57 protein-coding genes and 2 tRNA genes (1 of these 59 cut by a window edge) are annotated in these 53,632 nt (G+C 70.8%); 26 read left to right on the top strand and 33 right to left on the bottom strand.

The window, feature by feature from the left end:
* On the top strand, positions 1-28 hold the end of the coding sequence (locus tag ACLJQZ_RS00295; protein WP_410617898.1) for a TetR/AcrR family transcriptional regulator. 644 nt of this gene lie to the left of the window's left edge; the window shows 28 of its 672 coding nt (coding positions 645-672); the start codon falls outside the window, past its left edge; it ends in the stop codon at positions 26-28.
* On the opposite strand, the gene ACLJQZ_RS00290 is transcribed toward ACLJQZ_RS00295, so the two are convergent.
* Positions 25-615, bottom strand: coding sequence for a TetR/AcrR family transcriptional regulator (locus ACLJQZ_RS00290; protein ID WP_410617897.1), 591 nt, complete (start codon positions 613-615; stop codon positions 25-27). The two genes, ACLJQZ_RS00295 and ACLJQZ_RS00290, sit on opposite strands and share 4 nt — an antisense overlap.
* Positions 616-667: 52 nt before the next feature.
* Between ACLJQZ_RS00290 and ACLJQZ_RS00285 the strand changes: the two genes are divergently transcribed.
* Entirely contained in the window at positions 668-2,188 is a 1,521-nt protein-coding gene (locus ACLJQZ_RS00285) for a 3-hydroxyacyl-CoA dehydrogenase (protein WP_410617896.1), read from the top strand.
* A 179-nt stretch (positions 2,189-2,367) separates the two neighbouring features.
* Here ACLJQZ_RS00285 and ACLJQZ_RS00280 read toward each other — a convergent pair whose 3' ends face one another.
* Positions 2,368-5,193 (bottom strand): PQQ-dependent sugar dehydrogenase, encoded by a 2,826-nt coding sequence (locus ACLJQZ_RS00280; RefSeq protein WP_410617895.1) that lies wholly within the window; start codon positions 5,191-5,193, stop codon positions 2,368-2,370.
* A 111-nt stretch (positions 5,194-5,304) separates the two neighbouring features.
* The gene (locus ACLJQZ_RS00275) at positions 5,305-5,961 is read right to left on the bottom strand and encodes a L,D-transpeptidase family protein (RefSeq protein ID WP_410617894.1); all 657 of its coding nucleotides are present in this window, start codon (positions 5,959-5,961) and stop codon (positions 5,305-5,307) included.
* Between the two features lie 108 nt (positions 5,962-6,069).
* Between ACLJQZ_RS00275 and ACLJQZ_RS00270 the strand changes: the two genes are divergently transcribed.
* Complete coding sequence (locus ACLJQZ_RS00270; RefSeq protein WP_410617893.1) at positions 6,070-6,591, top strand: GrpB family protein; 522 nt, start codon at positions 6,070-6,072, stop codon at positions 6,589-6,591.
* Between the two features lie 112 nt (positions 6,592-6,703).
* Entirely contained in the window at positions 6,704-7,213 is a 510-nt protein-coding gene (locus ACLJQZ_RS00265; protein ID WP_410617892.1) for a hypothetical protein, read from the top strand.
* On the opposite strand, the gene ACLJQZ_RS00260 is transcribed toward ACLJQZ_RS00265, so the two are convergent.
* Both ACLJQZ_RS00260 and ACLJQZ_RS00255 read right to left on the bottom strand, forming a co-directional pair.
* Complete coding sequence (locus ACLJQZ_RS00260; RefSeq protein WP_410617891.1) at positions 7,203-8,093, bottom strand: serine/threonine-protein kinase; 891 nt, start codon at positions 8,091-8,093, stop codon at positions 7,203-7,205. The genes ACLJQZ_RS00265 and ACLJQZ_RS00260 overlap by 11 nt on opposite strands.
* 14 nt (positions 8,094-8,107) lie before the next feature.
* On the bottom strand, positions 8,108-9,802 hold the full coding sequence (locus tag ACLJQZ_RS00255; protein ID WP_410617890.1) for a class I SAM-dependent DNA methyltransferase: 1,695 nt from the start codon (positions 9,800-9,802) through the stop codon (positions 8,108-8,110).
* Positions 9,803-9,879: 77 nt separating this feature from the next.
* On the opposite strand from ACLJQZ_RS00255, the gene ACLJQZ_RS00250 reads away from it, so the two are divergent.
* The 6 genes from ACLJQZ_RS00250 (at position 9,880) to ACLJQZ_RS00225 (ending at position 14,937) form a co-directional block, all read left to right on the top strand.
* The gene (locus ACLJQZ_RS00250) at positions 9,880-10,623 is read left to right on the top strand and encodes a PP2C family protein-serine/threonine phosphatase (protein WP_410617889.1); all 744 of its coding nucleotides are present in this window, start codon (positions 9,880-9,882) and stop codon (positions 10,621-10,623) included.
* 58 nt (positions 10,624-10,681) lie between these two features.
* Positions 10,682-10,766: transfer RNA gene (locus ACLJQZ_RS00245), tRNA-Ser, on the top strand.
* Between the two features lie 491 nt (positions 10,767-11,257).
* On the top strand, positions 11,258-11,518 hold the full coding sequence (locus ACLJQZ_RS00240; RefSeq protein ID WP_247058976.1) for a hypothetical protein: 261 nt from the start codon (positions 11,258-11,260) through the stop codon (positions 11,516-11,518).
* Between the two features lie 4 nt (positions 11,519-11,522).
* The gene (locus ACLJQZ_RS00235) at positions 11,523-11,768 is read left to right on the top strand and encodes a hypothetical protein (protein WP_247058978.1); all 246 of its coding nucleotides are present in this window, start codon (positions 11,523-11,525) and stop codon (positions 11,766-11,768) included.
* 35 nt (positions 11,769-11,803) lie between these two features.
* Complete coding sequence (locus ACLJQZ_RS00230; protein WP_410617888.1) at positions 11,804-14,530, top strand: FtsK/SpoIIIE domain-containing protein; 2,727 nt, start codon at positions 11,804-11,806, stop codon at positions 14,528-14,530.
* Positions 14,530-14,937: a hypothetical protein gene (locus tag ACLJQZ_RS00225; RefSeq protein ID WP_410617887.1), complete on the top strand. Its 408-nt coding sequence runs from the start codon at positions 14,530-14,532 to the stop codon at positions 14,935-14,937. The genes ACLJQZ_RS00230 and ACLJQZ_RS00225 overlap by 1 nt, the downstream gene beginning before the upstream one ends.
* Positions 14,938-14,962: 25 nt before the next feature.
* Here the strand turns inward: ACLJQZ_RS00225 and ACLJQZ_RS00220 are convergent, their stop codons facing one another.
* The 6 genes from ACLJQZ_RS00220 to ACLJQZ_RS00195 form a co-directional block, all read right to left on the bottom strand.
* A complete protein-coding gene (locus ACLJQZ_RS00220) occupies positions 14,963-15,334 on the bottom strand; it encodes a YbaB/EbfC family DNA-binding protein (RefSeq protein ID WP_410617886.1) in 372 nt (123 codons plus the stop codon).
* Entirely contained in the window at positions 15,331-15,651 is a 321-nt protein-coding gene (locus tag ACLJQZ_RS00215) for a hypothetical protein (RefSeq protein ID WP_410617885.1), read from the bottom strand. Before ACLJQZ_RS00215 ends, ACLJQZ_RS00220 begins: the two co-directional genes overlap by 4 nt.
* Positions 15,648-16,223 carry a hypothetical protein gene (locus ACLJQZ_RS00210; RefSeq protein WP_410617884.1) on the bottom strand — a complete coding sequence of 192 codons (576 nt, stop codon included), beginning with the start codon at positions 16,221-16,223 and terminating at the stop codon, positions 15,648-15,650. The genes ACLJQZ_RS00215 and ACLJQZ_RS00210 overlap by 4 nt, the downstream gene beginning before the upstream one ends.
* Positions 16,223-17,413 (bottom strand): putative T7SS-secreted protein, encoded by a 1,191-nt coding sequence (locus tag ACLJQZ_RS00205; protein WP_410617883.1) that lies wholly within the window; start codon positions 17,411-17,413, stop codon positions 16,223-16,225. The genes ACLJQZ_RS00210 and ACLJQZ_RS00205 overlap by 1 nt, the downstream gene beginning before the upstream one ends.
* The gene (locus tag ACLJQZ_RS00200) at positions 17,410-17,916 is read right to left on the bottom strand and encodes a hypothetical protein (protein WP_410617881.1); all 507 of its coding nucleotides are present in this window, start codon (positions 17,914-17,916) and stop codon (positions 17,410-17,412) included. Before ACLJQZ_RS00200 ends, ACLJQZ_RS00205 begins: the two co-directional genes overlap by 4 nt.
* A 140-nt stretch (positions 17,917-18,056) precedes the next feature.
* Positions 18,057-20,543 carry an endonuclease/exonuclease/phosphatase family protein gene (locus ACLJQZ_RS00195; protein WP_410617880.1) on the bottom strand — a complete coding sequence of 829 codons (2,487 nt, stop codon included), beginning with the start codon at positions 20,541-20,543 and terminating at the stop codon, positions 18,057-18,059.
* 126 nt (positions 20,544-20,669) lie between these two features.
* Between ACLJQZ_RS00195 and ACLJQZ_RS00190 the strand changes: the two genes are divergently transcribed.
* The gene (locus ACLJQZ_RS00190; protein ID WP_410617879.1) at positions 20,670-21,704 is read left to right on the top strand and encodes a CapA family protein; all 1,035 of its coding nucleotides are present in this window, start codon (positions 20,670-20,672) and stop codon (positions 21,702-21,704) included.
* A 291-nt stretch (positions 21,705-21,995) separates the two neighbouring features.
* Here the strand turns inward: ACLJQZ_RS00190 and ACLJQZ_RS00185 are convergent, their stop codons facing one another.
* Positions 21,996-22,442: a limonene-1,2-epoxide hydrolase family protein gene (locus ACLJQZ_RS00185; protein ID WP_247058999.1), complete on the bottom strand. Its 447-nt coding sequence runs from the start codon at positions 22,440-22,442 to the stop codon at positions 21,996-21,998.
* A 16-nt stretch (positions 22,443-22,458) separates the two neighbouring features.
* Positions 22,459-23,379, bottom strand: a complete 921-nt coding sequence (locus ACLJQZ_RS00180; RefSeq protein WP_410617877.1) for a TauD/TfdA dioxygenase family protein — start codon at positions 23,377-23,379, stop codon at positions 22,459-22,461.
* Between the two features lie 324 nt (positions 23,380-23,703).
* Here ACLJQZ_RS00180 and ACLJQZ_RS00175 point away from each other — a divergent pair, with 324 nt between their 5' ends.
* Entirely contained in the window at positions 23,704-24,129 is a 426-nt protein-coding gene (locus ACLJQZ_RS00175) for a hypothetical protein (RefSeq protein ID WP_410617876.1), read from the top strand.
* Positions 24,126-24,698, top strand: coding sequence for a hypothetical protein (locus ACLJQZ_RS00170; RefSeq protein ID WP_410617875.1), 573 nt, complete (start codon positions 24,126-24,128; stop codon positions 24,696-24,698). The genes ACLJQZ_RS00175 and ACLJQZ_RS00170 overlap by 4 nt, the downstream gene beginning before the upstream one ends.
* Here ACLJQZ_RS00170 and ACLJQZ_RS00165 read toward each other — a convergent pair.
* From ACLJQZ_RS00165 to ACLJQZ_RS00145, 5 genes are all read right to left on the bottom strand, one after another.
* Positions 24,691-25,473, bottom strand: a complete 783-nt coding sequence (locus ACLJQZ_RS00165) for an SDR family oxidoreductase (RefSeq protein WP_410617874.1) — start codon at positions 25,471-25,473, stop codon at positions 24,691-24,693. The two genes, ACLJQZ_RS00170 and ACLJQZ_RS00165, sit on opposite strands and share 8 nt — an antisense overlap.
* 304 nt (positions 25,474-25,777) lie before the next feature.
* Positions 25,778-25,865, bottom strand: a tRNA-Ser gene (locus tag ACLJQZ_RS00160).
* Positions 25,866-25,898: 33 nt separating this feature from the next.
* Positions 25,899-26,108 (bottom strand): CsbD family protein, encoded by a 210-nt coding sequence (locus ACLJQZ_RS00155; RefSeq protein WP_247063786.1) that lies wholly within the window; start codon positions 26,106-26,108, stop codon positions 25,899-25,901.
* Positions 26,109-26,165: 57 nt separating this feature from the next.
* Complete coding sequence (locus ACLJQZ_RS00150) at positions 26,166-26,594, bottom strand: nucleoside deaminase (RefSeq protein WP_247059014.1); 429 nt, start codon at positions 26,592-26,594, stop codon at positions 26,166-26,168.
* 23 nt (positions 26,595-26,617) lie between these two features.
* Positions 26,618-27,100, bottom strand: coding sequence for a tRNA adenosine deaminase-associated protein (locus tag ACLJQZ_RS00145; RefSeq protein WP_247059016.1), 483 nt, complete (start codon positions 27,098-27,100; stop codon positions 26,618-26,620).
* Positions 27,101-27,177: 77 nt separating this feature from the next.
* On the opposite strand from ACLJQZ_RS00145, the gene ACLJQZ_RS00140 reads away from it, so the two are divergent.
* A complete protein-coding gene (locus ACLJQZ_RS00140; RefSeq protein WP_410617872.1) occupies positions 27,178-28,407 on the top strand; it encodes a M20 metallopeptidase family protein in 1,230 nt (409 codons plus the stop codon).
* Here ACLJQZ_RS00140 and ACLJQZ_RS00135 read toward each other — a convergent pair.
* Positions 28,404-30,392, bottom strand: coding sequence for a phosphocholine-specific phospholipase C (locus ACLJQZ_RS00135; RefSeq protein ID WP_410617871.1), 1,989 nt, complete (start codon positions 30,390-30,392; stop codon positions 28,404-28,406). The two genes, ACLJQZ_RS00140 and ACLJQZ_RS00135, sit on opposite strands and share 4 nt — an antisense overlap.
* A 51-nt stretch (positions 30,393-30,443) precedes the next feature.
* Between ACLJQZ_RS00135 and ACLJQZ_RS00130 the strand changes: the two genes are divergently transcribed.
* The 4 genes from ACLJQZ_RS00130 to thrS all read left to right on the top strand — a co-directional run bounded on the left by ACLJQZ_RS00130 (position 30,444) and on the right by thrS (position 33,419).
* Positions 30,444-30,821 carry a VOC family protein gene (locus ACLJQZ_RS00130; RefSeq protein WP_410617869.1) on the top strand — a complete coding sequence of 126 codons (378 nt, stop codon included), beginning with the start codon at positions 30,444-30,446 and terminating at the stop codon, positions 30,819-30,821.
* A gap of 25 nt (positions 30,822-30,846) precedes the next feature.
* Positions 30,847-31,314, top strand: a complete 468-nt coding sequence (locus tag ACLJQZ_RS00125; protein ID WP_410617868.1) for a heme-degrading domain-containing protein — start codon at positions 30,847-30,849, stop codon at positions 31,312-31,314.
* A 77-nt stretch (positions 31,315-31,391) separates the two neighbouring features.
* Positions 31,392-32,015 (top strand): dihydrofolate reductase family protein, encoded by a 624-nt coding sequence (locus ACLJQZ_RS00120; protein ID WP_410617867.1) that lies wholly within the window; start codon positions 31,392-31,394, stop codon positions 32,013-32,015.
* A 111-nt stretch (positions 32,016-32,126) separates the two neighbouring features.
* Positions 32,127-33,419, top strand: coding sequence for a threonine--tRNA ligase (gene thrS / locus ACLJQZ_RS00115; protein WP_410617866.1), 1,293 nt, complete (start codon positions 32,127-32,129; stop codon positions 33,417-33,419).
* On the opposite strand, the gene ACLJQZ_RS00110 is transcribed toward thrS, so the two are convergent.
* From ACLJQZ_RS00110 to ACLJQZ_RS00085, 6 genes are all read right to left on the bottom strand, one after another.
* Entirely contained in the window at positions 33,352-34,191 is an 840-nt protein-coding gene (locus ACLJQZ_RS00110; RefSeq protein WP_410617865.1) for a MerR family transcriptional regulator, read from the bottom strand. The genes thrS and ACLJQZ_RS00110 overlap by 68 nt on opposite strands.
* Before the next feature lie 111 nt (positions 34,192-34,302).
* On the bottom strand, positions 34,303-35,079 hold the full coding sequence (locus tag ACLJQZ_RS00105; RefSeq protein ID WP_410617863.1) for a tyrosine-protein phosphatase: 777 nt from the start codon (positions 35,077-35,079) through the stop codon (positions 34,303-34,305).
* Between the two features lie 14 nt (positions 35,080-35,093).
* Complete coding sequence (locus tag ACLJQZ_RS00100; RefSeq protein WP_410617862.1) at positions 35,094-35,921, bottom strand: ABC transporter permease; 828 nt, start codon at positions 35,919-35,921, stop codon at positions 35,094-35,096.
* Positions 35,918-36,802: an ABC transporter permease gene (locus ACLJQZ_RS00095; RefSeq protein WP_410617861.1), complete on the bottom strand. Its 885-nt coding sequence runs from the start codon at positions 36,800-36,802 to the stop codon at positions 35,918-35,920. The genes ACLJQZ_RS00100 and ACLJQZ_RS00095 overlap by 4 nt, the downstream gene beginning before the upstream one ends.
* Positions 36,803-36,834: 32 nt before the next feature.
* Entirely contained in the window at positions 36,835-37,923 is a 1,089-nt protein-coding gene (locus ACLJQZ_RS00090; protein ID WP_410617860.1) for an ABC transporter ATP-binding protein, read from the bottom strand.
* Entirely contained in the window at positions 37,920-39,146 is a 1,227-nt protein-coding gene (locus ACLJQZ_RS00085) for an extracellular solute-binding protein (RefSeq protein ID WP_410617858.1), read from the bottom strand. The genes ACLJQZ_RS00090 and ACLJQZ_RS00085 overlap by 4 nt, the downstream gene beginning before the upstream one ends.
* Positions 39,147-39,276: 130 nt before the next feature.
* Between ACLJQZ_RS00085 and ACLJQZ_RS00080 the strand changes: the two genes are divergently transcribed.
* The 4 genes from ACLJQZ_RS00080 to ACLJQZ_RS00065 all read left to right on the top strand — a co-directional run bounded on the left by ACLJQZ_RS00080 (position 39,277) and on the right by ACLJQZ_RS00065 (position 42,056).
* Positions 39,277-40,182 carry a dihydrodipicolinate synthase family protein gene (locus ACLJQZ_RS00080; RefSeq protein WP_410617857.1) on the top strand — a complete coding sequence of 302 codons (906 nt, stop codon included), beginning with the start codon at positions 39,277-39,279 and terminating at the stop codon, positions 40,180-40,182.
* A 478-nt stretch (positions 40,183-40,660) separates the two neighbouring features.
* Complete coding sequence (locus tag ACLJQZ_RS00075; protein WP_410617856.1) at positions 40,661-41,698, top strand: fatty acid desaturase family protein; 1,038 nt, start codon at positions 40,661-40,663, stop codon at positions 41,696-41,698.
* Positions 41,695-41,901 (top strand): RGCVC family protein, encoded by a 207-nt coding sequence (locus ACLJQZ_RS00070; protein ID WP_328447391.1) that lies wholly within the window; start codon positions 41,695-41,697, stop codon positions 41,899-41,901. The genes ACLJQZ_RS00075 and ACLJQZ_RS00070 overlap by 4 nt, the downstream gene beginning before the upstream one ends.
* Entirely contained in the window at positions 41,898-42,056 is a 159-nt protein-coding gene (locus ACLJQZ_RS00065) for a DUF6307 family protein (RefSeq protein ID WP_247059049.1), read from the top strand. Before ACLJQZ_RS00070 ends, ACLJQZ_RS00065 begins: the two co-directional genes overlap by 4 nt.
* Here the strand turns inward: ACLJQZ_RS00065 and ACLJQZ_RS00060 are convergent.
* Positions 41,980-42,615 (bottom strand): sigma factor-like helix-turn-helix DNA-binding protein, encoded by a 636-nt coding sequence (locus ACLJQZ_RS00060; RefSeq protein WP_410617854.1) that lies wholly within the window; start codon positions 42,613-42,615, stop codon positions 41,980-41,982. The two genes, ACLJQZ_RS00065 and ACLJQZ_RS00060, sit on opposite strands and share 77 nt — an antisense overlap.
* Before the next feature lie 511 nt (positions 42,616-43,126).
* Here ACLJQZ_RS00060 and lysA point away from each other — a divergent pair.
* Both lysA and ACLJQZ_RS00050 read left to right on the top strand, forming a co-directional pair.
* Positions 43,127-44,470 carry a diaminopimelate decarboxylase gene (gene lysA / locus ACLJQZ_RS00055; RefSeq protein ID WP_410617852.1) on the top strand — a complete coding sequence of 448 codons (1,344 nt, stop codon included), beginning with the start codon at positions 43,127-43,129 and terminating at the stop codon, positions 44,468-44,470.
* A 291-nt stretch (positions 44,471-44,761) separates the two neighbouring features.
* Positions 44,762-45,238, top strand: a complete 477-nt coding sequence (locus tag ACLJQZ_RS00050) for an Lrp/AsnC family transcriptional regulator (RefSeq protein ID WP_247059053.1) — start codon at positions 44,762-44,764, stop codon at positions 45,236-45,238.
* 46 nt (positions 45,239-45,284) lie between these two features.
* On the opposite strand, the gene helR is transcribed toward ACLJQZ_RS00050, so the two are convergent.
* On the bottom strand, positions 45,285-47,522 hold the full coding sequence (helR, locus tag ACLJQZ_RS00045) for an RNA polymerase recycling motor ATPase HelR (protein ID WP_410618565.1): 2,238 nt from the start codon (positions 47,520-47,522) through the stop codon (positions 45,285-45,287).
* 141 nt (positions 47,523-47,663) lie between these two features.
* Here helR and ACLJQZ_RS00040 point away from each other — a divergent pair, with 141 nt between their 5' ends.
* Positions 47,664-48,056, top strand: a complete 393-nt coding sequence (locus ACLJQZ_RS00040) for a VOC family protein (protein WP_410617851.1) — start codon at positions 47,664-47,666, stop codon at positions 48,054-48,056.
* On the opposite strand, the gene ACLJQZ_RS00035 is transcribed toward ACLJQZ_RS00040, so the two are convergent.
* Positions 48,032-48,550 carry a DUF6328 family protein gene (locus ACLJQZ_RS00035; protein ID WP_410617850.1) on the bottom strand — a complete coding sequence of 173 codons (519 nt, stop codon included), beginning with the start codon at positions 48,548-48,550 and terminating at the stop codon, positions 48,032-48,034. The genes ACLJQZ_RS00040 and ACLJQZ_RS00035 overlap by 25 nt on opposite strands.
* Before the next feature lie 106 nt (positions 48,551-48,656).
* Here ACLJQZ_RS00035 and ACLJQZ_RS00030 point away from each other — a divergent pair, with 106 nt between their 5' ends.
* Positions 48,657-49,214 carry a superoxide dismutase gene (locus tag ACLJQZ_RS00030; RefSeq protein WP_410617848.1) on the top strand — a complete coding sequence of 186 codons (558 nt, stop codon included), beginning with the start codon at positions 48,657-48,659 and terminating at the stop codon, positions 49,212-49,214.
* 7 nt (positions 49,215-49,221) lie between these two features.
* Here the strand turns inward: ACLJQZ_RS00030 and ACLJQZ_RS00025 are convergent, their stop codons facing one another.
* The 5 genes from ACLJQZ_RS00025 to ACLJQZ_RS00005 all read right to left on the bottom strand — a co-directional run.
* Entirely contained in the window at positions 49,222-49,614 is a 393-nt protein-coding gene (locus ACLJQZ_RS00025) for a TIGR03667 family PPOX class F420-dependent oxidoreductase (protein ID WP_410617847.1), read from the bottom strand.
* A 72-nt stretch (positions 49,615-49,686) separates the two neighbouring features.
* Positions 49,687-51,564: a DUF2339 domain-containing protein gene (locus ACLJQZ_RS00020; RefSeq protein WP_410617845.1), complete on the bottom strand. Its 1,878-nt coding sequence runs from the start codon at positions 51,562-51,564 to the stop codon at positions 49,687-49,689.
* A gap of 60 nt (positions 51,565-51,624) precedes the next feature.
* Complete coding sequence (locus ACLJQZ_RS00015) at positions 51,625-52,590, bottom strand: Gfo/Idh/MocA family protein (RefSeq protein WP_410617844.1); 966 nt, start codon at positions 52,588-52,590, stop codon at positions 51,625-51,627.
* On the bottom strand, positions 52,587-53,183 hold the full coding sequence (locus ACLJQZ_RS00010) for a TIGR03086 family metal-binding protein (protein WP_410617843.1): 597 nt from the start codon (positions 53,181-53,183) through the stop codon (positions 52,587-52,589). The genes ACLJQZ_RS00015 and ACLJQZ_RS00010 overlap by 4 nt, the downstream gene beginning before the upstream one ends.
* A 39-nt stretch (positions 53,184-53,222) precedes the next feature.
* The coding region (locus ACLJQZ_RS00005; protein WP_410617841.1) for a transposase at positions 53,223-53,632 on the bottom strand (410 nt) is incomplete at its 5' end.

Here is a 53,632-nt window from a genome sequence, read left to right as displayed (position 1 = left end):
GCGGATGGCGGAGTTCGTCGGTCTCTAACGCAGCCAGGTCCGCAGCAGCAGCTCGACGGCGTCGGCGATCACGGTGTCGCTCGTGCCGTCCGGGCTCAGGTAGCGCTGCCGGAGCAGGCCGTCCTCCAGCGCGTGGATGATCAGCGCGAGGAACGCCGGGTCCGCGGGCGGTTCGGCCCCGCGCGCGGCGAACGTCGCCCGCACCCCCGCCTCGATCAGCTCACGCGCGGCACGTTCGTTCTCCCCGATCGACGGCCGGGCCCCGGGGTTGCGCAGCGCGTACAGGGTCAGTTCGGTGCGCAGTGCGAACCACTCCGGCAGGTGTTCGGCACGCTCGCCGTGCCACTCCTTGAGCTGGGCCATGACGTCGCCGGCCAGGGCCGCCACCTCGGACGCCTCCTGCGAGCGCCGCTGGTCCAGCAGCGCCACCACCAGCTCGTGCTTGTCCTCGAAGTTGCCGTAGAACGCGCCGCGCGTGTAACCGGCGCGTTCGGCGATCTGCTCGACGGACGTCCCGTTGACGCCGCGCTCGGCGAACAGCGCGGCCGCCGCGTCGAGCAGCCGCTCCTTGGTCCGTTCGCGGCTTTCCGCCCGCGTCAGGCGCTTCCCTGCCATGGCCGAGACGGTACCGTCGCCCGGACGGCAAACTGCGGAAGGCGGGCACGACGTGACGGGGTGGGCCGGGAAGGTCGGCAGGATCCGGGTGATCGGGACCGGGGTGATGGGCCGCGGGATCGTCCAGCTCGCCGCGACCGCGGGGGTGACCGTCGAGCTGACCGACGTCCGGCCCGAGGCCGTCGCGAAGGCGATCGACTTCGTCGGCGGGATGGTGGACAAGCTCGCCGCCAAGGGCAAGCTGACCGAGGACCCGCAGGCGGTGAAGGACCGGCTCGTTCCGGTCGAGGCGCCGGACGCGCCCGCGGACGGCGTCGACCTGGTCGTCGAGGCCGTGCGCGAGGACCTCGCGACCAAGCGGGCGCTGTTCGCCGGCCTGGAGCGCGTCTGTCCACAGGAGACGATCTTCGCGACGAACACCAGCTCGCTGTCGGTCACCGAGATCGCCGCCGAGCTGACCGACCCCGGCCGGCTCGTCGGCCTGCACTTCTTCAACCCGGTGCCGCTGATGCGCCTGGTCGAGGTCGTCCCGGGCACCCGGACGTACGACTGGCTGGCCGCCGAGGCGCTCGAACTGGTCCGCGGCTGGGGCCATGAGCCGGTGCTCGCGAAGGACGCGCCGGGCTTCCTGGTCAACCACGCCGGGCGCGGGCTCGGCACCGAGGCGCTGCAGATCCTCGGCGAGGCGCTGGCCGAGCCGGCCGACGTCGACCGCGTCGCGCGGGACGTGCTCGGCCTGAAGCTCGGCCCGTTCGAGCTGCTCGACCTCACCGGCCTCGACGTCTCGCACGCCGTACTGGAGAGCATCTGGAGCGGCTTTCACGGCGACCCGCGGCTGCGGCCGTCGTGGCTGACGCGCCCGCGTGTCGCCGCCGGCCTGTTCGGCCGCAAGAACGGCGAGGGCTTCTACCGGCACGTCGAGGGCAAGCAGCAGAACCCGGACGAGCCGGCCGCGCCGCCGAAGCCGACCGGCCCGGTGTTCACCGCCGACGAGCACCTCGCGCGCGTGCTGTCGGCGGCCGGCGTGCACGTGGTGTCGGACGCCTACCCGGACGCCGTCCTGCTCGTCCCGCTCTACGGCGAGTCCACAGTGGACGCTGCCACCCGCGCCGGCCTGCCACTGGCGCGCGTCGCCGGCGTCGACCCCCTCGGCGGCTACGAGCGCCGGCTGACGCTCTCGGTGCACCCCGGCCTCGACCCGGACGTGGGCCGCGCGGCGTGGGGCGCGCTGGCCGCCACCGGAAACCCGGTGACGGTGGTCCGCGACGGCCCGGCCCCGATCGCCCAGCGCCTGCTGGCCTCGATCGTCAACACGGCGTGCTTCATCGCGGGCCACCACCTGGCCACCCCGGCGGACATCGACACGGCGGTCCACCTCGGCCTCGGCTACCCGCGCGGCCCGCTGGCCTGGGGCGACCTGGTCGGCGGCGACGTCGTGCTGCGCATCCTGCGCGGCCTGGAGGCGGCCACCGGCGACCCCCGCTACCGGCCGAGCCCGTGGCTCACCGAGCGCGTCACCCTCGGCCTGCCGCTGACGTCGACCGGGACGACCCCCGCGGACCTGCTCACCTGACGACCTGGACCTCGTCACCCTTGCTCAGTCCGAAATGGACGTCGACGACGGCGTCTCGGCCGCCGGCCGGACATCCGCGGTACCGCCGGCCGGGCAGGGGCCACGAAAGGTTGAGTGAAACGACGAGGGCCGCCCCCGGAGAATTCCGGAGACGGCCCGCGTCGTGCTTCAGTTGCCGGTCACCAGGGGCGGTCGACCGCCCCGCCGGCGAGCGTGAACGTGATGTAGCCGCCTTCGAAGTCGCTGCGGTACACCCCGTTCACCACGTACTCGTCCGTCTTCGGGTAGTGCAGGTAGGAGTTCTCCCACCCGAGCGCCGCCCAGCGCTTGCGGATCTCGCCCTTCACCGCGTGCGCACCCGTCGCCACCGTGTAGTAGATCGAGTGGCCGAGGCTGAAGTGGTTGTACCGGCCGCGGCCGTCCGGCGTGCCGAGCTCGTCGGTCGTCGGGTAGCCGAGGCCGCGCTCGTAGTCGAGCGCCGCGAACTTCTTGCGGATCTCCCCGTAGAGGGCGTGCGCGCCGGTGTTGACCGTGTAGTAGATCGAACCGATGTTCCCGCCGTTGAGGAAGTGGTTGTACCGGCCGACACCGTCCGGAGTGGACAGTTCGTCGGTCGTCGGGTAGCCGATGCCGCGTTCCCAGCCCAGCACCTGCCACTTGTCGCGGATCAAGCCCTTGATCAGGTGTGCCCCGGTGGCCGGGGTGGAGTAGATCGAGGACCAGGCCGTGAAGTGGTTGTACGTGCCGACGCCGTCCGGCGCGACCGTGGTGTCGTTCTCCGGGGCCCCGAGCGCGTTGACGCCCCCGAGCGCGAGGTACTTGGCCAGGATCGGCGCGGTGACGTACTTCGCACCGGTCGCCGCGCTCCAGTAGAGGTTGCCGTTGGCGTAGGCCCGGTAGTGGACCGCGCCGTCGGTGACCTCGGCGGCGGCCGGCGCCCCGAGCTTGGTCCGCAACGCCGCGTCGGCGTTGTAGCGCTGGTCGATCGGGGTGTCGTAGTTCGCCGTCAGCGTCATGTCGCTCGTGCCGACCGTGACGACCCACGTGGTGGTCGTGGGCCCGCCCTGCCAGCCGGTGAACTTCGAGACGCCGTCGACGCCCAGTGCCGGGGCCTCGACGTCGAAGGACGCGCCTTCGGCGACCAGCGCCGTGGTGACGCCGCCCTCGACCGGGATGCTCAGCGCCGCGGGCTGCGTGCTGACCAGGGTGATCCGGTGCTCACGCGGCCGGGCCACGTAGGTCTGGGACGCCTTGACGCCGGCGCTGTCGGTCACCGTCGCGGTGAACTCCATCCGGGAGTCCGGGTGGTCGGTGAACGGCTGCGCGAAGCTCGCCCCCGTCCCGCCGACGCCCGGGTGCGCGTGGCACGTCGCCTCGCTCGGGCAGTGGCGCACCGTGGACGTCCAGGTGATCGGCAGTGAGCCGTCCTCGGCGTCCGTCGCGGTGCCGCTCAGGCCGACCTGCTGGCCCACCGCGAACGTCGCGGTGTCGCCCGGCGTGGTCAGGGTGAGCTGCGGGCTGTGGTTGCCCGGCGCGACCGCGACGGTGGTCGTCCCGGTCGCCCCCAGCGGGTCCCGGACCGTCAGCGTCGCGGTGAACGCGTCGGTGCCCGCCGCGTAGGTGTGGTTCACCTGGGGACCGGCGTCGAGCGCGGTCGTGCCGTCGCCGAAGTCCCAGTCGTACTTCAGCGGGTCGTTGTCGTAGTCGACCGACGTCGAGCCGTCGAAGGAAACCGTCCGCGTGTCCGGGTTGGTGGTCGACGTCGCGGCCGCGATCGGCACGGTGTTGCCGGAGGTGTAGGTCAGCCGCCGGATCTTGCCGCTGAGGATGTCGGCGAACACGATGTCGCCGTTCGGCGCGGGGGCGAACTTGACCGGGCCGCCGACGCCGGTGAAGACGGGCGGTGTTTCCGGCGCCTGCGTGAGCTTGCCCTGGTCGTCGTAGCGCAGGGTCCAGATCTTCTGCGTCGCGTAGTCGCCGAAGAAGTAGGAACCGCGGTAGGCCGCCGGGTAGCTGGAGCCGTTGTAGAGGATCCCGCCGCTGACGCTGTTGCCGTTGTTGATCCCGTCACCGTGCTGGTACTCGGTGATCGGCGGCTGGTTCACCACCGCGGCGCAGTCGGCGAGGCCGGTGAACCCGGGCGTGGGGTGGTTGCCTTCCCAGCACGGCCAGCCCTGGTTGGCGCCGCGCTGGACGACGTCGATCTCTTCGTAGCTGTTCCAGCCGACGTCCCCGGCGACCGGCAGGCCGAGGTTCGGATCGATGCTGAACCGGAACGGGTTGCGGAGGCCGCGCGCGAAGACCTTGCTCGCGGTCGACGCCGGGTTCGCCGCGTCGTAGTACGGGTTGCTCGGGACGCCCTTGCCGTCCGCGGTCAGGTGCAGAATTTTGCCGTAGGGCTGGTTGACGTCCTGCGCGCGCAGCGAACCCGGGTCCGCCTGCGTGAAGTCGCCGTTGTCGCCGATCGACAGCCAGAGCGTGCCGTCCGCCGGCGCGAGCACGGTGTTGATGGCGTGGACGTTGTGGATGCCCGGCGTCTCGAAGACGACCTGCTCGCCGGTCAGCCCGGACGGCGTCCCCGTGCCGTCGAGCGTGACGGTGAACCGCGAGAGCCGCATGACGAAGCCGGTCCCGCTGTCGATCGAGCGCGTCAGGTAGATGTTGTGCGTGGTCGCGTAGTCCGGCGCCACGGCGATGCCCACCAGGCCGAGGTCACCGATCGTGCGAACGGTCAGGTTGGTGACGGTTTTCGGCGCGCCACCCGTCGCCGAGACCCATCGCACGCCGCCGCTCTTCCCGATGGCGAGCATCGAGTTGTCCGGCAGGTAAGCGAAGTCGGTCAGTTCCCCCACACCGAGTCCGGTGTCCGTGTCCCGCAGGACGAATCCCTGCGGGAGTGCGGCCGCCGCCGTGGCCACCCCAGTGGTCACGGCCGGCAGCAATGCCCCCGTCAGCACGACCGCCACGAGAGCGTGGCGTAGTGCTCGAAGTTTTCCCAAGGCCATTTGGCCCCCCTTCCCAAGCGATTTCTTATCGCCTGAACAGGGGGGCCAGTTGCACTCTTACGAGTGAAGTTACTCTACCGTGATCTACTGTCCGTATCGATTGATGGCGCGTTACGGAACAACCTGCACGACGTCGCCGACGTGCAGCGTGTTGAAGTACTTCAGCGACGAGCTCGCCGACAGGTGGATGCAGCCGTGCGAGTACACCGACAGGCTGCCGGTGTGGAACGCGTCACCCGGGTAGAAGAAGACCGAGTTCGGCATCGGCGCGTTGTCGAACTCCTTCGACAGGTGCACCTTCTCCTTCGACAGCACGTGGAACGTGCCGGTCGGCGTCGCGTAGCCCTTGCGGCCCGGCAGCATCGAGACCGGCCCGTAGACGACCTTGCCGCCCTGCAGGATCCAGGTCTTGTGCGCCGAGAGGTCGACGCAGGCGGCCGTGCCCGCGGCCGCCGCGGCGGCCGCGCACGGCACGCTCGGGTCGGCGGCGGGCTTCGGGGCCGGCTTGGGCTTCGGCTTCGGCTTGGGGGTCGTGCTGGTCGGCGCGGGCTTGGTCGTCGACGGTGCTGGAGTCGGCGTCGCGCTGGCCGACGTGGTGGGCGGAGCCGTGGACGTGCTCGCGGACGTCGTCGGCGCTCCGCCGCCGGCGCCCGCCGCGACGGCCCCGCCGCCGGCGTTCGGCTCGCCCGCACCGGACGACCCGCCCGAGCACGCGGTCAGCACCAACGCCGTGGCCAGCGCGGCCGCTCCCGCCAGAAGCCTCTTCACGATCCCGTACCCCCAGAAAGACTCGATCTCCGTCGGACACCCCTAAAGACGGGAGTCCCCCGCCAGAGGTTCGTCCACGAAGGTCACGATTGGGTAGATGATGACCCGATGGTGATCGTTTCTTCCTACGACCAGGCGTGGCCGCAGCGCTTCGCCGAGGCCCGCGCCGAGCTCCTCGCCGTCGCGGGCGACCGGTTCTCCCAGGTCGAGCACGTCGGCAGCACATCGGTACCCGGCCTCGCGGCCAAGCCCATCATCGACATCGCCGCGCTCGCGCCCGATCTCGACGCCGTCCCGCCCGACCTGTTCGACGGCCTCGGCTACCGCGCCGAGGACTTCGGCGCCCCGGGACGGCTGCTGTTCGTCCGGCGCACCGGCGACGTCCGCACGCACCACCTGCACGTCTTCCCGCCGACGAACTGGGAGCACAACAAGGAGCGTGTCATGGCCGCCCACCTGCGGAAGTACCCGGAAGCCGCGCGCCGGTACGGCGAGCTGAAGCAGAAGCTGGCCGCGTCCGGGATGACCGGAGACGCCTACACGCGGGCGAAGACCGACCTCATCCAGGAACTGTCCGACGCGGCCCGCGCCGAGCGCGGCCTGCCGCCCGAGCCGGTCTGGGAGGAGTAGCGCGTCAACCCGGGGGTTGAGGCCGGGTTCCACCCGGGACCGATCCGCACGCCGACGTAATGAGGCGGCCGGACACCGAAGCTGGAAGCACCTTCGAAACCGGGAGCCTCCGATGTCCAGCATCGTCACCGTCCTGCTCTACGTCGCCGTCGCCGGCCTCGTCCTCTACCGGGTCGTCTACAAGCAGCTCCGCGGCACGCTGCTCGACCGCAAGTCGCTGGTGACGCTGCCGCTGATCCTCGTTCTGGTGGGCGGTTACCTGACGCTGAAGGCGCTCCCCGGTGCGTCGGCCGCCGAGCTCGGCTTCCTCGGCGCCGACCTGGTCCTGCTCGCCGGGCTCGGCGTGCTCCGCAGCACCACGACGACGCTGACCGCGCGCGAGGGCACGACGTTCCAGAAGGGCTCGGCCGTCACCCTCGTCCTCTGGGTGCTGACCATCGGCGTCCGGATCGGACTGGTCGCGCTGGCCACCGTGCTCGGGGTCGCGGGCCCGCTGTCGTCGGCGTCGGTCGCGCTCACCGTCGGCGTCAGCATCGCGGTGCAGAACGCGACGACCTACCGCCGCATCCAGCTCGCCGGCCTGCCGCTGGCCGATCGCGGCGCGGCGGCGCTCAGCCGGTGACGCGGCCCAGCATCCGCGCGTACATCCGGCCCGGGCTGGCCACCGACGGCGGCGCCAGGAACCCCGGCAGCGGCGGCAGCCCGGTGACGAACGGCCCGAGCCGGTCGTACAGCACCGCCGCGCCGGCCGGCCGGTCTTCGGAATCCTTCGCCAGCATCTCGGCGAGCAACGCGTTGAGGTGCTGGGGAATCCCCGCGACCGGTGGCGGCAGCTCCTTGACCTGCCGCTCGAAGACCGCGTACGCGGTGGGACCGTCGAAGAGCCGTTGCCCGGTGAGCATCTCGTGGAGCACGCAGCCGAGCGCGTAGAGATCACTGCGCGGTTCGGCGCCCCCGCGCTGGATCTGCTCGGGCGCCATGTACGACGGCGTACCCAGCAGCTGCCCGGCCCGCGTGAACTGCGCGGCGTCGGCTTCGCGCAGCACCGCGAGGCCGAAGTCCATCACCTTCACCCCACCGTCCGGGCCGAGCATCAGGTTGGACGGCTTGAGGTCGCGGTGGCACACCGCGAGCGCGTGGGCGGCGGTCAGCACCGCGCAGGCCTGCGCCGCGATCGCCGCGGCCCACGGCACCGGCAGCGGCCCGTGCTCGGCGAGCAGATCGGCGATCGTCACGCCCTCGACGAACTGCATGACCTGGAACAACCGGTCGTCGTGCGTGCCGTAGTCGTACAGCGCCGGGACGCCGGGGTGGTCGAGCGTCGCCAGAATCCGTGCTTCGCGGGCGAAGCGGGCTTCGAGCTCTTCGTCACGGCCAGGGAGTCTGAGCAGCTTGATCGCGACGCGCCGGCCCAGCCTGCGGTCGTGCCCGCCGTGCACCGCGCCCATCCCGCCGCGGCCGAGCGGCAGTTCGTCGAGCTCGTAGCGGTCGGCGATCAGCATCCGTTCCCCTTCGGCTAGCCGCCCCCGGGACGGAGCCGTCCTTCGACGAGTCCGGCAAAGCCTAGCCGGACCAGCTCACGGCCCGTTTCGGCCGCCTCGCGCAGAACGTCGTCGAACTCGGCGAGTTGCTGGAAGACCAGGCCGTACCGGTACTGGACGTCGAGCGGGCACCGCGGGATCCGCACGCGCCTGCTGTCGATCCGGGTCGACGCCGAGGTGGCCGGGAGGTCGGCGGCGCGCAGGCAGCCGGCGAGGAAGTCCGCGTCCAGCCGCTCCGGGTCGACGCGGTAGACGGTCAGCCCGGCCCCGACCGGCTGTGACGGTCCACTGTGGACGTACGCGGTGCCGGTCACCGACGCGACGACGTCCCCCGCCTCCGCGACCGGTGGCTCGGCGTCCGCCCGCGCGGCGTGCCGGACCTCGACGACGCCGGCCTTCACCAGCTCGCCGATGGTCGTGAACGTCTGCTCGACGTCCGCCGTCTCGAGCGGCGGCAGGTGCGGCGCCAGCTCGTCGAACCGCTCCCGTACGGCCTGGAACGCCTGCCCCGGGTCCTCGTCCCGGGCCCGCCACCGGGCGGGTGAGAGGTCGACGTCGTCGTCGAGCAGGTCGATGATCCGGACGCCGGATTCCGGCCGGGCCAGGAACTCCAGCCAGTCGAACTCCACTGTGGACAGATCGTCGCCCGCTTCGCCGAGCAGCACGGTGGACGGCGGTCGTTCGCCGGCCACCGGCCGCCGCAGCAGCCAGAGGTCCGGGCCCACCGACGTCAGCGTGACCACCGCGCGGACCGCGCCCGCGCGCAGGAGGTTGCCGCGGATGCGCTTCCCGCTGCGCCGCCCGGCCGCCGCACCCGGCATCAGGATCGCCACCGTGCCACCGGGTTCGACGTGCGCCAAGCAGTGCTGCACCCAGGCGAGCTCGGGCTCGCCGCGTGGCGGCAGGCCGTACTCCCAGCGCGCGTCGCCGACCAGTTCGTCGTGGCCCCAGGCGCGTTCGTTGAACGGCGGGTCGCACAACACGGCTTCGGCGGTCCGGCCGGCGAAGGCGTCTTCGCGCAGCGCGTCGACCGCGTGGACGTCGGCCTCGACGCCGCGCAACCGCAGCCGCAGCGACGCGATCGACGCCGTCATCGGGTCACTGTCCTGCCCCAGCACGGTCTTCGCGCCGCTCGCGAGGGCGAGCGCGCCGAAGCCGCACGCCGGGTCGAGGACGGCCGACACCGGCCCGACGAGCCGGGCCATCAGCTCGGCGACCGGCTCCGGCGTCGTCGACAGCCGCCGCGAGTGCGCCTCGAAGTACCGGCGGCACAACAATTCGAACGCGTCGACGGGCCCGGTCCGGTGGGTCATCTCGCTGAGCAGCGTGAGCAGTTCGGCGTCAGCGAGCTTGTGGTCGAAGGTGTCGAAGATCCCGGCCTGGAAAGCGAAGAAGACGCCCGCGCGGTTCACGCGCTCGGCGAGGTCGAGGTCGTCACCGAGGGCGCGCAGGCGCTGCCAGGCGCGTTCCGCCGCGGACAGCTCGAACTTCTTGCCGCGGGCGTGGAACCAGCCGGCGACGTCGGACAGGCCGAACAGCGGGCTCGACGCCGTGCCGCCGACCGGCTGCGGGAAGTCGGGGTACCGGCGGCGCCAGTTGCTCACCGCGGCCCGGCCGACCCCGCCGAGGCGCGCGATGTCTGCCGCGCTGACCGTGGCGTCGTCGTCCATGGCGAGGACTCTATCGGAGGATGGTCCGTTCAGCCGTCTTGCTTGTGAACTCAGTCAACCAATGCTTTCATGGGAGCATGACACACGATCGGTACGTCCTGCGGTACGCCGCGGGGTCGGACGTCGGCAGGCGGCGCCGGATCAACGAGGACTCGATGTACGCGAGTTCCCGCCTGCTCGCCGTCGCCGACGGCATCGGCGGTCAGCCGCACGGCGAAGTGGCCAGCGCGACCGCCGTCGACGTGCTGCGCGAGCTCGACGTCGACCTGCGCCGGATCGACCTCACGACCATCGATCTGATCCCGACGCTGACGGGTGTCGTCAAGTCGATCGACGAGCGGCTGACCGAGGTCGCGTCGCGGGAGCCCACCACGGAAGGCATGGGCACCACCCTCACCGCACTGCTCTTCGACGGCGTCACGTTCGCCGCGGCCCACATCGGCGACTCCCGCGGCTACCTCCTGCGTGACGGCGACCTGCGCCGCCTGACCCGCGACCACACGCTCGTCCAGGCCCTGGTCGAAGACGGCCGCGTCGCCGCCGAAGACGCCGACTCCCACCCGCGGCGCTCCCTGCTGATGCGCGCCCTGCAGACATCGGGCTCGAGCGAGGCGGACGTCTGGACGTTCACCGCGAAGCCGGGCGACCGTTATCTGCTCTGCTCGGACGGCCTCAGCGGCCCGGTCAGCGAACCCACGTTGCGCGACACCCTCGCGGACGTCACGGACGCCGCGGAACTGGTCGCGGAGCTGATCCGCCTGGCCAACGAAGCGGGCGGCCCCGACAACATCACGTGCGTGGTCGCCGACATCGCACCCTGACTGCGCCGGCCTGACCCGCCTTCGCAGGCACGGAAGGGCGTCCGGTATCGTCTCCTGCGGAGGATTGGCCGAGCGGCCTAAGGCGCACGCTTGGAAAGCGTGTTGGGTTCACGCCCTCGCAGGTTCGAATCCTGTATCCTCCGCACTTGATCAGGCGAGACGCCGGGCAGCCTTCACGGGCCGCTCGGCGTTTCGTCGTTTGCGGGCCCGGAATCGCACCGGCCCAGCCCGCGTTCGGCCAGCAGGCCTAACGTGAGACGTCTTCAAAAACGAACTGAAGTTTTCTGCGCGGTAGCGGGGAGTTACGAGCAGGGCTGATCGAAGCGTGTCGATCAGCGCGCGATAGTCTTCGGGCCACCTCGACCGCCCCCGTTCAGAGAGGCCCGAAGTGGCACGAAAATCGCTCTGACCTGGGGTAGTGCAGGCCACCGACGCCAGTGTGCGGCATTCGTGCCGGGATGACCCCCGCACGCACCGTGATCGGCCAGGCCCCGGACGTTCCTGCGTCCGGGGCCTTGCTGATTCCGGACCCGCGATCACTGGGCATCATCTGATGATCACGGTGCGTCGCTGGATCTGTTTCAATAGAAATCCGTCCCCGCAAGACCAACCAGACTCGAGGAGTAGAGGCCCGATGGCCGGAGTCGAAGAGATCCGCGCTGGCATCGCGCTCGCCAACGAAAAGGCGTCCGCAGGCATCGCCGCCCTCCAGCAAGCAGCGCAGTCTCTCGAAGAAGCCCAGCAGTCGCTCTCGCAGGCGACGCAGGGAAGCAGCCAGCACGAAGTGAGCCAGGCCCACGGCCTGCTGGCCCAGGCGCTGCACGACATCAGCGGTATGCAGAGCACCATCCAGGCCAGCATTTCGTCCGCCGACTCGTACTCGGCGCGTCTCTAGCCGGATGACACTCGCCGAACTTCACCAGCTGCTCACCGCCGTCGTGGCCGGGCTCGCCGACGCGCGCGCCCAAACCGAGCGGGCCACAAGCCTGCTCGGGGAAGCCCGGCAAGCGCTGGTGGACGCCCAGGCCAAGGCCGATCCCTGGCTCCCTTCGCAGTACGCGCAGGCCGGCGAGGGGCTGGATCAGCTCCTCGGCCGCCTGGCCTCCGCCGAGGATCTGGTGAGCGGATACCGATCGCGCCTGTAATCCTTTCCGGGACACCTTTTTTCTTGGGGACGCCGATGGCCAACAAGTCAGCCGAGCAACGCAACCGCGTCGAGACCGCACTCGACCGGGTCCGCCACCAGATCGGGCTGGTGCTGGGCGCGGCGGCCGGAGCCCGTCAAGCGGCCGAAGCCGACCTGGCCAAACTCGAGCTGGAGCGCGACATCGTCCGCGTCGGCATGAACCACGCCAGCACCGAGCAGCAGAACGACTGGTCCCGCCACCCCGCCGCGCACGAGGTCTTCGGCGCGCTCGGCGCGATCCGCAGCACCCACTACACGGACTGGAGCCAAGGCCCCGCGACCCTGCGCGAAGTGGTGGCGCAGAACGCACCCGGCCCGGCCGGGCTGCCGGCGGGCGAGTGGCTCGGCCGCGTCGGCCACAACGCCGGCATCACCGCGCCCGGGCTGTGGCGCGTCGGTTCCGCCACGGCCGCCGGCGGTGACCCCACCCGCGCGTTCGACGTCGCGGTCCCGCTGCTCGACGAGTCGCACCTGGCGATCACGTCGGCGCCCAAGACCCGGCCCACGATCGACGGCATCGTCCAGAACCTGCTGATCCGCGTGCTTTCGACGTTCGAACCCGGCGCGGTGCGCGTGCACCTGTGGGACATCGGGCAGCTGACCGCGATCCTGCCGGACCTCTACCCGCTGAGCCGCACCAGCGCGCTCTCGCTGTACGACCCGGGCCGGCTGGAGGACCTCCTCGACGAGCTGGCCGGGCACATCCGCCGCATCCACGCCACCGGCATGCAGGCGGGCCACACGTCGTTGCGGGAACTGCGGAAGGCGCAGCAGCAGCGGATCGAGCCGTTCCGCATCGCCGTGCTGTACGGCAACGGCGAAACCCTCGAACCGGAACGCGCGCGCGACCTCAAGCGCGTCGCGAGCGGGGCGCTGGCCGCGGGGATCTGCCTGATCATGATCGACGTGCCGACGGTGGTCAGCGCGTCGGTCGAGACGCTGAGCCTGACCGACGACCGGCACGCGATCAGCAGCATGACCGGCACCGACCTGCTCGTCGACCTCGATCCGCCGATGCCGTCCGGCCAGGTCATCCGCGCGGCGGGCAAGATCGCGGACGCGCTGATCGCCAAGCAGGGCGGGCCGCGGTCGTTCGAAGACCTGCTCCCGCCCGAGCTCGGGCACCACAGCTCCGCGCGTGAACTCCGGGCCCCGGTCGGGTTCTTCGAAGGCGAACCGGTCGAGGTCGTGATCGGCGACGCGAGCCCGCACGCGCTGATCGGCGGGCCGTCCGGGTCCGGCAAGACGAACTTCCTGTACGCGCTGCTCGGCAGCCTCTCGGCGCGGTACACCCCGGACGAGCTGGCGTTGTACCTGCTGGACTTCAAGGAAGGCGTCTCGTTCGCCGGGCTGGCGCCGGGGCGCAAGGACGCGAGCTGGCTGCCGCACGCGCGGCTCGTCGGCGTCAACGTCAACACCGACCGCGAGTTCGGCCTGGCCCTGCTGCGTTTCCTCACCGACGAGCTGCGAAGGCGTTCGTCGGCGGCTAAGGAGCACGAAGTCACCAACCTCGCCGACCTGCGCGAAGCCGACCCCGGCGGGCACTGGCCGCGGATCGTCGCGGTAATCGACGAGTTCCAGTACCTGTTCGCCGGGCGCGACCAGGTCACCGCGACGGCGACGCAGCTGCTCGAGGACATCGCCCGCCGCGGCCGGTCGCAGGGCATCCACATGGTGCTGGCCAGCCAGGACGTCGCCGGCATCGAGGCGTTCTGGGGCAAGCCGGCGGTGTTCGAGCAGTGCACGCTGCGGATCGCGATGCCGAAGGCGCGCCGCGTGCTGGCCGAGACGAACAACGCGGCGGTGTCGGCGCCGAAGTGGCACGCGGTGATCAACCACGACTCCGGCATCGCGCACGGCAACCAGCTGTCCCACGTCCCGGACGCGAGCAGCAAGAACGTGTTCGTCCGGTTGCAGCACCGGTTGTGGGAGGAGTACCAGGGCCGGTTCCCGCGCCCGCGCTTGTTCGACGGAGCGCATTCACCGGTGCTGGAACGGTTCCCGGCGTTCCTCGACCTCAAGCCAACGTCCAAGCCGCGGGCGCTGCTGGGCCAGTCGATCGACGTCACCGAGGCGGCGTGCGGCGTCGAGCTGCCCCGGGCGCCGGGCCGCAACGTCGCGGTGCTCGGGTCCGCCACCGCCGAGGCGCTGTCCATCATGGACTCCGCGGCGCGGTCGCTGTCCCGGCAGTACGAACCCGGCGAAGTCGAGTTCATCTTGAGCTGCCCGATCGAAGCGTGCGCCTCGGCCGCACTTGAGCTGACCGAGCACCTGCGCGCCGACGGCCACGCGGCGACCCTCGTCGACGACCTCACGGGCGTGCTCGAGTCGATGACGGGCTCGATGTCCGGCGGCGCGAAGATCATGCTGCTGTACGGCGTCGACGCGGCCCTGCCGACGCTCGAGGCGAAAGCGGTCGGGCAGCTGAAGAGCGGCCTCGACCACCTGCGCGTGATCCTGAAACAAGGACCGAGCCACGGTATCCACACGATCGGCTGGTGGCGCAGCATCGCCCGGCTCAAGGACACCCTGGGGTTCGCCGGCACCGACGACATCGGCGCGTGGGCGGCCCTGGACGTCCAGGGCAACGAGCTCGCGCCGTTCGCCGCGGGACAGGTCGTGCACTGGTCGCCGCGCCCGGGCCGGGCGTTGTTCTTCGACCGCACCACGCACGGTGCCCCCGAAGTGATCATCCCGTTCCAGCGTCCGGAGAACGCGTAATGACCGACGACGGCGCCACCGCGGCCATGCGGTACAAGGAAATCATCGCTCTGTCCCGGGGCTCGGCGGAGAACCTCCGCGCCTGGGAGCTTCAGCGCGCGGAGTCGATCGAAGCGGAGATCGAGGAAGCGTCGAACGCGATCGCCGTCGCGACCGAACGCGAGGAACGTGCGGCCGAGCGCGCGACGCGCTGGTGGAAGATGGCGCTGCACAACATCCAGGGCCTCACGTGGCTCCCCCCGGGCGACCACCCCCGCCCGGTCCCGACCGCCCGCGCGGCCTACCTCGAGCGGTACCTCGAGGAGGTCAAGCCGAGCTACCAGGAACTGGTGCAGGCGGTCCTGAGTCTGGGGTGGCGAGCCAAGCGCGCGGCGGCGAAGCGGGGAGAACAGCCGCCGCCGGTTTAGCCGTTCCAGCCGTTCCAGCCCGGTCTCAGACGTCGTAGACGGTGTCGTAGGGCTCGTCTTCGTCCGGAACCTGCCTGCGCTGCCGCACCACCGGCTGTTGTTGCTGCCGTTCCGGCGGACTCGCGAGACGGCTACCGGCGGCAACGGCTTCCCGCACAGCGGCGGTGATGGTCCGGCCGAGACTGACGGCGTCGCACCGCATGGCCTCGGGCGCCAGCCGCACCTCACTGACGACCCCGCCGGGCCCGGCAAGCACGGTGACGCTCCGATCCGCCGAGACGACGGTCGTGTGCCCGCTCCCCGCGATCCCCGCGAGCAGCCGCCGGTTCTCGGCCTTGCGGTCCTCGATCTGCTTGAGCTGCCAGCGCATCTCATCGATCAGCTGCGGATTGTTCATGGTCTCCCCGGATACCGCACGAATTCGTAGTACTTGGCGAACCGGTGCTCGATCAGCGCGTAGCCGCGGCTGTGCGCGACTCGGCGGAGATCCTCCCGCGTCAGGCCGATCTCCATCATCCGGACGCACACCTGATACCGACCATCGAGCTGCGCGGCCAGGAGCATCATCTGCTCGTCCCGGGGCTTCCTGGACCGCGCGATCCGGATGATGGTCATCGCCAGGGCGCCGGCCGCGAGGCCGCCGAGCACGATGAAACCGAGCACGTACGCCAGCGGGAACGATGAGGCGTCCGCCGCCGGCGTCCAGGCGGTCACGCGTTCTCCTGGCTGCGCAAGCTCCAAGCCACCCTGGCTGTCGCCTCGGCGACCGCCAGCCAGGCGTCCTCCGACGCTGTGGCGACCGAGAGCACAACCACGGACCGGCCGTCCGGCAACGGAATCTGGTACTCGGCCTTGATCTGCGCGCGTACGTCCCCCTCCGGCAGGTGGAACTCGCCGCCGCTGATCGCGACGACAGCCGGGCCGATCGGCAACCGCACCGGTTGGACAACCGCGCGGGGGTGGCTGCTCCGGTACTGCTCGGCCATCGCCGCGACGACGGCGTCCGGGTTGACGGGCGCGGTCTCGGGCCACTGCACCACGCCCAGCGTCAGGGTCGCGACGTCCGACTGCCGCGGGCCGACCGCGAACTTGCCGAACACGCGGATACCGTTGGCCTGCATGGTCGGCACCAGCGCCATCAGGTAGCTGCCGAACTCTTCGATGCTCGTACCCGCTCCGGCCGCCAGGTTCCCGGCGACGGTCCAGGCGTGCCCGCGGTTCAGCTTGTCGTCACCGCCCACCGGCATCCCGGCGAACCCGGGCGGCAGGTCGATCTGCAGCGGCATCAGTTCCACACCTCGTCTTCCGCCCGCTCGCGACGACGATCAGGCGCGTTGTCGGCTTGGGTGCCGGCTTCCGCCGCGTGCGTGTAGGCGCTCACCCCCGGCGAAACGACCGCGGCCCAGTCGTCGGCGTCCTTCGGCCGCCAGTAGCTCTTGAAGTCGCTGATCGGCCCTTCGAAGCTCCCACCGAGCGTCTGGCTCGCGCCGTCGATCTGGAGCTGAGCCCCGAACGCGCCGTAGCCGAGGCCTTTCATCACGCCCTCGACACCCGGTGGCGCGAAGGTGCCGATCAAGGACGTCCCAGCACCGATCCCGTCGAAGAACAGGGTCTCCGTGGCGACGTCGGCGCCCGCTGCCGCCGCGGTGGCGTGGCCGGCCAGCGCGGCGACCCCCATCCCGGTCGCGACCCCGCCGACCACCACGTTGACCGGCGGCGGGAGGAACTCGCCGACGAACCCGAGAACGTTGCCGATGTCCCCCGTCACGTCGGAGCACTTCGAGATCACCTCGGCGTGGTCCTGGACGAAGTTCCAGGCCTCGTCCACCGAGTCGGCCAGGGTGTTCGACAGGTCGGCCAGCGCCCCGCCCACCGCGTCGGACAGCTCGTCCAGCAGGTCCGGCTCGTCGGGCGCCGGCTCCTTCGCCTTCCGCAGCAGCTCGGCGACCCGGCCCGCGGTGTCGGTGTGCTCGGTCAGCAGCTGCTTCGCCGCGTCCTGGACGTTCTGGCAGCCGTCGATCGCGGTCTCGAGCTGCGCACCCGCGTTGTCCAGCAGGCGCTGGGCGATCTGCAGGGACGGCTGGTCCGGGAACGTCCGGTTCGCCAGCGCGAGGTCCGGGTTCGCCCGCGCCTGCTCGGCCGCGCGGGCGGCCGCCTCCGCGCGGGCTTCCAGGTCCGCCGCGCGCTTCTGCAGGTCGCCGAGGTCGTGGGACCACGCGTCCAGCGCGTCGGCGGCCTGACCCATCGACTTGGCGGCGCCGTCGAGGTACCCCGGCAGCGGGCCGACGCGCCGTGTGAAGGCCTCGCTCGCCTCGCCTTGCCAGACGCCCTGCTTGGTGACGATCTCGCGCAGCGAGACGTTCGCCTCCGCCAGATCACGGCTCACGACGCGGTACTTGCCGGCCAGCTCGGCGACGCCGTCGAGATCGCCGGGCGCCGGGTCGAAGCCCAGCGCCGGGAAGTCGCGCGCGCTCATCGATCGAGGCCGTTCAGGAGGTCGGTGATGCCACCGGTCGCACCGCCACCGACCGGCCGCTCGTCCGGCACCGCACGCTCGGCCAGGTCGTCGATCCCGGCCGCGCCACCACCGACCGGTCGGTCGTCCCGGCCGGCCGGCTCACCCACACCCGGCATCCCGCCCGTGATCCCGCCGCCCACCGGACCATCACCCGAGCCGAACACCGCGGACCCGAACTTCCCCAGCTCCCCGCCGAACCGGGCCTCGATCCGCTCGTACTTCCCCTTCGCCTGCTTCAGCCGCTCCGTGATCCCGACAGCCGCGTCACCGAGCCGCTCGATCCCGTACCCCCACGCCTCCTCGAACTCCGCTCCCGCCCGGCTCAGCTCGGCATGGCCGAGCGAGCCGAACGCCCCACCGCCGCCGAGTTTCCGGTTCGCGTCGGCCATCCGGTCCGCCGTCGTATCCAGGTCGGCGATGAGCTTGCCCAGCTCGTCGACCTTCACCGCGTATCCGTCCACGCCACCCCTCCCTGTGGTCCCTCGCCCAGTAAGACGACCGAACACGCAGAGCGGTTTCGAAGTCACTCGATGTCACTCGAAGGTGTGGGCACGAAGAAGGCCGCCACCGGGCAACGCCCGATGACGGCCTTCCCAAGGAACTACGGCTGCGGGAAGTACTTCCCGAGCACCTGCTCCAGGTAGTCGAGCAGGTCGTACAGCGCGTCCTGGATCGCGTTGCCGGTGGTCGGCCGGAACCGGATCACCTGCGGGTCGTGGTCACTGGCCTGGTCCGCGAACTCCGCGTTGATGTGGACGACGTCGTAGTCCACCCCGCGCAGCGCCTTCGACGCCAGGATGTGGTCCAGCACCTGCGACTGGCCCTCGAAGACGTAGCTGTAGCGCTCCGCCTCCGGCACCGTCGCGATCAGGTCCTTCAGCGCGCCACCGGCGGTGAGCGTCTGGACGGCCGGCGAGAACGGGTAGTCGTTCAGGTCGCCCGCCACCACGATGTTGGCGTTCTTGTCGGCCGCGAGGAGGGAGTCGACGAACCCGCGCAGCACCGTCGCCTGCTTGGCCCGCTGCACCTCGGAGCTGCGCACCGGCGGCTGGTTGCGGCCGTGCGTCGGCTGGTCGCCGCCCTTCGAGTTGAAGTGGTTGGCGATGACGAACACCGTGCGGCCCTGGAAGACGAACTCGCCGGCCAGCGGCTTGCGGCTGGCCGTCCAGGCCTCGTTCGCCGGGTCGACGCGCCCCGGGGACGCCGACAGGTGCGCCTTGCCGTGGTCCTTCGTCACGCTGACCGGCGTGGTCGACGTGCCACCCGGACGGTCCACAAAGGACACACGAGCCGGGTTGAACAGGAACGCCACGCGGATGTTGCCGCCCGGCTGGCCGCCGTCCTGGTCGTTCACCGGGTCGATCGAGCGCCACTGGTAGCGCGGGCCACCCTTGGCGACGATGGCGTCGGTGAACTTCTGCAGCGTCTGGTCCGCGACGACGACGCCGTCGTCGGTCGCGCCCGTGTTGTCCTGGATCTCTTCCAGGTTCACGATGTCCGGCGTGGCCAGGTGGGTCACGATCGCCTCGCCGAGCCGGTCGTACTTGGCCTGCGGGTCGCTCGGCGCCAGGTTTTCGACGTTGTAGGTGGCCACGGCCAGCTCGCCGGTGCGCTGCTTGCGCGTGGTCTCGGCCTGCAGCCCGTTGTCCTTGTCGGCCCCCAGCACGCTGGCGAACAGCGTGTAGCCACCGAAGGTGCTGTACTCGACCGGACCGGACGTGACGCCGGTCAGCGCGTCACCGACGTTGAGCTTCGGGAACGGCCGCTGGTCGAACGAGATCAGCGACTGGACCTTGAGGACACCGCTGTTGAGCTTGTCGTAGCCCAGGTAGACGCTGCCGCCGCGGACGGAGCGGTGCTGGTCCGGCTTGGTCGTCACGTACAGCTCGTTGAACGAGTTCGACGGGCCGACGACGCGGGCGTCGGTGACGCTCACGATCTCGCTCTCGTGCGCCTCCCAGAAGTCCAGCGCGTACTTCGCCGGCTCCAGGGGCAGCGCCTCGATGTTCCCGCCGGGCGACGGCGCGTAGGTCTCCGGCACCGTCGTGGGGCTCAGCACGGTCGGCGCGGGCAGCGCGTTGTCGTGCGAGTCGACCGTCCACTGTGCCGTGCCCAGCTCGGTGAGCGACTGGTAGACCGACGTCGACGGGGTGTCCGGGTAGAACTCGCGGACGGTGCCGGTCGCGGTCACGGCGTCGCCGACCGCGACGGCCGGGCTGGTGGAGCCGGTGAACACGAACAGGCCCTCGCTGGTGCGCGGGTCGTTGTCCGGGGCCGGGTCGGTGAGCCAGAAGCCGCGGGACGAGCCGAAGGTCCGCGTCGCGGTGACGACGCCGGTCACGCCGCTGACCTTCTGGTCCTTCAGCGGGGAAAGCCGCGTGATGCCCTGGATGTCGTGGATCTTCGCCGGGATCCCCGGCTCGCCGGGCCCGGTGCCGCCGCCGGTCGTCTCACCCGCGGCGTTGGTCGGCGTCGGGTCGCCGACGGTGAAGTCCGCGGCGTTGTCGTCCGTGTCGGCCAGGGTCGTGCCGCGCGCGACGGACGTCGCGTTGGCCGGCGCCGCCGTCGGGTTGCCCTCGCGCACGGTGGCGGCGCCGAACCCGACGAGGTCCTTGACCCGGGTGTCGGCCGCGCAGTCCGCGGCGGTCTTGCAGGTCAGCGCGGTGGCCCCGGAGACGAGGGCGATCGTGCCCGCGGTCGCCGACATCGCGATCGTGCCGGTCGCGTCCGGTGCGGGCAGTGCGACGGTGCCCCCGGCACCCTTGCCCTCGGCCACCAGGTAGCGCCCGCTCGGCGCGACGCTGCCGGCCAGCTGCGTCACCTGCCAGGTGCTCGACGCGCTCGCCGAACCGGGCAGGTACTGGACGCTGAAGCCGGCCAGGCTCGCGGCCGCAGTACCGTGGTTGGCGAGTTCGACGAAGTCGTTGGTCAGCGTGGCGCCGGAGTTGCCGCCACCGCCGTAGACCTCGGCGATGACCGCGTCGGCGCTGGGCGTCGCGAGCGCGGCCGGTGCGGCCACCCCGCCGAGCACCAGGCCCGACGCGACGGCCACCGTCAGCGCGGCCTTGGATCTGTGGGTCTTGGTCACCCTGAGTCCCCTTTGTGCTTGAACAGTCGTGGCATAGTCCCCCGAACAGATGAGGAGCAGGAAGACAAAGATGCAACGATTCGTAACAACTACTTTCGTCGTCACTCGATCGGCAGAGCAGGCTTCGTGATCACGTTGGTACTTGGCGGAGACGTCAACGTTCAGGGCCGCACCACACCGTCGAAGGCCTTCGAACACCTGCATCCCCTGCTCCAGGGCGCCGACATCCGGTTCGTGAACCTCGAAGGACCGCTGTCAGGCACCGCCGGGAACTCCGGCGGCGCGGACATCCCGCACAAACCGAACTGGCGCCATTCCGCGCAGGAGATGGTCGAGGCGTTGACGGTCGCCGGCGTCGACGTCGTCTCGTGCGCGAACGACGTCACCTACCCGCCGGCCGCCGCGATGACGAGCCTCGCCGTGCTCGACGAAGCCGGGATCGCACACTGCGGCGCCGGCACGGGCCTCGCCGCCGCGCACGCGCCCGCCGTGCTCGAACGCGCCGGGCAGAAGGTCGCCTTCCTCGCGTACACGTCGCTCTGCTGGCCGTTCGGCCAGGCGGCGCAGGTGACGGCTCCGGGCGTCGCGCAAGCGCTTGCGACCACGTCCTACCAGCCGGACCCGCGCGTCGCCGACGTCCCGGGGCTGCCGCCGCTGGTGCGCACGGCGCCGGTGCCCGAACACCTGGAGCGGCTCGCCGCCGACGTGCGCCGGGCGAAGGCGGCCAACGACCACGTCGTCGTCTCGATGCACTGGGGCCTGCCCGGCGCGGACCTCGCGGAGTACCAGGTGACCTACGGCCGGGCGGCGATCGACGCCGGCGCCGACCTGGTCGCCGGACACGGCCCGCACACGATCCAGGCCGTCGAGGTGTACCGCGGCCGCGCGATCCTCTACAGCCTCGGCAACCTCGTGTTCGACTGGCCCGCGATGCGCGGCCGGCACCTCGACGGACTGCTGGCCGGCTGCATCTTCGGCGACGAACCCCGGCTCGAGCTCATCCCGGTGCGGCGCAACGCCGACAACGAGTGCGAACCGCTCGCGGGCGAGGAAGCGGACCGGGTGCTGCGCTACGTCACGGACGTCTCCGCGCAGCGCGCCACCGCGGTGACCGTGCGGGACGGGATCGCGTCGGTGGCGGGCTTAGGCGTTGGGGCGTAACGGATCGCGCGCGAGGAGTTACAGCTCGCGTCAGGCCTGTCACCCATCCGGCGCATCTGCCTTAAATGCAGGTCAAGGACCGGAGTCACCGCTGTGAAGCAGAGGTACGGTCTGCGTGAGCCGCCGGAAAAGTGGCGTAGACCACTTCCCGGAGGCGCAAGAGTCAGCACGACACGGGGGGAGGGAGAATGATCATGTGGGGGCTGATCGTTCTCAGCTGCGTGTTCGTGCTGGTACTGGGGACAGCCGCGGTCGTGGACCTTCGGGCCCACGATCGCGGCAGTACCCGGGTCAGCGGACGGCGGACCTCGCCCGATAACGGCCGATGAGCGTCCGCGCGCCGGCCAGCGCGACCCGCCCGGCGCCCTTCGCGCTCGCCGCGAGCACCGTCGTCCAGTCGAAGTAGTCGCGCCACAGCACGATCCGGCCGCCTTCGACCTCGAACGTGCCACACACCCAGAACTCCGCTTCCCACGCGCCGCGGCGCAGGACGTCGGTGCGTTCGGTGAGGACGATGTTGCCGTCCGCGGCGATGTGGTGCGTACGCGCTTCGAACCCGGAACCGAACCGGGCCATCAGCCGCAGCTGCTTCTCGACCGCGGCGACGCCGCGAGCGGGCGGCAACGGCACGTTCTGGTACACGATGTCGCTCGCCGCGAACGTCAGCGCGCGGTCGATGTCGAGGTCTTCGAGGGCCTTCAGGAAACCGGTCACCACTGCCTGGGGGTCTTCGGTCATGCCCTCAGGCTAAGGCTCAGAACGGCCGGTCGCCCGCGATGGCGACGCGCTCCGCGATCCGCACGTGCGGGTGGTAGTCGTTCACGGCATAGTGCTGCGTCGCGCGGTTGTCCCAGAAGGCCACCGACTCCGGCCGCCAGCTGAACCGCACCTGGAACTCGGGCGTGTGGGCCTGCAGGAACAGGTACCGCAGCAGCCGGTCGCTCTCGGCCCGGTCAAGACCGACGATGTGCGTCGTGAACGCCTGGTTGACGAACAGGGTGCGCCGCCCGGTCTCCGGGTGCGTGCGGACCACCGGGTGCTCGACCGGCGGGAACTGCTCCTGCCACTGCGCGAGCAACGCCGGATCGGCGAACCGGTCGAAGCCGGGGAGGTAGTCGTGCACCGCGGTCAGCCCGTCGATGCGGGCGCGGACGTCTCCGGGCAGGTTGTCGTAGGCGGCGGCCATGTCGGCCCAGATGGTGTCGCCGCCGACCGGCGGCACCTCGATCAGCCGCAGCACCGACCCGAGCGCCGGGTTGGGCCGCCAGGTGACGTCGGTGTGCCAGATGTTCTCGAAGCCGGGCATGGACGCGGTGCGCTCGAAGCGCGTGACCTCGTCGTTCTCGCCCCGCGGGATGAACGGGTTGGTCTCCAGCTCGCCCCAGTTCGCGGCGAACGCGCGCTGCTGCGCCGGCGTGATCCGCTGGTCGCGGAAGAAGACGACCTTCCACTCGAGCAGGGCGCGGTTGAGCTCGGCTCGCAGTTCGGGCGTGACCGGCCGGGCGAGGTCGACGCCGTCGATCTCGGCGCCGATCACCCGGCCGAGCGGGCGGATCCGGAACAGTTCGTACGGTTCGCCCGGGTTGTCCCGGAGGGCGCGCGGGCCCTCGACGATGCCGTCCGTGGGCGTCACGGCCTCACGCAGCTGAATCCGGGCAGGAGGATCTACGGACATGACTGTGCTCCAAGGGTTTTCGGGAGAATTCGGACGCCGGGCTCGCGTCAGGCAGGGGGCGAGCCCAGGCGGCCGCGGCGCAGGAGCAGCTCCACGGTGCCTTCCCCGATCGACCGCTTGGAGGCGCGGTCGTGCCACCGGATTGGCGTGCTTTCCGAGGTGGCGGGCATGCGCCCATGGTCAACCTAGTCCCGCCCTGCGGTCAAGACGTCCACTTGGTGGAACGCCTCCAACGTCGCAGGTCACCGCGATGCGGGCCGCGCGGGCCGATGAGGCAAGATCCTCCCCGATCGAGTGAGCGCCCTTGACGACGGAGGTCTCCCCATGCCGAAAGGCAGAGGCTCGCGGATCGACAGTGGTGTCCCGGAGCTTCGCTCCGGGGCCGGGGGCTCCGCCACCCGGAACCCCCTGAAGAGGCAATTCCCGGAGCTTCGCTCCGGGGCCGGGGGCTCCGCCACCCGGAAGAGGCCTGACCGGCTGCGCCGGGCGGCCGACCAGCTGGACCAGGCCGCGGCCGCCGACGACAAGGCCGCCGGCCGGTTCGCCGAGGCCCGCGTCGACTCGACACCGTTCGGCATCTCGGCCCAGGCCCGCGAGCTCGCGGCGCGCTGGTCGGCCGCGCTCGCCGCTCGCGAAGCGGACGCGCGCGTCCTCGGCGACGCGACGTCGGACCTGGCCGGCCGGCTCCGCATGGCGGCCGGGACCACGAGCGGTTCGGGCTTCCGGAGGCGGATCGCGGTGGCACCGTGACGCTCGAGCTGTTCGAACACCCGGCACTGACCTCGGCCGCGACCCGGCTGGCCACGCTCCGAGCGGCGGCCGGCCGGATCGGCGCGGCCGACCCGGTCGCGGCCCTGCGCCACGTCGACTGTTCGCCCGCGGCGATCCGCGCGTCCGCCACGGAGGTGGACGCGGGTTCGTCGGTGGTGACGTCGGCGGCCGCGGAGTTCCGCACCGGCGTCGACCTGGCGGAAATCGGCGGCAGCGCGGAAACGTTCGCGACCTGGGCGGACACAGTGGACGGTCGGTACGCGGAGGCAGCACGCGCGGCGGCCACGACGGCGGCACTGGGCCTCCGGATCGCTTCGGAACTGGACGCCTTGGCCCGGTCGACGTCGGCCGAGGTCACCGCGATCGCCGACGCCGCCGAGGCGGCGGCGTCAGCGGTCCTCTCGGACGACCGGTCGGCCGAGGTGGTGAGCACGGTCAGCCGCGCGTGCGCGTCGGTGGTCCGGACGGTCCAGGAGAAGGCGTCGTCGCTGACTTCCCTTGCCGCGGAACTGGAACCGCTGACGAACCCGGCGGTCGACCTCAGCTGAAGTGCTCCCGGGCCCAGTCTTCGAAGGGCCGCGCGGGATGCCCGGTGACCCGAGCGACGTCCAGCGAGACGGGCTCCGGTTCCGTCACGAGCGACGCCCAATAACCCAGGGCAGTGGTTGCGAATTCCGCACCCATCTGTTGACTCAGCTGCGTTTTCGCTTCCGCGACCGGCTGTTCTTCCCACACGGCCGGCCTTCCCATCGCATCCCCGATGAGTTTCACCTGCTCGGCCTGGGTGAGCGCTTCGGGTCCGGTGACGAGGTAGGTCTGCTTGGCGTGGTCACCGGTGATCGCCTTCACCGCCATGTCGGCAACATCGCGCTCGTGGACGAGCGATCTCCTGGCTTGCCCGTAAGGCCCCCGGACGACGCCGGTCGCGGCTTGGTCCGCCCAGCCGAGGGTGTTGGTGGCGAGGCCGGTGACCCTCAGGAAAGTCCAGTCGCCGGTGATCCTTTGGACGGCTCTCTCGACGTCTCCCCAGACACCGCCGTGCTCCGCGCTCATCGCGGAGAGATAGACGATCTTTTTTCCTTCCAACGGTTTTATGGCCTGCTCGATGCCTTCAGCCTCGAAGGAAGGCCAGAGCAAATAGACAGCGTCGACGCCTTCGGCGGCTTCGATGAGATCGGCGATGTCCCCCTGAACGACCTCGACGTCCACTGGGGCCTTCGCCGCGTCCCGCACCAAGACGCGCACGTCGACCCCGGCTTCCAGCAGGCCACTGACGACATAACGTCCGGTGTGGCCGGTGGCCCCGGTGACGAGAACGGTCATGGTGTGCTCCCTCGTGATCGGCTACCCCACCACGGTCACACTTCAAGAGCCCTTCAAGTCAAGGTGACCGCAGGAAGGAACAGATCTGGGAGCTGCTGACGTCGGAGCACCTGACGGATCCGAACCGCGAGACCATGCTCGACGCCGGCCTGGACTGGCTGCGTGCCACCGGAGTCAGCTCCGCGCACCTCTTCGGCTACGAGATCGGCAGGTGGCACACGACCCACGGATCGTGGTGAACCCGCGGCCTCCCGGAGAAAGCCGAAACCCCCGGTCGGCTGAGCCGACCGGGGGTCCGGGTGCGCGGTGGCGGTGGGATTTGAACCCACGGACGGGGATTAGCCGTCACACGATTTCGAGTCGTGCTCCTTCGGCCGCTCGGACACGCCACCGCCGAGAAATATACCGGAGGGCCTTCCCCGGCCTCACATGGGGTCAGCGGGGCGGCCGGGGCGACGTCGGGTCTGGACGTCGCGGATCACGCCTCGTGCCTTGTCGCGCAGGTCGTGAGCCACTTCGCGGACCTGGGCCGTCCTCCGCTGGGCTCGGCCCGAAGCCTTGAGACGATCGTTGCCGGTCACGTCTCCGAGCTTCTCGCGAGCGCCGCCGACTGCCTGCTGGACCTTGTCCTTCATCGTCACGACGTTCCTCCTTCGACGGGGACCTCACCGAGGGGGTACCCACAGAAGAAGTCAGCGACGCGTCGCGAAGTACGTCTCCAGCAGGGACGCGCACTCCGCGACGAGCACCCCGCCGTGGACTTCCGGGCGGTGGTTCAGCCGACGGTCGCGGACGACGTCCCACAGGGACCCCACCGCGCCCGTCTTGGGCTCCCACGCGCCGAACACCAGCCGCGAGATCCGCGCCAGCACCAGCGCGCCCGCGCACATCGTGCACGGCTCCAGCGTCACCGCCAGCGTGCAGCCTTCGAGGCGCCAGCCGTCGCCCACCACCTTGGCGGCCGCGCGCAGCGCCAGGACCTCCGCGTGCGCCGTCGGGTCGCCCAGCTCCGTGCGCGCGTTGCGCGCCGCGGCCAACGGGAGGCCTTCGGGGCTGAAGACGACCGCGCCGATCGGGACGTCCGCACCGGGGGCGCGCGCGGCCTCCAGCGCCGCCTCCACGGCCTCGGTGTCGGACGGGCGTCTCAGAGCTCGTCCAGGAGCTTGGCGAACTCGCTGCCGAACCCGACGCGCTGCGCGATCATCTGCAGCTGTTCGTCCGGGTACAGGTCGACCTCGCCGACGATGACCTCCAGCTCCGGCGCCGGCAGCCCGAGGTCCGCGAGGATCTCGAGGTCGCCTTCGGGCCAGACGGAGTCGTCTTCCTCGTCCGGCGGCTCGACGCGCAGGACGTCGAGGACGTCCGCCGCGATGTCGTAGTCGAGTGCCGCCGCCGCGTCCGAAAGCAGCAACGCCGGTCCCCGCGGGCTCGGCCGGACGAGGACGAAGAACTCGTCGTCGACCGCCAGTAGCCCGAAGGCCGCGCCGGTGGAACGTAGTTTGCCCAGTTCAGTGATCGCCGCATCCAGCTCTGTCAACGCCCCAGGGTCGAGCGCACTGCACCGCCACCGACCGTCCTCCCGGACCACGGCTACCGCGAAGCCCGTGACCGGCTCATCCACCGCCATGCGCACACCGTATTCCGCCGCTCGACCGAGCGCACGCACGGTGCGCCCGAAGCGCCGCATGGGGCACTATCGGGAGCATGACCGGCCCCACTGACCTGCCCACCTTGCCCGGCACGCCGTTCGCCGGCCTCCTCGACGACGCGCGGGCGCTGCAGGAGCGCACCGTCGCTTTGCGACGCGCCGTGCACCGGCATCCGGAACAGGGCCTCCAGCTCCCGATCACCCAGGCGGCCATCCGCGAAGCCCTCGCCGACCTGCCGTTGGAGATCACCGAGGGCAAGACCACGACGTCACTGACGGCCGTCCTGCGCGGCTCCCGGCCCGGCCCGGCGGTGCTGCTGCGCGGCGACATGGACGCGCTGCCGCTGACCGAGGCGACCGGGCTGGACTTCGCGTCCGAGGACGAGGAGTCGATGCACGCGTGCGGGCACGACACGCACGTGGCGATGCTCGCCTCCGCGGCCCGGCTGCTCGCCGAGCGGAAGGACCAGCTGGCCGGGTCGGTCGTGTTCATGTTCCAGCCGGGCGAAGAGGGCCACCACGGCGCCCGGTTCATGATCCACGAAGGCGTGCTCGACGCCGCCGGGACGCGGGTCGAGCGCGCGTTCGGCGTCCACATCCTCGCCAACCTGCGCAGCGGCCTGCTGGCGGTCCGGCCGGGCACGCAGATGGCGTCGGCGGACTCGTTCTTCGTGCGCGTCACCGGCAAGGGCGGGCACGGTTCGGCGCCGCAGCACACGATCGACCCGGTGCCCGCGGCCGCGGCGATGGTCGGCGCGCTGCACACGATGATCACGCGCCGGGTCAGCGTGTTCGACCCGGCCGTGCTCTCGGTCACGCGGATCCAGGCCGGCACGACGACGAACATCATCCCGGAGACCGCCGAGCTCGAGGGCACGATCCGCGCTCTGTCCGAGCACACGCGCGCGCTGGTCCGCGCCGAGGTGCCGAAGGTGTGCGAGCAGGTCGGCGCGGCGTACGGCTGCCGCGTCGTCGCCGACGTCGGACCGGGCTACCCGGTGACCGTCAACGACGACCGCGTCGCCGCCGAGGTCCTGAGGATTGGCGAGGCCGTGCTCGGCCGGGAGAACGTCGAGCTGATGGCCGATCCGATCATGGGCGCCGAGGACTTTTCCTATGTCCTCCAACGCGTTCAGGGCGCGTTCGCGTTCCTCGGCGCGTGCCCGCCCGGCGTCGACCCCGCCGAAGCCGCGGCGAACCACTCGAACCGCGTGCTCTTCGACGAAGACGCGATGCCGAACGGGGTCGCGATGCTGGCCGCCTTCGCCCTGGACGCCCTCCGCTAGGGCCCGGTGCGCGACGGGCGGCCGTCCTCCAGGTGCCCGGCGAAGCGCCGACGCCACTCCGGCGCTTCGAACGTGACGTCGTACCAGCCGTTCGCCGTCACCACCGGTAAGTCGTGCTCGCCGCTCGGCGGGATCGTGACGCCGTTGAGCGCGACCGGCGTCGCTCCGGTGTTGGTCACCGTCACGCGCAACGCCGGTGTCGCCTCGAACGTGACGGCGGCGTCGAGGCCGGGCCCGCTGCCCGACGCTTCCACCAGGAAGCCGTTCGGGCCGTGGATCGCGACGTCGTAGGACGCGCTGTACGCGACGTCGCCCGTCACGACGCCGCCCGGCGGGACGTCGAAGCGTTGCACCGTCGCGCCCGCGTGGTAGGCGTGCGCGGAGAGCTGCAGCGCCTGGCTGCCGTGGTTCGACAGGTGCAGCTTGAGCCCACCTGGTTCCACAGTGGCCCACGCAACCGGCTGGTACGGCAGCGGACGCGCCTTCGCGGTGCCGGACTCCTGCGTCAACGCGCCGGGCCGCACCCCCGGCTTCGGCAGCCGTGCCTGCGTCCGGTCCACTTCGGCGCGCAACGCGGCGACGTCCGGCAGCAGCGGGATCGTCGTGTCGTGCGTCCGGAAGTCGAAACAGCTGGTCAGGTCGCCGCAGATCGCCCGGCGCCACGCCGAGATGTTCGGCTCCTTCACCCCCGTCCACGTCTCGAGGAACCGCAGCACCGACGTGTGGTCGAAGACCTGCGAGTTCACCCAGCCGCCGCGGCTCCACGGCGAGATCACGGTCATCGGCACCCGCGGCCCCAGCCCGATCGGCGCCGGCGGCCCGGACGGCGCGCCCCTCGCGGGCCGGTTCGCCGGCAGGAACTCGCCGGGTGTCCCGGGTGGCGGGGTCGGCGGGAGGACGTGGTCGAAGAACCCGTCGTTTTCGTCGTAATTGATGAACACGACGGTGGATTCCCACAGTTCCGGCTTGTCCCACAACGCTTTCAGCATCCGCTGGGCGTACGCGGCGCCATCGACCGGCCGGGCCGCGGGGTGCTCGCAGTAGCCGTAGGGCGCCACGACCCACGACACCGCGGGCAGGGTCCCGGCGTCGCAGTCCGCGAGGAACTCGGCCAGCACGTGGTCGAGGTCCTGGCCCCGGCCGGAGTCCGGCTTGAGCTTCGTGCGCAGGTTCGCGCGCTCGGCCAGCCGGTGCTTCACGGGGTCCATCGAGTACAACGCGTCGTGGTAGTTCCGGAACAGCCACAACGGGTTGTCGCCGTAGTCCCCGACGAAGTGCTCCGGGACGCCGCGCTCCTCGTCGTTCGCGTAGATCCGCCACGAGACCCCGGCGGCTTCCAGGCGCTCCGGGTACGTCGTCCAGCGGAACGACGGCTCGTAGTCCGGGAAGTTGTGGGTGACCGGACCGCCCGCGACCCCGTCCGGGTCGATCGTGCCGGTCCAGTGGAACAGCCGGTTCGGCTGTGTCGGCCCTTGGATCGAGCAGAAGTAGTGGTCGCACAGGGTGAACGCGCCGGCCAGCGCCCGCTGGAACGGGATGTCCTCACGCGCGAAGTGCCCCATCGTCATCGGGCTCTTCGCGGCGATCCAGCCGTCGTACGCGCCGCCGTTCCACGCGCGGTGCGTGCTGTTCCAGTCGTGCGGCAGCTCGCCGAGGTCCTGACCGTCCACCACGGACGTGTCGATCCGGAACGGCAGCACCGGGTCGCCGCCACCGCTGCCACGTTGCCGGAAGACGTCACGCAGGGCCGCGCGGTCACCGAACCCGCGCACCCCGGCCATCGTGCCGTAGTAGTGGTCGAACGACCGGTTCTCCTGCATCAGCACCACGACGTGGCGGACGTCGTCGATCGTGCCCGTGCGCGACGCCGGCACCGCGCACGCCGCGGGCAGCGCACCGGCCACCGTCACCGCGGCCGCGCCACCGAGCACCGTCCGCCGCCGGATCCGGCCCATGCCCACCTCCTCGGCGCGAGCTTTCCGCACGTCAGCACGCCAGGCAAGGAGTACCGTCGCCGCCGGGAGAAAGGTGGAGCCATGCTCGACTCAGCGGATCTGGTCGCCTTCGCACCGTCGACCGACCTCGAACGCTCACGTGCCTTCTACACGGATGTCGCCGGGCTCGAGTTCATCGAGCAGTCTCCCTTCGCCTGTGTGTTCCGCAGCGGTGGCACCATGCTGCGTGTCACCGCTGTGCAGGAGTTCACGCCGCACCCGTTCACCGTGCTCGGCTGGGCGGTGGCCGACATCCACGCGGCCGTCGCCGAGCTGCGCACCCGGGGCGTCGAGTTCCTGACCTTCGACACGCTGCCACAGGACACCGACAAAATCTGGACCACGCCCGGCGGCCGGATCGCCTGGTTCCGCGATCCCGACGGCAACGTGCTGTCCCTGACCGAGTTCACTGGCAATTAAACAACAGTGTTGATTTAATAGGTCCATGACCGACGCCGAACGCCTCGCCCAGCTCGCTGACCAGGAGGAACGCCTCCAGTTCACGAAGTTCGACAACGAGACCGCGCTCGCCCTCGGCGCCCAGCTGCTGGCCGCCGCACGGGACCGCGGGCTGGCCGTGACGATCTCCGTCCGCCGCAACGGCCAGCGCCTCTTCCACGCGGCGCTGCCCGGGACGTCGGCCGACAACGACGCCTGGATCGAGCGCAAGAGCCGCGTCGTCGACCGCTACGGCCACAGCTCCTTCCTGGTCGGCACGCAGTTCCGCGCGAAGGGCAGCACGTTCGAGGAGGACTCCCGCCTCGACCCTGACGTCTACGCGGCCCACGGCGGCGTGTTCCCGGTGCTGGTCCGGGGCGTCGGACCGGTCGGCACGGTCGGCGTTTCCGGCCTCCCGCAGGCCGACGACCACGCGTTCGTCGTCGAGCAGCTGGAGCTGTTCCTGACGTCCTAAAATTCTTCGGACGGGTTTGTCGATCCGGCGCCTGCCTCGGACGACGCGTCGGCGACAACCCGATTCGAGGAGGCACGATGGCTGAACTGACCGTCACGATGTTCCTGTCCCTGGACGGCGTCTACCAAGGCCCTGGCGGCATCGAGGAGGACACGTCGGGCGGCTTTGACCAGGGCGGCTGGGTGACGCCGTTCTACGAGGACGACATGGCCGCCTACGTTGCCGAGTGGCTCGGCCAAGCCGGCTCGCTCCTGATGGGCCGCCGGACGTACGACATCTTCGTGCAGTACTGGCCGAAGGCGACCGACCAGGACGACCCGGTCGCGGACGCGATGAACGACCTGCCGAAGTACGTCGTGTCCCGGACCTTGCCGGGTTCGGACTGGTCCGGCGTGTCCGTCGTCGACGGCGACGTCGTCGAGTTCGTCCGCGAACTGAAGGCGCGCCCGGGCGGCGAGATCCAGGTCCACGGCAGCGGCGACCTGCTCCAGACGCTCATCGCCCACGACCTCGTCGACGAGTACCGGCTGTGGCTCTACCCGGTGGTCCTGGGCCAGGGCCGCAAGCTGTTCCCGGAGGGCGTGACGCCGAAGTCGTTCGAGCACGTCGAGACGCGCCGGACCTCGGCGGGTGTGAACGTGCTGGTCCTGCGGCCGGACGGGAAGCCCCGGCACGACACGTTCCAGCTGGCGACGGAGTAAATCCGTCGCGGCGCCGGACGCCGCTGCCTACCGTGGACGCATGATGCGCGCCATGACGACGACGCCGGAGAGTGTCCCGGCGCGCTGAACGACGTTTCCAGCCCGGGGCGGTTGCCCCGGGCTTCGTCTTGTGGTCATCCGCCTCGCCGTCCCGAGGAGTCCACAATGCACGATCACCGCAAGCTCGGCCGCGAGCTGGAGCTGTTCGGCTCCGACCCGCTGATCGGCGCCGGCCTGCCGTACTGGCTGCCCGACGGCGCGATCGTCCGCCACAGCCTGGAGGAGTACGTCCGCGACGTCGAACGCCGCGCGGGGTACCGGCACGTCCATTCGCCCGTGCTGGGCAAACGCGAGCTGTACGAGATCTCCGGGCACTGGTCGCACTACCGCGACGACATGTTCCCGCCGATGGACCTCGGCGGCGAGCAGGTCGTGCTGCGGCCGAGCCTCTGCCCGCACCACGCGTTGATCTACCGGTCGCGCGGCCGCAGTTACCGCGAGCTGCCGCTGCGCCTGGCCGAGCTCGGCGGGATGTACCGCGCCGAGCTGTCCGGGGTGCTCGGCGGCCTGAGCCGGGTGCGCGCGATCCAGCTCAACGACGCGCACGTCTTCTGCACCCTCGACCAGGTCGAGGACGAAGCCGCGGCCGCGCTGGCCCTGATCGGGCCGGCCTACGACGCTCTCGGCATCCGCCCGGCGCGCTACCGGCTCTCACTCGCCGGGGACACCGGCAAGTACGTCGGCAACGGGGAAATGTGGGCGCGGGCGGCGCGAATCCTCCGTTCGGTCCTCGACCGCAGCGGGCTCGAGTACGACGCCGTCGAGGGCGAAGCGGCCTTCTACGGCCCGAAGATCGACGTCCAGGTCGCCGACAGCGCCGGCCGCGAAGCGACCTTGTCCACCGTCCAGGTCGACTTCCATCAGCCGGCGCAGTTCGACCTGGAGTACGTCGGCGCGGACGGCGCGAAACACCGCCCGGTGATGGTCCACCGCAGCATCATCGGCAGCATCGAGCGAGCCGTGGCGCAGCTGATCGAGGTCCACGGCGGCGCGTTCCCGGCCTGGCTGGCACCGGTGCAGCTGCGGCTGCTGCCGTTGTCCGACGCGGAATTGCCTTACGCGCACCGGATCCGGAGCGACGACCTGCGCATCGAGGTCGCCGACGCGTCCCGCGGCAGCCTGGGCGCGCGCATCCGCGAGGGACGGCTGGTGCCGTACCAGGCCGTGATCGGGCCTCGGGAGGTTTCGGCGGGCTCGCTTTCCTTCCGGCTGCGCGACGGAAGCCAGGTGGCGGCACGACCGGCGGCGGAAGCGCTGGCCGCGCTGGCCGCCGAGATCAGGAAACCGCTGCGGCGAGCCAATCCAGCGCCGGCGTCAGGCTTTCCGGAGCCGACCAGCCGTTGATGACGGCGAGCAGTTCCAGATAGCGCTCGCGACGTGGATCGTTGGCGACGTCGAGCCATTCCCGCAGCCGGCCGGGTTCGCGCCCGAGGCCGTCGACGATCGCGGCGGCCTCGGGCGAATCCGGCGGCACTCCGGCGTCGAGAGCCGGTGTGACGGCGTCGCGGACTTCGGCGGCCAGGTCACGGCGCAGGCCGCCTTTGTGCTGGTCGGCGAGCCGGCGCAGGAGCGCGCGGAACTCCGGGTCCTGCGCCAGCCCGGCCAGCTCGATCCATGCCTCGACCTGCGCGGATGCCGGGTCGTCGGGCAGTTCGGGCGTCAGCGTGCGCGCGATGCCCGCGAGTTCGGGACGGTCGCCGAGCGCGTCGCGAAGGAAGTCGTCGATCAGCCGGCGACGCTCGGTGTCCGTGAGGTGGGCCAACTGATTCATGAGACTTGTCTCCTCGGGTGACGAACCACGCTCTGCGACGGCAGCCAGGACAGCGCGACGCAACCGCAGCACCCGGACCTGGACGTCCAGGGCTCCGACGTGCCTCGCCGCGACGTCGGCGACGGTGACTTCGCCGTCGACGATCCGCCGGATCGTGGCGACGTCGACACCCAGTTCGCGAAGGGTGCGGATCAGGTCGAGCCGCGCGAGTGCGGTCGCATCGAAAAGGCGGTGACCTGCGGAATTGCGCTCGGCCGGTGGCACGAGACCGCGGTCGGAGTAGAAGCGGACGGCCTTGACCGTGAGGCCGGTCAGCCGGGCCAGTTCGCCGATCGAGTACCGCATGCCGTTCAGCGTGACACCTCCCCCGAGGGGAGGCGCAAGGGTCGTTTCACCACATCGTGTCGATCACATGTTCGATGATCGGCGGTAAAGTCGGTCACGTGGAAGCAACAGTCAGTGAGCGCGTGATCCCAAGAACCGATGGCGAACGCCGCGGAGTTCGTCGCGGGAGACCCCGGCATCGAGCAGATAGCGCTCGACGTCGAAACCGTCGAGGGCCGCCAAGACGGCTCCTTCGGTCGTGGTGCCTCGCTTCGCGAGGATGGCCTCGATGACCGGCCCTTGGTCGTCGGTGCCCATCGCGGCGAACAGTGCCTTGAGGGCCTCGGCCGACAGGTCGTAGTCCGCGGCGATCGCCTGGGGTTCGACACCGGCCAGCGCGAGCACCAGGAGCGTGATCAGCCCGGTCCGGTCCCGACCGGCACCGCAGTGGAACAGGACACCGCCGGGAGCGGCGTGGGCGATCGCCTTGATGACGGCGGCGCAGCGGCCGGCTTTCCGTTGGAGGAAGAGGGGGTAGTAGAGCGGGGTGCCGTTGAGCTGTTCGCGGTTGACCTGCTGCCAGAACTCGACGTCGTCGATGTCGTCGAGCGGCACTTCGAGCCGGTCGATGCCCGGCGTGGCCGGGGTCGCAGCGGGTGCGGTGAACTGCGCCGAACCCGCCTGCGCTGTCCGCGATTCGGCCCCAGGCCGGATCTCGTCGTCGTTGCGCAGGTCGACGACGGTGCGGACGCCGGCTTCGCGAGCGTGAGCCCAGCCCGCGTCGGTGACAAAACGCAGGTCCGCCGATCTGAAGAAGGCGCCGTAGCCGGTCGTCTCCCCGGACCGGGTCGGCAGGCCGCCGAGGTCCCTGGTGTTGAAGAAGCCGTCCCAGGTCACCGCCCTGCTCATGGTTTCGCACCACCTCAGGTTTCTTCGCGGATCCGGGTCACCAGCTGCGTCGGATTCACGAACCGTAACGCCACGACGAGGAGCAACAGCATGGAACCGGTGTAGATCGTCGCCATCGCGTCGACCGACTGGTTGGCGCGGATGCCCGCGGCGAACACGGAGTTGTAGAGGGCCACGACGAGGGTCGTCGAGTCCGGGCCGGCCGTCAGGAACGTCAGCTCGAACATGCCGACCGTGCGCACCAGCACCAGGATCGACGCGGCCAGGATGCCCGGCAGCAGCAACGGCCCGAGGATCCGGGTGAACACCGACAGCGTGCGCGCGCCCGACATGCGCGCGGCGGCTTCGATCTTCGGGTCGATCTGCTCGATGAACGGCGTCATCGTGAGCACCACGAACGGCACCGACGGCACCAGGTTCGCCAGGATGACCCCGGTCATCGAGCCGGCCAGGTGGAACTTGTAGAGCACCGTCGCCAGCGGGATGCCGTAGGTGATCGGCGGGATCAGGATCGGCAGCACGAACAGCAGCATCACCAGGCGCTTGCCGGGGAACTTCCGGCGAGCCAGTGCGTACGCGGCCGGGACGCCGACCGCCACCGAAACGGCGATCACCACCAGAGCGACGATCGCCGTCGTGAGGAGGACGTCCGAGAGGCCGAACTCGCGCCAGGCGTCGGCGTACCAGTGGGTGGTGAAGCCGTCCGGGAGCCAGGTGCCGAACCACTGCACACCGAACGAATCGACGACGACCGAAAGGACCACACCAGCGAGGTTGACGAAGAAGAACGCGACGACGGCCCAGACGACCCAACGTCCGGGACGCGTGACCCAACCGGTCATCCCTTGCCTCCGGTCGCTCCGCGGTACAGCGTGCCGCGCCATGCCATCACCAGGCCGATCACGATCAGCATGAGCACCGCCATGATCATCGCAACGGCCGAGCCCATCGAGTAGTCGTACTCCTCGAACGCGGCGTGGTAGGCCGCGATCGAGATGACGCGGGTCTCGTTCGCCGGGTCGCCGACGAGCTGGGCCGACGGGAACACCGAGAACGCCATCACGAACGAGAGGCAGAAGGTGATCGCCAGACCGGGTGCGAGCAGGGGCAGCGTGATCCGCCGGAAGCGCTGGGCCCAGTTGGCGCCGAGTGTCGCGGCCGCCTTCTCCAAGGAGGGGTCGATGCCCGAGAGATAGGACAACGTCAGCAGGAACGAGAAGGGGAAGCCGGTGATGACCAGCGACAGGAGCACGCCCGTGTAGTTGTGGATCAGCGGCAGCGGCTCGTCGGTGATCCCGAGGACCGTGAGCACCTTGTTCAGCCAGCCCGACTGGCCGCCGTACATGATCAGGCCCTGCGCGGTGAGCACCGTGCCGAGCGTGATCGGGACGACCAGGATCGTCGTCAGGAGGCGCTTGCCGCGCACGCGGCCGCGCAGCACGTAGGCGATCGGGATGCTGGCGAGGACGTTGATGAACGTCGCGGGCAGCGCGATGCCCAGCGTCGTCCAGATCGTGTCGCGCAGGTACGGATCGCCGAAGAACCTGGCGTAATTGGCGAAGACCCCGCCCTGGCGCGGGGCGAACGACAACTGGAGGCCGTAGAGGAACGGATACAGGAACAGGCACGCGGTGACCAGCAACCCGGGCACCAGGAGCAGCAGCACGCGGTCGATGCCGCGTTCGGCCAGGCGGTGGCGCAGGGCCGGGCGAGCAGCGGTCACGGCGGGCGTGGAGGTCCTGGAGGTCGTGGCGGTCACGGCGCGAACACCAGGACCCGCTCGGCCGGGACGCCGATCTTCACCGGGTCGCCGGGGGCGAGGCGCTTGTCCGTGCGGAAGTAGACCGGGACCCCGTTCGCCAAGCGGGCCGAGACCGACAGCTCACGGCCGTGGTACTCGACGATCTCCACCGTGACGTCGAGGGCGTTCTCGGCGCCTTCGCCCACGACGAAGTCCTCGGGGCGGATGGCGACCTTGGCCGGGCCGTCCGTGAGGTCGTCGCGGTTGGTGCCGGTCAGGCGGACGCCGTCGCCCTCGACGGTGACCGGCGAACCGGTGACCGACAAGCCCGCGGCCGACGAGCCGGTGACGCCAGCGGCGTTCGTGAGGGTCAGGTCCAGGAGGTTGCGGTAGCCCATGAAGGAGGCGACGTAGCTGTTCACCGGCTGGGCGTAGACCTCCTCGGGGGTGCCGATCTGCTGGACCGCGCCCTCACGCAGCACGACCAGCCGGTCGGCGAGCGAGAGCGCCTCCTCCTGGTCGTGGGTGACGTAGACCGTGGTGAGGCCGAGGGTCTGGTGGAGGCGGCGGATCTCCATCCGCATCTCGAGGCGGAGCTTGGCGTCCAGGTTGGACAGCGGCTCGTCCATCAGGACGACCGCGGGCTCCAGCACCACGGCCCGCGCGATCGCGACGCGTTGCTGCTGGCCACCGGAGAGCTGGGCGGGGAACTTCGCCGCGTGCTCGGTGAGCTGGACGAGCCGGAGCGCCTCGTCGACGCGTCGGCGGGCCTCGGCGCGGGCGACCTTCCGCATCTGGAGGCCGAAGCCGACGTTCGCGCGGACGGACAGGTGCGGGAACAGCGCGTAGTTCTGGAAGACCATCCCGAACCCGCGTTGCTCCGGCGGGCGGCCGTCGATGCGGGTGTCGTCGAGCCAGATGCTGCCGCCCGTCAGGGGCAGCAGGCCGGCGAGGCAGTTGAGGGCCGTCGACTTGCCGCAGCCGGACGGGCCCAGCAGGGCCACGAACTCGCCGCGGGTGATGGCGAGGTCCAGGCCCTGCAGGGCGTTCGCGGTGCCGAAGCTGCGCGAGACACCGTCCAGCCGCAGCTGCTCGAACGTCACTTCTTGCCGACCTTCGAGCCGCCGACCAGCTGGTTCCACTTGTCGTACGCCTTGACCTGCTGCTCGGCCGGCAGCGACGTCTCCTTGGGGTACTGGGCGATCCACTGCTCGTACTCCGGGCGGCCGAACTGCTTGATCGTGTCCTGGCTATTCTGCGGCGCCATCTGGAGGGTGACGTCCTTGACGGCCGGGCCGGGGTAGAAGTAGCCGTCGTCGTAGGCGATGGCCTGCTGGTCGGGCTTGAGCATCCACGCGATCAGCTGCAGGATCGCCGACGTCTGGTCACCGGAGAGGCCCTTGGGGATGAGCGCGTACTGGGCGTCGGTGACCCAGTGCATCGGCTGCATGATCGCGGTCTTGACCGTGTTCGGCACCGTGCCGAGCTTGCGCGGGTTGATGTCCCAGCCCGTGGTGGACATGACCATGTCGACCGAGCCGGAGGCGAGGTTCTTCATCGCCTCGGTGGTGCCGGACGGGTAGTACTTCACGTACTTGCCCAGCTCCTGCAGGAACGCCCAGGTCTTGTCCCATCCTTTGTCCGGGTCCTTCGGATCCTTGTCCCCGAGGAGGTAGGGCAGGCCCATCAGGAACGTCCGGCCCGGGCCGGAGTTCGCCGGCTGGGCGTACTGGAACTTGTCCGGGTGCGCCTTCGCCCAGTCGAGCAGCTCTTGCGGTGACGTCGGCGGCGTGGCGGCCGCGGCCGGGTTGAACTCCAGCAACGGGCCCGATGGGTAGTAGACGACCTCGACGCCGTAGCCGTTGGCCAGGTCCTGCATCTTGGCCGCGGGCTCCAGGTAGTTCTGCATCAGGTTCGGGAACCGGCCGGCGAAATCCGGGAGGACCTTCGCGAGCGTGCCGTTCGCGATACCGGCGGACAGGCCGTCGGTGCCGCTGAGGACCAGGTGGGTCTGGGCGACGCCGCCGTCCTGCTCGGCCTTGAGCTTGCCCGCCATGCTCGGGGCGGGGGCCGTCGAATAGGTGACCTTGGAGAGCACTTCGGGGTGCGCGGCCTTGAAGTTCTCGATCATCTGCTTGGTGAGCTGCAGGTTGCCCGCGATGTCGAGGATGTTCAGCACGACCGGCTTGCTCGGCTTGTCCGGCACGGCCTGCGGGGCCGCTGCCTGGCCGCCGTCGCCGCCGGGGGCGCCGCACGCCGTGAGGCCGGCGGCGAGGCTCACCGCCAGCACCACCCGTCGGAATCGGAAGCCGCTGCGACCCTGCATGGCTGCTCCTTGCCCGTGATAATATTGTATGTCGCATCATATATCAGATCGGACAGGGCCTTGGCGAGGACTTTCGTTCCTTCCCGGCCGGCCGGGAAGACCGTGGTGACCGTGATCCGGAAGGGGCCCGATGACGTTCGAGCAGCAGAGGCGGCGGCTTTCCGGGGTGGTGGCCATCCCGGTCACGCCGTTCGACGCCGAGGGCGCCGTCGACGGCCCGACCTACGCGAAGCTCGTGGACCGGCTGGTCACCGGCGGCATCGAGGTCGTGACACCCAACGGGAACACCGGCGAGTTCTACGCGCTCGACGCGGGTGAGGCCCGGCAGTGCCTCGAGGTCACCGTCGAAGCCGTGGCCGGGCGGGCCGGTGTGCTCGCCGGGATCGGGCACGACGTCGCGTCGGCGACGCGGGCCGCCCGGCACGCGCGGGACTCCGGCGCGGACATGATCATGATCCACCAGCCGGTGCACCCGTACGTCTCCGGTGACGGCTGGGTCGACTACCACGCCGCGATCGCCGGCGCGGTGCCGGAGCTCGGCGTGGTGCTCTACGTGCGCAACCCCGCGATCGGCGGCGAACAGCTGCACGCGCTGGGTGTCGCGGCACCGAACGTCATCGGCGTGAAGTACGCGGTACCCGACCCGGTGCGCTTCGGCTCGGTCGCGCGGGACGCCGGCTTCGAACGGTTCGTGTGGATCGCCGGGCTGGCCGAGCTCTCCGCCCCCGGCTACTTCGCCGTGGGCGCCACCGGGTTCACGTCCGGGCTGGTGAACGTCGACCCGGCGATCTCGCTCGGCATGTTCCACGCACTGTCCACAGGGGACTATCTGGCGGCGATGGCCGTCTGGGAACGCATCCGGCCGTTCGAAGAACTCCGTGCGGCCAACGGGAACGCCAACAACGTCAGCGTCGTGAAGGACGCGCTCGCCCAGCTCGGCTTGTGCCGCCCGGACGTCCGGCCGCCCAGCCGGCTGCTGACGGCGGGCGAGCGGGAACGGCTCTTCGGCCTGCTCTCGTCCTGGGGGCTCTCGTGACGCGCGAGTGGCGACCCGCCGACGGGCCGAGAGTGCGATGACGCCGAACCACGGCTCGCCGACGAATCACCTGCGACAGGGGTCCACCGGGCGCGATCCTCGCGGTAGCAACCTCACTGGGCGCCTCGGGCGTCGCTTTGCGCGACTACGGGCGGCTGCTCGCCAGCCGAACGGCTGACATGGTTGCGATACACGCGGGTTCGTGCCCGGCGCGGCTCCCGTCCCCGGCCGAAACTTCTCACGACCGGAAGGCTCCGGGTGTGCGGTACGTCACCGCCATCCCGATGTGGCCGACTGTACACCTCGGCGGCCACCTGCGGGAATTGCCAATACGGCGGCGGAGTGAGAGGCTTGCCTAAGGACGCGGTACCACCGCGACCAGGCCCCAGTGCCCTTTTCCCGGACCGGCCCGGACCCTGTCGGGGCCGGAAACCGTTGCTGGTCAAGCCTTTACGACTTACCCAGAGCGGTTGTGCCGATGAGTGCCACCCAAGTTCCGGATACCCCTGTGTCCACCGGCAGCGACTTCGCCGAGCTCTCCCGGCTCGTCAAGGCCGCCGGCCTCCTCCAGCGGCGCCGACGCTACTACGTGCTGCGGATCGGATTGAACCTCGCCGCCTTCGGTGGCGGCTGGGTCGCGTTCGTCTACCTCGGCGACTCCTGGTGGCAGCTGTTCCTCGCCGCGTTCTTCGCGATGATGTTCGCGCAGCTGTCGTTCATCGGGCACGACGCCGGCCACAAGCAGATCTTCCGCACCCGCAAAGCGAATGACGCGACCGGGTTCGTCCACGGTGGACTCACCGGGCTGAGCTACGGCTGGTGGATGGGCACCCACACCCGCCACCACGCCAACCCGAACCACGAGGACGAAGACCCGGACGTCGACATCGCCGCGCTCGCGTTCAGCAAGGCGCAGAGCGCGCGCAAACGCGGTTTCCTGCGCTGGATGGCGAAGTACCAGGCGTTCCTGTTCTTCCCGCTGCTGCTGCTCGAAGGCCTCAACCTGCACGTCTCCAGCGTGAAAGCGGTGCTGAACAAGGACATCCGCAAGCGCAAGCTGGAGTCCGCGCTGCTGATCGCGCACCTCGCCGCCTACCTCGCGGCCGTGTTCATCGTGCTCTCCCCGCTCACCGGGATCATCTTCATCCTCGTGCACCAGTTCCTCTGGGGGCTGTACATGGGCTGCTCGTTCGCGCCCAACCACAAGGGCATGGAGATGCTGAGCGCCGGGCACACGCTGGACTTCCTGCGCAAGCAGGTACTCACCTCCCGCAACGTCCGCGGCGGGCCGGTCGTCGACTTCGCCCTCGGCGGCCTGAACTACCAGATCGAGCACCACCTGTTCCCGAGCATGCCCCGGCCGAACCTCAAGCACGCGCAGGTCATCGTCCGGGACTTCTGCGACCGGCACGGGATTTCCTACGCGGAGTGCGGCTGGGCCCGCTCCTACGGCTACGTACTGCAACACCTCCATGAAGCGGGTGAACCGCTACGAGCGAAGAAGGTGATGGCATGACAGCCCCCGCCCCGGACGCTCTCGAAGTGTCCGCCACAGGTCCGCAGTGCCCCAACTGCCCGCACTCCCTCGACGCGCACGACGCCATCGCGCGCCGCTACTGCGCGGCCACCGAGGCCGGCCAGGGGGTCGACCGCGGCTGCGTCTGCGGTACCGCACAGGACCACCAGAAAAAACAGAGCACCGGACAAGGATCACGATGACCGCGTCGACCTCTTACCACAGCCGCTACGACCTGCGCGTCGAGCGCGTCAAGAACATCGTCATGGAAGACACGAAGCTCAACGACACCAAGGCACTGGCGCTGGCCGTGCGGATGGTGCACGAGCTCGACACCGTGCCCGAGCCCGTCCGCTGACGCTCAGTCCGGCAGCAGGGCCGGGCAGGCCGAACGCCTCGAACACGCCCGGGACGAAGGTCGTCACTTCGGCGACCGCACCGTCCACGATGAGGAACGTGTTCAGGCCGAACGCGTGAAACGCGCCGTCGTGGCGAAGGTACGTCGCCACGGCGGGGCCACCGTTGGCCCGCACGAACCGCATCCGCAGCTCCATCGAGTCCGGCCCGCGCAGCACCGGAGCCCAGCCTTCGAGGACCGTCGCGAGCCCGCCGTACCACGTCGGCGTGGTGCCGACGTGGCCGCCGGCGCCCGGCTGGTGGCTGCAGCGGACGTCGTCACGCAGGACTGCCGCGATGGCCTGGTCGTCCCCGGCCGTGATCGCCGCGATGTACCGCGAGACGACCGCGCGCTCGTCGCCGCTCGACTCGACGCGCCACTCCGTACGCCGCGAAGGCAGTTGCTCCTGCAGCTCGGCGCGCGCCCGCTGAAGCGAACTGTTCACCGAAGCCGGGGTTGTCTCCAACGTCTTCGCGGTCTCCTTCGCCGTCCAGCCGGCGACGTCGCGAAGGATCAGCACCGCGCGTTGCCGGGGCGGAGAGGTACTGGACGGCCGCGAGGAACGCCAGCTCGATCGTCTCGCGCGCGACAACCGCGTCGAGAAGGTCGTCCGGGCAGGGCTGGAGCCACGGGACCGCCGCCGCGGGCCGGGGCGCCAGGTGTGGACTCGAAGCCGGCGGCAGATCGACGAAGGGCACAACGTGCGACGTGCGACCGAGGAAGTCGAGGCACGCGTTCGTGGCGATCTTGTACAGCCACGCGCGCAGGCAGCTCGCGCCGGTGCAGCTCGGTCCGATCCGCGAACTCGGTTTCGTTCATCTCGATGGTCACCATGCCCCACGTGACGACCACCGTCACCGGAAGTCAGCTCTTCGCAGGTCAACAGGGGTGTGGCCGAAGTTACTCGCGCATCAAGGACACGTCAGCGGGCATCGGAAACCCGTCAGGACGGCATTCGGAGGTACTCCGCGAACAACGAAGCAGAGGTGTCCTGACGGAGTCCGATCCGCCGTGATGCCCGGAGGCACACCGTGACGCTCAGCGAGCTTCTTCCCAGCCTCGGCTGCGAGGCCGCCGATCACCTCGAGCCAGGACTCTGGCCGCGAAGCACCCGACTCGGCGAAGACGGTGAGCTGCTCCTCGCCGGCGCGAAGGTCAGCCACCTCGCCGCCCGCTTCGGGACGCCCTCCTACCTCATCGACGAGCAGCAGGTCCGCGACACCGCGCGCGAGTACCGGCGCGCGCTGCCGGACGTCGAAGTCGCGTACGCGAGCAAGGCGCTGTGCACGCGCTCGGTGCTGCGCTGGGTCGCCGAAGAGGGGTTGTCGCTCGACACCTGCTCCGCGGGCGAAATCGCGGTCGCCCGCGGAGTCGGCTTCCCCCCGGAGCGCATGCTGTTGCACGGCAACGCGAAGACGCCCGAAGACCTGAAGGCCGCCCTCGAGTACGGCGTCCGCCGGATCGTCGTCGACTCGCTCGACGAGATCGAGCAGCTCGGTGCGCTCGCCCACGGCGCGCAGCAGGTGATGATCCGCGTGACGCCGGGCGTCGCGGCCGGCGCGCACGCGTCGATCAGCACCGGCACCGAGGGCCAGAAGTTCGGCTTTTCACTGCTCGACGGCGTCCCGGACAACGTCGACGCCGCCGTGAAAGCCGTTCTCGCCCAACCCGGGCTGCGGCTGGCCGGACTGCACTGCCACATCGGCTCGCAGATCTCCCGCGTCGACCGGTACGAGGCCGCCGCGCGACGGATGGCCGAGGTGCTCGTCCGGATCCGTGACGTCCACGGCGTCACGCTGCGGGAGCTCGACCTCGGCGGCGGCCACGCCGTCCCGTACTTCGGCGGCGAGCCCGCGTTCGACCTCGGCGGCTACTCGCGACGCCTGCGCGTGGCGCTCGGGTACGAGTGCGCGGCCCACGGCTTTCCGTTGCCGCGCTTGACGATCGAGCCCGGCCGGGCGATCGTCGGCCCGGCCGGGATCACGGTGTACCGCGTGTGCGCGGTCAAGCGCGGCAGCCGCACGTTCGTCGCGGTCGACGGCGGCATGAGCGACAACGCGCGGCCGTCGCTCTACGGCGCGCGCTACACGACGCGCCTGGTCGGCCGCCGGTCGAAGGAAAAGCGCGCCCCGATGACCGTCGTCGGCCGGCACTGCGAGTCCGGTGACGTCCTCGCCGACGGCATCCTCCTGCCCGGCGACCTGCACGCCGGTGATCTGCTGGCCGTGCCGTGCACCGGCGCGTACCACCACTCGCTGGCCTCGAACTACAACCAGGTGGGCCGCCCGCCGCTGGTCGGTGTGAAGGACGGCGTCGCGACGCTGCTGGTGCGCCGTGAGACCGAGGAAGACCTCGGCCGGCGGGATCTCGGGTGAGCACGACGTCGCCCCGCGCGGCATGCGTTTGTGCTCCTGGAGTTCCGGTTCGGTGACGACGAGCCACCGAACGGGACCCGGGAGCGGCCCGCCGACGCCCCCGGCTGTGTGCGGGCGCACAGAAGAGCCTCGGATTGGCTTGTGATTTTCCTCCCGGGCCACCGATTCCTCGGCTGATCGCCGCGCGCACGCCGGATCACGTGAAGCTGGCCTGGGGCTCTCGCTTTCTGGTCAGGTCTCGATACGCTGCGCACTTGACAAATCACATGCCGAAACACAGGGAGGGACGGCATGGGTGACGAATCACGTGCGCGAGGACTTGACAATACGGACAGATCGCTGATCGCTCTGCTCCAGCAGGACGGCCGGGCCTCGTTCACCGCGCTCGCCAAGGCGGTCGGACTTTCCGAGGGTGCCGTCCGCCAGCGGGTGCAGCGATTGCTGCGCGACGACCTGATGCAGATCGTCGCGGTGACGGACCCCGCCAACGTCGATCTGACGCGGCAGGCGATGGTCGGGATCAGCGTCGACGGCGCGGATCCCCGTGCGGTGGCGGACAAGCTGTCCGAACTGCCGCACGTCCACTACGTCGTGCTGTGCGCCGGACGCTACGACCTGCTGGCGGAACTCGTCTGCCGGGACGACGACCACATGCTCGAAGTGCTCGGTGAGGAGATCCGGCAGATCCCGGGTGTCTCCGGCACCGAGCTGTTCGTGTACCTGAAGCTGGCCAAGCAGAACTACGCCTGGGGCCGGCTCACCGCGTAACGGCCGGGGATGACGGGCCGAGACCCAGCCCGCCACCCCCGGTCGGCTACAGGAACCGGCGGTACCCCGCGGAAACCGGCACCCCGGCCTCCGCGAGCCCGGTCAGCGACGACGGCAGCGCGTCCCGGTAGAGGACACCGAGGCGCTGCGTGGCGCGGGTCAGGGCGACGTACAGCTCGGCCGCGCCACGCGGCCCTGCGGCCAGGATCCGCTCGGGCTCGACGACGAGGACGGCGTCGAACTCGAGGCCCTTGGTCGCCGACGGCGGGACCGTGCCCGGCACCCCCGCCGGGCCGATCACGACACTCGTGCCGTCACGGCCGCCTTCGGCACGGTCGAATTCGTCGATGGCACCTTGCAAGTCGCCCTCCGCAACTTGTCTGGACCACGGTCGGACCCCGCTCGCGCGCACCGACTCCGGCAGCCGCGCGTCCGGTGCGAACTCCGCGAGCAGCTTGCCGGCGACGGTCATGATCTCCGCCGGCGTGCGGTAGTTCACGGTCAGTTCCCGGTACAGCCAGCGGTCGCGGACGTACGGCGCGAGCACCGGCGCCCACGCCGTCGCCCCGGCCGCCGACCGCCGCTGCGCGAGGTCGCCGACGATCGTGAACGACCGGCTCGGGCACCGCCGCATCAGCACCCGCCAGTCCATTTCGGACAGTTCCTGCGCCTCGTCGACGACGACGTGCCCGTACGTCCAGTCGCGGTCCTCGACCGCGCGTTCGGCGAGGTCACGGGTGTCGCGCTCGGCGAACCGGCCGGCGAGGTCCTCGGCGTAGAGCAGGTCCGTGGCGACCAGCTGGACGTCTTCGTCCAGTTCCTCGCGGTCCAGCTTGAGGAGGTCCATGACGCCGCCGGCGTACTCGGCGTCCTCCTCCGCCTGCCGCTTCGCGGCGGCGCGTTCGGCGGCGTCGTCCCGGCCGAGCAGGTCGGCCAGCTCGTCGAGCAGCGGGACGTCCGAGACCGTCCACGCCATGCCGTCCGCGCGGGCCAGCGCCGGGTCGGCCCCGGCGGCCCGGAGCCGGCGCGGGGACAGGTACAGCGGCGCCAGCAGCGTCTCCGGCGTCAGCGAAGGCCACAGCGCGTCGACCACCGAGCCGAGTTCTTCGTGCTCCGCCAGTTCTTCGCGGACGTCGGCGCGCAGGTTCTCCCACGCACCTTCGTCCTCCCGGCTCAGCCAGCCTTCGCCGATCTCCGCCACCGCCCGCTCGGTGAGGATCCGGGCGACGGTCTCGCGGAACACCGCGCGGGCCTCGTTGTGCGGCAGCCCCGTCCGGCGCGCCTCGGTCCGCGCCTCGTCGGCGACGTCCTCGTCGAGTTCGACCGTGACGTCGGCGAGCTCGACCGGCACCGGCTCGTCGGGCACCTTCTGCCGGTCGGCGACCGCCGCCGCGAGGACGTCGAGGATCTTCAGCGAGCCCTTGAGCTTCGCCACCTCCGGTGCGTCCTCGGCGGTGACGCGCAGGCCCGGCACGAGGCCGCCGGTGGTCAGGAACACGACGTCCGACTCGCCGAGCGAGGGCAGCACGCGGCCGATGTGGTCCAGGAACACCGGGCTCGGCCCGACCACCAGCACGCCGCTGCGCGACATCCGCTCACGCTGGGTGTAGAGCAGGTAGGCCACCCGGTGCAGCGCGACCGCGGTCTTGCCGGTGCCGGGCCCGCCTTCGACGACCAGCACGCCCGCGTGGCCGAGCCGGATGATCTCGTCCTGCTCGGCCTGGATCGTCGCGACGATGTCGCGCATCCCCGCACCCCGCGGCGCGTTGACGGCCGCCAGCAGGGCCGCGTCACCGCGTTCGTGATCGCCAGGACGGCCGAACACCTCGTCGGTGAAGTCGTCGATCCGGCGGCCCATCGTGTGGAACTGACGCCGTCGCCGCATGTCCTCCGGCGATGCCGCCGTCGCGACGTAGAACGCGCGAGACGCCGGCGCCCGCCAATCGAGCAGCAGCGGTTCGTAGTCGTTTTCGCTGTCGAAGATGCCGATCCGGCCGATGTAACTCCGTTCTCCCGAAACGGCGTCGAGCCGGCCGAAGCAGAGCCCGTTGTCGACGACGTTCAGCCGTGCCGTCTCGCGCGCCCGGACACGCACGTCGGCGTCGCGCTCGACCAGCGCGATCCCGGTTTCCCCCAGTGCGGCCCGAAAGCGGGCCGCCGCCTGCGCGCGTTCGCGGTCGAGACGCGCGTACAGCTCGGCCGTGTACGCACGCTCGGCCCGCAATTCCTCGTCGTACCCCAGATTTGACAAGTTCCCCTCACAGCGGTTAGACTGACAACACATTCGACGGGTTCTCTCATTCTTTATGGAGAGCACGTCGATTTTTTATTGTCCACCCGCTGTCAAGAGCGAACTCGTCCGCGCGGCCCCGCCGTCCGGCGACTGCCGCCGAACGCGGGATGCGCACCGGTACTGTCTCAACGCATGAGCGGTCCACGGGTGTTCCGGTTGATCCAGCCCGTCGACGACATCGAGGCGGCGGTCGCGTTCTACGCGCGGGTCATCGGCGACCCCGGCGAGCGGGTCGCGCTCAACCGGCACTACTTCACCTGCGGCGGTGTGGTGCTCGCCTGCGTCGAAGCGCCGCTCGAACACCGGGAAGCCCGGCCCGCCAGGGACCCGCGGATCGTCTACCTCGCGGTCGACGACGTCGACGAGGTCTTCGAGCGGGTGCGGGCCGCCGGACCGCGGTGGCTCGACGACAGCATCGCGACGCAGTTCTGGGGCGAACGCTCCTTCTACGCCGACGACCCGTTCGGCAACCCGCTCTGCTTCGTCCAGGAGGACACGCTCTACGTGGGCGGGCCCGTCGGCTGAGCGTCCTCCAGCGGGTCGCCGTCCAGCGGATCGCCGGCCAGCGGGTGCAGCCGGAACGGGATGGCGAACCACAGCACGCCGAAGATCAGCAGCGTGAGCACCGCGACGACGATCATCGCGGGTTCGCCGTAGACCACCTTCGCGATGAGCGCGACGGTCGACGTGATCGCCAGCGCCAGACAGACCAGCCCGACCAGCACGAACCGGTTGCCGACGGTCAGGATCCGCTCACGGCTGCCCGTGCGGAACAGCAGCCGGTGCCACGCGGCGGGCGCGGTCAGCAACGCCGTCGCCGCGACCGAGAGCATCACCGCGGTCAGGTGCAGCGACTTCTCGAAGCCGCTGGCGTTGTGGAACCGGTCGGTGAACACGACCGACAGCAGGAAGCCGAAGAGGATCTGCACGCCGGCCTGCGCCACCCGCAGCTCCTGCAGCAGCTCGGCGACGTTGCGCGTCAGCTGCTGGTTGCGGGTTTCACCGGTGTGTTCGGGCACGGGAGGACGATACGCGGCCCCGGGATCGCCCACCCTCCGAGAAGCGCGTCACTCGTTGGCGTGACGATCATGGCGGCCCCCGGCGCGGGCCCGCTAAAGAAGCACTATGCGCCTTCTCCCCTCCGTCGTCGTGGCCGCCGCCCTCGCTGTCCTGGTTCCCGGCGTCGCCGCCGCGTCACCCGTGCACGCCGTGACCGCGGGCGGCACGTTCACCGCGTACGCCCCCGGCGCGCACGCGGTGACGTACCGCCCCGACCTCGTCCCGACCGGCGCCCGGGCCCACGTGTTCGGCCTCTCGGCCGCCCACGCCGGCACGACGACCTCCCTCGTCGTCACCGGGCTGCTGCCCGGCCGCTCCTACGGCGCCCACGCGCACGCCCAGCCGTGCGGCGCCACCGGTGACGCCGCCGGGCCGCACTTCCAGCACGTGCCGGACCTGGTGAAGCCGTCCGTCCACCCCGCGTACGCGAACCCCCGCAACGAGATCTGGCTCGACTTCACCACCGACCGGCTGGGCACCGGCTTCGCCCGGTCCACTGTGGACTGGACGTTCGGCGCGCGGCGGGCGAACTCCGTGGTGCTCCACGAAACCCACACGCACACCGACCCGGGCCACGCGGGCACCGCCGGCGCCCGCCTCGCCTGCCTGGACGTCGCCTTCTAGAACTCCGTTAGAACCCCCAGGACCGCTCGGGCACCACGCGGATGCGGACGGAGTACGCGGCGTCGAACGCTTCCGGCGTGTCGAAGCCGATCGCGCTGTAGCGGGAGCCGTACTTGTCGAGGTACCCGGGCGCTTCCGAGGCCTTGCCCGCCTCGATCTGCGCCTTCCCGTTCACCACGAGGATCGAACCGCCGTGGTCGTCGCTGTTCAGGTTCAGCGTGACCTCGGGGTTCGCCTCGATGTGCCGCAGCTTCGCGGTGTCCGGCCGGCTGAACACCAGAACGTCTTCGCCGTCGAGCACGAACCACACCGGCCGCGGCGCGGGCCGCCCCTTCGGCGTCACGGTGGTCAGCCAGCCGATCGGTTCCCCGGCTCGGTCGGCGAGTTTCGGTGCGGCCATGGCTTCGTGCTCCCCTGGGTCGGTCGGACTTGTGATCCAGGTAACCACGGGGCACCGACAATTTCTTCCCGCTCAGCGCGAGGCGACGCGCCGCGCGTACCGCGACCCGGCCGCCAGCAGCACCAGCCCGGCGCCGAGAAACGCGCCGACGCGGGCGAGGCCGTCCAGCGCCGAGAGGTCGAACAGCACCAGCTTCAGCACCGCGGCGCCGACCAGGATCAAGCCGATCACCCGCAGCGCGACCAGCTCGATGCCGCGCAGCAGCAGGACGAGCGCGGCGACCGTCCACGACACCGTGATCAGCGCGTGGCCCAGCAGGAACCCGGCGCGCCCGGGCACCGCCAGCATCGACCCGCTCAGCACGAGCCCGCCGGCGCCGTACAGCGCCGCGATCCCGGCCAGCAGCCAGATGGGCAGGTCGTCGGACGGGCCCTTGAAGATCTCCAGCCGCGCCGCCGCCCACGGCAGCGCGATCGACACGGCGAGGATCAGCAGCGACACCACGAGCGCGCCGGCCAGGTCGGCGGCCGACCGCGGGCGCGAGACGATCAGCAGCGCCGGCGTCACGTCGAAGAACACGCCGATCACGCCGCCGAGGGTCGCGAAGCCGAGCGCGGCACCGAGGGCGAGGCGGTTGCGCCCGCCCAGCGCGGCCACGACGAGCAGCAGCGCCTCGCCCAGCAGCACCCCGGCGCGGGCCGGGCCGTCGAACTGGGTGACCGTCGCCTGCAGGATCGCCAGCAGCCCGGCGACCCCGGCCAGCTGCCCGGCGAGCCCGCGCCAGAACTTGCGCGTCGCCCACACGGCGAGCAGCACGACGCCCGCCCCGGCCGCGACCGGCACGGCCTGGACCTTCGGCAGCAGCAGCGCGGCGACCAGCGTCGGCACGACCGCCGTCGCCAGCACCGCAAGCGCGGCGGGGTCGTTTTCCCGGCGCCGCAGGACGATCAGCGCGAGCGCGATCCCGACGACCGAGGTGCCGGCCGCCGCGGCCGTGGTGGCCCAGCTGCCGCCCGAACCCGCGACCGCGGTGGCGATCACGGACGCGAGCAGCGGCGGGATCCCGGCGGCCAGCGTCAGCGACGACCAGTCGCGGCGCAGCCGCACCGGCGTCGTCGCGAGCTGGACCATCAGCAGGAAGGTGACCAGTTCCGCGGTGAAGCCACCGGTGATCATCGGCGCGCACACGACACAGCCGATGACGACGGCCGAAGCCAGCAGCGGCGATTCCCAGCGCACGGCCACGAGCAGCCCGCCGACGGTGATGGCCAGCCCGATCGCGAGCCCGGCGAGCACCGGCAGGTACTCGTACAGCGACGTCGCCGCGACGGCGTCCAGGTAGAGCGTCGCGATGCCGGTGGCGGCCAGCGCGAACGCGCCGGTGCGGCCGGCGGGCTTGCGGTGCAGCCACACGCCGGTGCCGGTCAGCGCCAGCCCGAAGGCGGCGCCGATGAGCACCCGCGGCAGCGGCCCGAGCCAGCCCCGCTGCACGGCCAGGACCAGCAGCAGGACGACGCCGAGCAGCGTGACGCCACCGCCGACCCAGGCCAGCACCCGGCTGCCCGCGCCCTCCTTGCCGAGCTTCTCGCCCAGCGTCTGACGCGGCACGGGCTGGTACGGCGGCTGCGGCGTGAAGTACCGCTGCTGCGGAGGCGGCTGGGGCGGCTGCCACTGGTACTGCGGCGGCCACGGCGGCGGCATCTGGGGCTGAGGCTGCGGTTGGGGCCGGGGCGGCACGGCCTGCTGTGGCGCGGCCTGCGGCGGCGGCGCCTGCTGCGGCTGCGGTTTCGGCTGCTCAGCCTGCTTCGGCGCTTCGGCCGGCTTCGGCGCTTCGGCAGGCGGCTCGCCGCCCTGGGCGGTCCGCAGTTCGGAACCCACCACTGCGAGCCGACGCCCCAGGTCGTCGATCTCGCCGGCGAGCCGGAGGAGCACATTCGCTTCGGTGGTCATACCGGACAGCGTCACGCACCGGCCCCCACCTGCGGATCCGTAGCACTACTCAAACCCCGGTCACGTCCTGGTCGCGGCCACCACCCGGTCCATCGTGGTCATGATCGAGACCGTCTCGTCGAGCGGCATGTGCGGGCTCTCGGTCTCCCCGGCGGCCAGCCGCAGCGCCACCTCGTCGGCCTGGTGCCGCAGGCCGCGGCCCTCGTCGACGTACTCGAAGCGGCTTCGGTCGCCTTCGCGCGGGATGAGCGTGAACGACGCGGGCGCGTAGAACGGCCCCTCGATCTCGATCCGCGCGTCCGTGCCGACGATCGTCGCCGAGGTCGGCGAGACCGCGCGCAACGTGCAGCTCAGCACGGCCTGCGCGCCACCGGGGTAGCCGAACAGCATCGACGTCTGCGCGTCGACGCCGGTGAACGCGGGCGCGACCATGCTGAGGACGCGGTCGGGTGCGCCGAGGATCATCGACGCGAACGAAACCGGGTAGATCCCCAGGTCCAGCAGTGCACCGCCGCCCAGTTCCGGCGCGAACAGCCGGAACGCCGGGTCCTCGGCGAACCACTGGCCGTGGTCGGCGGTGACCGTGACGACGTCGCCGAGCCGCGGCAGCAGCTCCCGGACGTGCCGGATGTGCGGCAGGAAGCGCGTCCACATCGCCTCCATCAGGAAGAGGCCGCGCTCCCGGGCCAGCGCGACGAGGTCCCGCGCCTCCTCGGCGTTCATCGTGAACGGCTTCTCGACGAGCACGGGCTTGCCGGCTTCGAGCGCGAGCCGCGCGTTGCCGTGGTGCAGCGGGTGCGGCGTCGCGACGTAGACGACATCGATGCCGGGATCGTTCGCGAGGGCTTCGTAGCTGCTGTGCCGGGTTTCGACGCCGAGCCGGTCGGCGAAGGCGGCCGCGCTCTCGGCCGTACGCGACCCGACGGCGGCGACAATGCCGGAGCCCGTCAGCTCCAGGTCTTCCGCGAACGCGCTCGCGATCCCGCCGGTGCCCATGATTCCCCAGCGCAGGGGTGTGGTCGTCATGCCACCGACTCTAGGTCCTCCGGCCACTTCGGCGAACGTCCGAGCAGCGCGACGACGCGGTCCAAACCGGACAGCTCGCCCGCGTCGACGGCCGGTCCGAAGGCCGCGCCGGGCGCGAGCCGGGACTGTCCACCCGGGACGGACGCGGTGATGCGCAGCGCGGCGTCGAGGACGTCCTGGTCGAAGCGGACCGGCAGGCCGAGCGTGCGCGCGACGTCCCAGGAGTGCACGACGTAGTCGACGAAGTGGAAGCCGAGCGCCTGCTCCGGGCGGAAGGTGACCTCGGTGCTGAACTCCGGCAGCGGGATCTCCTCGCGGTCGATGGCCGCGAAGGCGTCCAGAACCTGCTTCACGGAGTCGCGGTAGGTGGCGATCGGGTCGTCGCCGAGGGAGACGAGCTTCCAGCGGCCGAGGTCGCCGTCGCCGCCCGCCGCGGCGGCGAACCCGAGGTTCTGGGTGGTCATGTGAGCGACGAGGCCGTAGAGGGTCCAGGCCGCGCACGGCGTCGGCTTGGCGAAGTCGGCCGGCGTGCTGCGAGCGACGAGATCGAGGCTGGTCCGGGTGGCGACGGCGTCGAGTTCATTGATAAGCATTCGCCTATCGTCTACGCACGCTTATCATCTGTCAAGCGGCTAAGCACCTGGCCAGAAGTCTTGTCCGAAATTCTCGGGTAGCCAGGGGCTGGTCCAGGGTGCTGCGGTGGTGAGTGTTTGTTCGGTGGTGCGGTTGCGGAAGTAGGCGTGGGTCTGGCGGAGTCGGTCGGCCATGGTGGTGGGTGCGGTGTTGGCGATGTGGTGTTTGAGTCCGGCCCAGACGCGTTCGACGGGGTTGTCCTGCGGGCTGTATTTCGCGCCTTCGATCAGCATGAGACGAGGGTGCTCGGCCAGCCAGCGCTGGGTGATTCCGCTGTGGTGAGTGGTGCCGTTGTCGCAGAGCACGGCGACGACCGGGGCCTCAGGGTAGGCGTGGAGAAGTTGCTGGAGGAAGTAGCAGAACACCACCGAGACGTTCTTGACCGAGACGTGGTGGTGCCAGGTGCCGG

This window comes from Amycolatopsis sp. cmx-8-4 (genome assembly GCF_046548675.1).
Classification (GTDB): domain Bacteria; phylum Actinomycetota; class Actinomycetes; order Mycobacteriales; family Pseudonocardiaceae; genus Amycolatopsis.
This window is presented reverse-complemented; position numbering and strand designations above follow the sequence as displayed.

What these genes read in the sequence shown, in the direction of transcription:
- ACLJQZ_RS00290 (WP_410617897.1), bottom strand. Translation starts at nt 615, where the DNA reads ATGGCAGGGAAGCGCCTGACGCGGGCGGAAAGCCGCGAACGGACCAAG.
- ACLJQZ_RS00280 (WP_410617895.1), bottom strand. Translation starts at nt 5,193, where the DNA reads ATGGCCTTGGGAAAACTTCGAGCACTACGCCACGCTCTCGTGGCGGTC.
- ACLJQZ_RS00270 (WP_410617893.1), top strand. Translation starts at nt 6,070, where the DNA reads ATGGTGATCGTTTCTTCCTACGACCAGGCGTGGCCGCAGCGCTTCGCC.
- ACLJQZ_RS00265 (WP_410617892.1), top strand. Translation starts at nt 6,704, where the DNA reads ATGTCCAGCATCGTCACCGTCCTGCTCTACGTCGCCGTCGCCGGCCTC.
- ACLJQZ_RS00260 (WP_410617891.1), bottom strand. Translation starts at nt 8,093, where the DNA reads ATGCTGATCGCCGACCGCTACGAGCTCGACGAACTGCCGCTCGGCCGC.
- ACLJQZ_RS00255 (WP_410617890.1), bottom strand. Translation starts at nt 9,802, where the DNA reads ATGGACGACGACGCCACGGTCAGCGCGGCAGACATCGCGCGCCTCGGC.
- ACLJQZ_RS00250 (WP_410617889.1), top strand. Translation starts at nt 9,880, where the DNA reads ATGACACACGATCGGTACGTCCTGCGGTACGCCGCGGGGTCGGACGTC.
- ACLJQZ_RS00240 (WP_247058976.1), top strand. Translation starts at nt 11,258, where the DNA reads ATGGCCGGAGTCGAAGAGATCCGCGCTGGCATCGCGCTCGCCAACGAA.
- ACLJQZ_RS00235 (WP_247058978.1), top strand. Translation starts at nt 11,523, where the DNA reads ATGACACTCGCCGAACTTCACCAGCTGCTCACCGCCGTCGTGGCCGGG.
- ACLJQZ_RS00230 (WP_410617888.1), top strand. Translation starts at nt 11,804, where the DNA reads ATGGCCAACAAGTCAGCCGAGCAACGCAACCGCGTCGAGACCGCACTC.
- ACLJQZ_RS00225 (WP_410617887.1), top strand. Translation starts at nt 14,530, where the DNA reads ATGACCGACGACGGCGCCACCGCGGCCATGCGGTACAAGGAAATCATC.
- ACLJQZ_RS00220 (WP_410617886.1), bottom strand. Translation starts at nt 15,334, where the DNA reads ATGAACAATCCGCAGCTGATCGATGAGATGCGCTGGCAGCTCAAGCAG.
- ACLJQZ_RS00210 (WP_410617884.1), bottom strand. Translation starts at nt 16,223, where the DNA reads ATGCCGCTGCAGATCGACCTGCCGCCCGGGTTCGCCGGGATGCCGGTG.
- ACLJQZ_RS00205 (WP_410617883.1), bottom strand. Translation starts at nt 17,413, where the DNA reads ATGAGCGCGCGCGACTTCCCGGCGCTGGGCTTCGACCCGGCGCCCGGC.
- ACLJQZ_RS00185 (WP_247058999.1), bottom strand. Translation starts at nt 22,442, where the DNA reads ATGACCGAAGACCCCCAGGCAGTGGTGACCGGTTTCCTGAAGGCCCTC.
- ACLJQZ_RS00180 (WP_410617877.1), bottom strand. Translation starts at nt 23,379, where the DNA reads ATGTCCGTAGATCCTCCTGCCCGGATTCAGCTGCGTGAGGCCGTGACG.
- ACLJQZ_RS00175 (WP_410617876.1), top strand. Translation starts at nt 23,704, where the DNA reads ATGCCGAAAGGCAGAGGCTCGCGGATCGACAGTGGTGTCCCGGAGCTT.
- ACLJQZ_RS00165 (WP_410617874.1), bottom strand. Translation starts at nt 25,473, where the DNA reads ATGACCGTTCTCGTCACCGGGGCCACCGGCCACACCGGACGTTATGTC.
- ACLJQZ_RS00155 (WP_247063786.1), bottom strand. Translation starts at nt 26,108, where the DNA reads ATGAAGGACAAGGTCCAGCAGGCAGTCGGCGGCGCTCGCGAGAAGCTC.
- ACLJQZ_RS00145 (WP_247059016.1), bottom strand. Translation starts at nt 27,100, where the DNA reads ATGGCGGTGGATGAGCCGGTCACGGGCTTCGCGGTAGCCGTGGTCCGG.
- ACLJQZ_RS00140 (WP_410617872.1), top strand. Translation starts at nt 27,178, where the DNA reads ATGACCGGCCCCACTGACCTGCCCACCTTGCCCGGCACGCCGTTCGCC.
- ACLJQZ_RS00130 (WP_410617869.1), top strand. Translation starts at nt 30,444, where the DNA reads ATGCTCGACTCAGCGGATCTGGTCGCCTTCGCACCGTCGACCGACCTC.
- ACLJQZ_RS00125 (WP_410617868.1), top strand. Translation starts at nt 30,847, where the DNA reads ATGACCGACGCCGAACGCCTCGCCCAGCTCGCTGACCAGGAGGAACGC.
- ACLJQZ_RS00120 (WP_410617867.1), top strand. Translation starts at nt 31,392, where the DNA reads ATGGCTGAACTGACCGTCACGATGTTCCTGTCCCTGGACGGCGTCTAC.
- ACLJQZ_RS00110 (WP_410617865.1), bottom strand. Translation starts at nt 34,191, where the DNA reads ATGCGGTACTCGATCGGCGAACTGGCCCGGCTGACCGGCCTCACGGTC.
- ACLJQZ_RS00105 (WP_410617863.1), bottom strand. Translation starts at nt 35,079, where the DNA reads ATGAGCAGGGCGGTGACCTGGGACGGCTTCTTCAACACCAGGGACCTC.
- ACLJQZ_RS00100 (WP_410617862.1), bottom strand. Translation starts at nt 35,921, where the DNA reads ATGACCGGTTGGGTCACGCGTCCCGGACGTTGGGTCGTCTGGGCCGTC.
- ACLJQZ_RS00085 (WP_410617858.1), bottom strand. Translation starts at nt 39,146, where the DNA reads ATGCAGGGTCGCAGCGGCTTCCGATTCCGACGGGTGGTGCTGGCGGTG.
- ACLJQZ_RS00080 (WP_410617857.1), top strand. Translation starts at nt 39,277, where the DNA reads ATGACGTTCGAGCAGCAGAGGCGGCGGCTTTCCGGGGTGGTGGCCATC.
- ACLJQZ_RS00075 (WP_410617856.1), top strand. Translation starts at nt 40,661, where the DNA reads ATGAGTGCCACCCAAGTTCCGGATACCCCTGTGTCCACCGGCAGCGAC.
- ACLJQZ_RS00070 (WP_328447391.1), top strand. Translation starts at nt 41,695, where the DNA reads ATGACAGCCCCCGCCCCGGACGCTCTCGAAGTGTCCGCCACAGGTCCG.
- ACLJQZ_RS00065 (WP_247059049.1), top strand. Translation starts at nt 41,898, where the DNA reads ATGACCGCGTCGACCTCTTACCACAGCCGCTACGACCTGCGCGTCGAG.
- ACLJQZ_RS00050 (WP_247059053.1), top strand. Translation starts at nt 44,762, where the DNA reads ATGGGTGACGAATCACGTGCGCGAGGACTTGACAATACGGACAGATCG.
- helR (WP_410618565.1), bottom strand. Translation starts at nt 47,522, where the DNA reads ATGTGTTGTCAGTCTAACCGCTGTGAGGGGAACTTGTCAAATCTGGGG.
- ACLJQZ_RS00040 (WP_410617851.1), top strand. Translation starts at nt 47,664, where the DNA reads ATGAGCGGTCCACGGGTGTTCCGGTTGATCCAGCCCGTCGACGACATC.
- ACLJQZ_RS00030 (WP_410617848.1), top strand. Translation starts at nt 48,657, where the DNA reads ATGCGCCTTCTCCCCTCCGTCGTCGTGGCCGCCGCCCTCGCTGTCCTG.
- ACLJQZ_RS00025 (WP_410617847.1), bottom strand. Translation starts at nt 49,614, where the DNA reads ATGGCCGCACCGAAACTCGCCGACCGAGCCGGGGAACCGATCGGCTGG.
- ACLJQZ_RS00020 (WP_410617845.1), bottom strand. Translation starts at nt 51,564, where the DNA reads ATGACCACCGAAGCGAATGTGCTCCTCCGGCTCGCCGGCGAGATCGAC.
- ACLJQZ_RS00015 (WP_410617844.1), bottom strand. Translation starts at nt 52,590, where the DNA reads ATGACGACCACACCCCTGCGCTGGGGAATCATGGGCACCGGCGGGATC.
- ACLJQZ_RS00010 (WP_410617843.1), bottom strand. Translation starts at nt 53,183, where the DNA reads ATGCTTATCAATGAACTCGACGCCGTCGCCACCCGGACCAGCCTCGAT.